The sequence below is a fragment of the Duffyella sp. Ts4 genome, from assembly GCF_051851875.1.
GTDB lineage: Bacteria > Pseudomonadota > Gammaproteobacteria > Enterobacterales > Enterobacteriaceae > Duffyella > Duffyella gerundensis.
In genome coordinates this window covers 1-56625 of the sequence record NZ_JBLYPN010000008.1, presented here as the reverse complement: position 1 = coordinate 56625, position 56625 = coordinate 1, and the positions used below count along the sequence as shown (strand labels likewise).

Annotated in this window: 58 protein-coding genes, 7 pseudogenes and 2 other annotated features; of the genes and pseudogenes, 32 read left to right on the top strand and 33 right to left on the bottom strand. The window is 49.2% G+C overall.

Annotated elements, in window-relative coordinates; translation table 11 throughout:
* The first annotated feature begins 40 nt into the window (after positions 1-40).
* Positions 41-949, top strand: a complete 909-nt coding sequence (locus ACJY2L_RS13375; RefSeq protein ID WP_439214641.1) for an alpha/beta hydrolase — start codon at positions 41-43, stop codon at positions 947-949.
* A 274-nt stretch (positions 950-1223) separates the two neighbouring features.
* On the opposite strand, the pseudogene ACJY2L_RS13370 reads toward ACJY2L_RS13375, so the two are convergent.
* Positions 1224-1529, bottom strand: a pseudogene (locus ACJY2L_RS13370) (integrase core domain-containing protein); the annotation flags it as partial.
* Positions 1530-1532: 3 nt separating this feature from the next.
* Positions 1533-2033: pseudogene (locus ACJY2L_RS13365) on the bottom strand (recombinase family protein); the annotation flags it as partial.
* A gap of 370 nt (positions 2034-2403) precedes the next feature.
* On the opposite strand from ACJY2L_RS13365, the gene ACJY2L_RS13360 reads away from it, so the two are divergent.
* The 3 genes from ACJY2L_RS13360 (at position 2404) to ACJY2L_RS13350 (ending at position 5290) form a co-directional block, all read left to right on the top strand.
* Positions 2404-3183: a helix-turn-helix domain-containing protein gene (locus ACJY2L_RS13360; RefSeq protein ID WP_439214289.1), complete on the top strand. Its 780-nt coding sequence runs from the start codon at positions 2404-2406 to the stop codon at positions 3181-3183.
* A 77-nt stretch (positions 3184-3260) separates the two neighbouring features.
* The gene (locus ACJY2L_RS13355; RefSeq protein ID WP_439214288.1) at positions 3261-3908 is read left to right on the top strand and encodes a LysE family translocator; all 648 of its coding nucleotides are present in this window, start codon (positions 3261-3263) and stop codon (positions 3906-3908) included.
* A gap of 171 nt (positions 3909-4079) precedes the next feature.
* A protein-coding gene (locus ACJY2L_RS13350; protein WP_439214260.1) for an IS3 family transposase occupies positions 4080-5290 on the top strand; the annotation gives its coding sequence in 2 pieces (ribosomal slippage) (positions 4080-4365 and positions 4365-5290; 1212 coding nt in all).
* Positions 4358-4474 (top strand) — a sequence feature (AL1L pseudoknot). Its footprint overlaps the gene before it by 117 nt.
* Before the next feature lie 42 nt (positions 5291-5332).
* Here the strand turns inward: ACJY2L_RS13350 and ACJY2L_RS13345 are convergent.
* The 13 genes and pseudogenes from ACJY2L_RS13345 to ACJY2L_RS13285 form a co-directional block, all read right to left on the bottom strand.
* Positions 5333-5491, bottom strand: a pseudogene (locus ACJY2L_RS13345) (alpha/beta hydrolase-fold protein); the annotation flags it as partial.
* A 65-nt stretch (positions 5492-5556) separates the two neighbouring features.
* Positions 5557-5955 (bottom strand): VOC family protein, encoded by a 399-nt coding sequence (locus tag ACJY2L_RS13340; protein ID WP_439214287.1) that lies wholly within the window; start codon positions 5953-5955, stop codon positions 5557-5559.
* Positions 5956-5998: 43 nt separating this feature from the next.
* Positions 5999-7108 carry an S-(hydroxymethyl)glutathione dehydrogenase/class III alcohol dehydrogenase gene (locus ACJY2L_RS13335; RefSeq protein WP_312208599.1) on the bottom strand — a complete coding sequence of 370 codons (1110 nt, stop codon included), beginning with the start codon at positions 7106-7108 and terminating at the stop codon, positions 5999-6001.
* A gap of 30 nt (positions 7109-7138) precedes the next feature.
* Positions 7139-7414: a formaldehyde-responsive transcriptional repressor FrmR gene (gene frmR / locus ACJY2L_RS13330; protein ID WP_439214286.1), complete on the bottom strand. Its 276-nt coding sequence runs from the start codon at positions 7412-7414 to the stop codon at positions 7139-7141.
* Between the two features lie 262 nt (positions 7415-7676).
* Positions 7677-8519, bottom strand: a complete 843-nt coding sequence (locus ACJY2L_RS13325) for a colicin-like pore-forming protein (protein ID WP_439214285.1) — start codon at positions 8517-8519, stop codon at positions 7677-7679.
* A 252-nt stretch (positions 8520-8771) separates the two neighbouring features.
* A complete protein-coding gene (locus ACJY2L_RS13320) occupies positions 8772-9116 on the bottom strand; it encodes a hypothetical protein (protein WP_439214284.1) in 345 nt (114 codons plus the stop codon).
* 235 nt (positions 9117-9351) lie between these two features.
* Positions 9352-9582 (bottom strand): hypothetical protein, encoded by a 231-nt coding sequence (locus ACJY2L_RS13315; protein ID WP_439214283.1) that lies wholly within the window; start codon positions 9580-9582, stop codon positions 9352-9354.
* Positions 9583-9708: 126 nt separating this feature from the next.
* On the bottom strand, positions 9709-10239 hold the full coding sequence (locus ACJY2L_RS13310) for a serine acetyltransferase (protein WP_439214282.1): 531 nt from the start codon (positions 10237-10239) through the stop codon (positions 9709-9711).
* Positions 10240-10364: 125 nt separating this feature from the next.
* On the bottom strand, positions 10365-11300 hold the full coding sequence (locus ACJY2L_RS13305) for a hypothetical protein (RefSeq protein WP_439214281.1): 936 nt from the start codon (positions 11298-11300) through the stop codon (positions 10365-10367).
* Between the two features lie 121 nt (positions 11301-11421).
* Positions 11422-11784, bottom strand: coding sequence for a hypothetical protein (locus ACJY2L_RS13300; protein ID WP_439214280.1), 363 nt, complete (start codon positions 11782-11784; stop codon positions 11422-11424).
* Positions 11784-11966: a hypothetical protein gene (locus ACJY2L_RS13295; RefSeq protein ID WP_439351297.1), complete on the bottom strand. Its 183-nt coding sequence runs from the start codon at positions 11964-11966 to the stop codon at positions 11784-11786. Before ACJY2L_RS13295 ends, ACJY2L_RS13300 begins: the two co-directional genes overlap by 1 nt.
* Positions 11967-12085: 119 nt before the next feature.
* The gene (locus ACJY2L_RS13290; RefSeq protein ID WP_439214278.1) at positions 12086-12310 is read right to left on the bottom strand and encodes a hypothetical protein; all 225 of its coding nucleotides are present in this window, start codon (positions 12308-12310) and stop codon (positions 12086-12088) included.
* Positions 12311-12312: 2 nt separating this feature from the next.
* Entirely contained in the window at positions 12313-12993 is a 681-nt protein-coding gene (locus ACJY2L_RS13285; protein WP_439214277.1) for a hypothetical protein, read from the bottom strand.
* A 357-nt stretch (positions 12994-13350) separates the two neighbouring features.
* On the opposite strand from ACJY2L_RS13285, the gene ACJY2L_RS13280 reads away from it, so the two are divergent.
* Positions 13351-13692: a type II toxin-antitoxin system PrlF family antitoxin gene (locus ACJY2L_RS13280; protein ID WP_439214276.1), complete on the top strand. Its 342-nt coding sequence runs from the start codon at positions 13351-13353 to the stop codon at positions 13690-13692.
* A gap of 20 nt (positions 13693-13712) precedes the next feature.
* Positions 13713-14201, top strand: a complete 489-nt coding sequence (locus ACJY2L_RS13275; protein ID WP_439214275.1) for a type II toxin-antitoxin system YhaV family toxin — start codon at positions 13713-13715, stop codon at positions 14199-14201.
* 137 nt (positions 14202-14338) lie between these two features.
* On the opposite strand, the gene ACJY2L_RS13270 is transcribed toward ACJY2L_RS13275, so the two are convergent.
* Complete coding sequence (locus ACJY2L_RS13270) at positions 14339-14716, bottom strand: hypothetical protein (RefSeq protein WP_439214274.1); 378 nt, start codon at positions 14714-14716, stop codon at positions 14339-14341.
* Positions 14717-15514: 798 nt separating this feature from the next.
* On the opposite strand from ACJY2L_RS13270, the gene ACJY2L_RS13265 reads away from it, so the two are divergent.
* Complete coding sequence (locus ACJY2L_RS13265; protein WP_439214273.1) at positions 15515-16717, top strand: multidrug effflux MFS transporter; 1203 nt, start codon at positions 15515-15517, stop codon at positions 16715-16717.
* A gap of 7 nt (positions 16718-16724) precedes the next feature.
* On the opposite strand, the gene ACJY2L_RS13260 is transcribed toward ACJY2L_RS13265, so the two are convergent.
* Complete coding sequence (locus ACJY2L_RS13260) at positions 16725-17405, bottom strand: nitroreductase (RefSeq protein ID WP_439214272.1); 681 nt, start codon at positions 17403-17405, stop codon at positions 16725-16727.
* Positions 17406-17653: 248 nt separating this feature from the next.
* Positions 17654-18703, bottom strand: coding sequence for an alpha/beta hydrolase (locus ACJY2L_RS13255; RefSeq protein ID WP_439214271.1), 1050 nt, complete (start codon positions 18701-18703; stop codon positions 17654-17656).
* Between the two features lie 250 nt (positions 18704-18953).
* On the opposite strand from ACJY2L_RS13255, the gene ACJY2L_RS13250 reads away from it, so the two are divergent.
* The 9 genes from ACJY2L_RS13250 (at position 18954) to ACJY2L_RS13210 (ending at position 27449) form a co-directional block, all read left to right on the top strand.
* Positions 18954-20120 carry an aldo/keto reductase gene (locus tag ACJY2L_RS13250; protein WP_439214270.1) on the top strand — a complete coding sequence of 389 codons (1167 nt, stop codon included), beginning with the start codon at positions 18954-18956 and terminating at the stop codon, positions 20118-20120.
* Between the two features lie 14 nt (positions 20121-20134).
* A complete protein-coding gene (locus ACJY2L_RS13245; RefSeq protein WP_439214269.1) occupies positions 20135-20815 on the top strand; it encodes a heavy metal response regulator transcription factor in 681 nt (226 codons plus the stop codon).
* 14 nt (positions 20816-20829) lie between these two features.
* The gene (locus ACJY2L_RS13240) at positions 20830-22287 is read left to right on the top strand and encodes a heavy metal sensor histidine kinase (protein WP_439214268.1); all 1458 of its coding nucleotides are present in this window, start codon (positions 20830-20832) and stop codon (positions 22285-22287) included.
* Positions 22288-22351: 64 nt separating this feature from the next.
* Positions 22352-22831, top strand: a complete 480-nt coding sequence (locus ACJY2L_RS13235; protein WP_439214267.1) for a (R)-mandelonitrile lyase — start codon at positions 22352-22354, stop codon at positions 22829-22831.
* Positions 22809-23570 (top strand): carboxymuconolactone decarboxylase family protein, encoded by a 762-nt coding sequence (locus ACJY2L_RS13230; RefSeq protein WP_439214266.1) that lies wholly within the window; start codon positions 22809-22811, stop codon positions 23568-23570. Before ACJY2L_RS13235 ends, ACJY2L_RS13230 begins: the two co-directional genes overlap by 23 nt.
* Before the next feature lie 9 nt (positions 23571-23579).
* Positions 23580-24164 carry a flavodoxin gene (locus ACJY2L_RS13225; RefSeq protein ID WP_439214265.1) on the top strand — a complete coding sequence of 195 codons (585 nt, stop codon included), beginning with the start codon at positions 23580-23582 and terminating at the stop codon, positions 24162-24164.
* A gap of 107 nt (positions 24165-24271) precedes the next feature.
* Positions 24272-25336, top strand: coding sequence for an alpha/beta hydrolase (locus ACJY2L_RS13220; RefSeq protein ID WP_439214264.1), 1065 nt, complete (start codon positions 24272-24274; stop codon positions 25334-25336).
* A 245-nt stretch (positions 25337-25581) separates the two neighbouring features.
* On the top strand, positions 25582-26433 hold the full coding sequence (locus tag ACJY2L_RS13215; protein ID WP_439214263.1) for an aldo/keto reductase: 852 nt from the start codon (positions 25582-25584) through the stop codon (positions 26431-26433).
* 26 nt (positions 26434-26459) lie between these two features.
* On the top strand, positions 26460-27449 hold the full coding sequence (locus ACJY2L_RS13210; RefSeq protein ID WP_439214262.1) for an aldo/keto reductase: 990 nt from the start codon (positions 26460-26462) through the stop codon (positions 27447-27449).
* 34 nt (positions 27450-27483) lie between these two features.
* Here the strand turns inward: ACJY2L_RS13210 and ACJY2L_RS13205 are convergent, their stop codons facing one another.
* A complete protein-coding gene (locus ACJY2L_RS13205; RefSeq protein WP_439214261.1) occupies positions 27484-28377 on the bottom strand; it encodes a LysR family transcriptional regulator in 894 nt (297 codons plus the stop codon).
* Positions 28378-28525: 148 nt separating this feature from the next.
* On the opposite strand from ACJY2L_RS13205, the pseudogene ACJY2L_RS13200 reads away from it, so the two are divergent.
* A pseudogene (locus tag ACJY2L_RS13200) lies at positions 28526-29309 on the top strand (SDR family oxidoreductase).
* 34 nt (positions 29310-29343) lie between these two features.
* Here ACJY2L_RS13200 and ACJY2L_RS13195 read toward each other — a convergent pair.
* A pseudogene (locus ACJY2L_RS13195) lies at positions 29344-29460 on the bottom strand (helix-turn-helix domain-containing protein); the annotation flags it as partial.
* Positions 29461-29510: 50 nt separating this feature from the next.
* On the opposite strand from ACJY2L_RS13195, the pseudogene ACJY2L_RS13190 reads away from it, so the two are divergent.
* Together ACJY2L_RS13190 and ACJY2L_RS13185 are read left to right on the top strand one after the other, a co-directional pair.
* Positions 29511-30419: pseudogene (locus tag ACJY2L_RS13190) on the top strand (DUF4158 domain-containing protein); the annotation flags it as partial.
* 50 nt (positions 30420-30469) lie between these two features.
* A protein-coding gene (locus ACJY2L_RS13185; RefSeq protein ID WP_439214260.1) for an IS3 family transposase occupies positions 30470-31680 on the top strand; the annotation gives its coding sequence in 2 pieces (ribosomal slippage) (positions 30470-30755 and positions 30755-31680; 1212 coding nt in all).
* Positions 30748-30864, top strand: a sequence feature (AL1L pseudoknot). It overlaps the preceding gene by 117 nt.
* 96 nt (positions 31681-31776) lie before the next feature.
* On the opposite strand, the gene ACJY2L_RS13180 is transcribed toward ACJY2L_RS13185, so the two are convergent.
* Together ACJY2L_RS13180 and ACJY2L_RS13175 are read right to left on the bottom strand one after the other, a co-directional pair.
* Positions 31777-32001 carry a hypothetical protein gene (locus ACJY2L_RS13180; protein WP_439214259.1) on the bottom strand — a complete coding sequence of 75 codons (225 nt, stop codon included), beginning with the start codon at positions 31999-32001 and terminating at the stop codon, positions 31777-31779.
* A 225-nt stretch (positions 32002-32226) separates the two neighbouring features.
* Positions 32227-32577: a methyl-accepting chemotaxis protein gene (locus ACJY2L_RS13175; RefSeq protein ID WP_439214258.1), complete on the bottom strand. Its 351-nt coding sequence runs from the start codon at positions 32575-32577 to the stop codon at positions 32227-32229.
* Positions 32578-32904: 327 nt separating this feature from the next.
* On the opposite strand from ACJY2L_RS13175, the gene ACJY2L_RS13170 reads away from it, so the two are divergent.
* A complete protein-coding gene (locus ACJY2L_RS13170) occupies positions 32905-33216 on the top strand; it encodes an ArsR/SmtB family transcription factor (protein WP_439214257.1) in 312 nt (103 codons plus the stop codon).
* On the top strand, positions 33213-34343 hold the full coding sequence (locus ACJY2L_RS13165) for an MFS transporter (protein WP_439214256.1): 1131 nt from the start codon (positions 33213-33215) through the stop codon (positions 34341-34343). Before ACJY2L_RS13170 ends, ACJY2L_RS13165 begins: the two co-directional genes overlap by 4 nt.
* 53 nt (positions 34344-34396) lie before the next feature.
* Here the strand turns inward: ACJY2L_RS13165 and ftrA are convergent, their stop codons facing one another.
* Positions 34397-35392, bottom strand: coding sequence for a transcriptional regulator FtrA (gene ftrA / locus ACJY2L_RS13160; protein WP_439214255.1), 996 nt, complete (start codon positions 35390-35392; stop codon positions 34397-34399).
* 95 nt (positions 35393-35487) lie between these two features.
* Between ftrA and ACJY2L_RS13155 the strand changes: the two genes are divergently transcribed.
* From ACJY2L_RS13155 to ACJY2L_RS13140, 4 genes are all read left to right on the top strand, one after another.
* Entirely contained in the window at positions 35488-35922 is a 435-nt protein-coding gene (locus ACJY2L_RS13155) for a rhodanese-like domain-containing protein (RefSeq protein WP_439214254.1), read from the top strand.
* 26 nt (positions 35923-35948) lie between these two features.
* Complete coding sequence (locus tag ACJY2L_RS13150) at positions 35949-36413, top strand: GNAT family N-acetyltransferase (protein WP_439214253.1); 465 nt, start codon at positions 35949-35951, stop codon at positions 36411-36413.
* A 292-nt stretch (positions 36414-36705) separates the two neighbouring features.
* Positions 36706-37116, top strand: coding sequence for an ASCH domain-containing protein (locus tag ACJY2L_RS13145; protein WP_439214252.1), 411 nt, complete (start codon positions 36706-36708; stop codon positions 37114-37116).
* 90 nt (positions 37117-37206) lie between these two features.
* Complete coding sequence (locus ACJY2L_RS13140) at positions 37207-37554, top strand: cupin domain-containing protein (RefSeq protein ID WP_439214295.1); 348 nt, start codon at positions 37207-37209, stop codon at positions 37552-37554.
* A gap of 133 nt (positions 37555-37687) precedes the next feature.
* Here ACJY2L_RS13140 and ACJY2L_RS13135 read toward each other — a convergent pair whose 3' ends face one another.
* Positions 37688-38419 carry an aspartate/glutamate racemase family protein gene (locus ACJY2L_RS13135; RefSeq protein WP_439214251.1) on the bottom strand — a complete coding sequence of 244 codons (732 nt, stop codon included), beginning with the start codon at positions 38417-38419 and terminating at the stop codon, positions 37688-37690.
* Positions 38420-38727: 308 nt separating this feature from the next.
* Here ACJY2L_RS13135 and ACJY2L_RS13130 point away from each other — a divergent pair, with 308 nt between their 5' ends.
* Entirely contained in the window at positions 38728-39630 is a 903-nt protein-coding gene (locus ACJY2L_RS13130) for a pyridoxal-phosphate dependent enzyme (protein ID WP_439214250.1), read from the top strand.
* 294 nt (positions 39631-39924) lie between these two features.
* Here the strand turns inward: ACJY2L_RS13130 and ACJY2L_RS13125 are convergent, their stop codons facing one another.
* From ACJY2L_RS13125 to ACJY2L_RS13115, 3 genes are read right to left on the bottom strand one after another with little or no spacing between them, the layout of a single operon-like run.
* Positions 39925-40470, bottom strand: coding sequence for a CpmK protein (locus ACJY2L_RS13125; RefSeq protein ID WP_439214249.1), 546 nt, complete (start codon positions 40468-40470; stop codon positions 39925-39927).
* The gene (locus ACJY2L_RS13120) at positions 40467-41015 is read right to left on the bottom strand and encodes a carbapenem self-resistance protein CarG family protein (RefSeq protein ID WP_439214248.1); all 549 of its coding nucleotides are present in this window, start codon (positions 41013-41015) and stop codon (positions 40467-40469) included. The genes ACJY2L_RS13125 and ACJY2L_RS13120 overlap by 4 nt, the downstream gene beginning before the upstream one ends.
* A complete protein-coding gene (locus tag ACJY2L_RS13115; RefSeq protein ID WP_439214247.1) occupies positions 41012-41845 on the bottom strand; it encodes an SUMF1/EgtB/PvdO family nonheme iron enzyme in 834 nt (277 codons plus the stop codon). Before ACJY2L_RS13115 ends, ACJY2L_RS13120 begins: the two co-directional genes overlap by 4 nt.
* A gap of 436 nt (positions 41846-42281) precedes the next feature.
* On the opposite strand from ACJY2L_RS13115, the gene ACJY2L_RS13110 reads away from it, so the two are divergent.
* From ACJY2L_RS13110 to ACJY2L_RS13100, 3 genes are all read left to right on the top strand, one after another.
* A complete protein-coding gene (locus ACJY2L_RS13110) occupies positions 42282-43349 on the top strand; it encodes a type IV toxin-antitoxin system AbiEi family antitoxin (RefSeq protein WP_439214246.1) in 1068 nt (355 codons plus the stop codon).
* Positions 43350-43351: 2 nt separating this feature from the next.
* Positions 43352-44194: a hypothetical protein gene (locus tag ACJY2L_RS13105; protein WP_439214245.1), complete on the top strand. Its 843-nt coding sequence runs from the start codon at positions 43352-43354 to the stop codon at positions 44192-44194.
* Positions 44195-45960: 1766 nt separating this feature from the next.
* Positions 45961-46692, top strand: coding sequence for a RipA family octameric membrane protein (locus tag ACJY2L_RS13100; RefSeq protein WP_439214244.1), 732 nt, complete (start codon positions 45961-45963; stop codon positions 46690-46692).
* A gap of 225 nt (positions 46693-46917) precedes the next feature.
* On the opposite strand, the gene ACJY2L_RS13095 is transcribed toward ACJY2L_RS13100, so the two are convergent.
* From ACJY2L_RS13095 to ACJY2L_RS13085, 3 genes are all read right to left on the bottom strand, one after another.
* The gene (locus tag ACJY2L_RS13095) at positions 46918-47082 is read right to left on the bottom strand and encodes a hypothetical protein (RefSeq protein ID WP_439214243.1); all 165 of its coding nucleotides are present in this window, start codon (positions 47080-47082) and stop codon (positions 46918-46920) included.
* 414 nt (positions 47083-47496) lie between these two features.
* Positions 47497-48243, bottom strand: coding sequence for a hypothetical protein (locus ACJY2L_RS13090; RefSeq protein WP_439214242.1), 747 nt, complete (start codon positions 48241-48243; stop codon positions 47497-47499).
* Complete coding sequence (locus ACJY2L_RS13085; protein ID WP_439214241.1) at positions 48233-48565, bottom strand: hypothetical protein; 333 nt, start codon at positions 48563-48565, stop codon at positions 48233-48235. The genes ACJY2L_RS13090 and ACJY2L_RS13085 overlap by 11 nt, the downstream gene beginning before the upstream one ends.
* 726 nt (positions 48566-49291) lie before the next feature.
* Here ACJY2L_RS13085 and ACJY2L_RS13080 point away from each other — a divergent pair.
* Entirely contained in the window at positions 49292-50230 is a 939-nt protein-coding gene (locus ACJY2L_RS13080; RefSeq protein ID WP_439214240.1) for an omptin family outer membrane protease, read from the top strand.
* 670 nt (positions 50231-50900) lie between these two features.
* Here the strand turns inward: ACJY2L_RS13080 and ACJY2L_RS13075 are convergent.
* The 3 genes and pseudogenes from ACJY2L_RS13075 to ACJY2L_RS13065 all read right to left on the bottom strand — a co-directional run.
* Complete coding sequence (locus tag ACJY2L_RS13075; protein ID WP_439214239.1) at positions 50901-51344, bottom strand: conjugation system SOS inhibitor PsiB family protein; 444 nt, start codon at positions 51342-51344, stop codon at positions 50901-50903.
* Between the two features lie 242 nt (positions 51345-51586).
* Entirely contained in the window at positions 51587-52078 is a 492-nt protein-coding gene (locus tag ACJY2L_RS13070) for a single-stranded DNA-binding protein (RefSeq protein ID WP_439214238.1), read from the bottom strand.
* 775 nt (positions 52079-52853) lie between these two features.
* A pseudogene (locus tag ACJY2L_RS13065) lies at positions 52854-52994 on the bottom strand (transposase); the annotation flags it as partial.
* Positions 52995-53466: 472 nt separating this feature from the next.
* Between ACJY2L_RS13065 and parA the strand changes: the two are divergent.
* Positions 53467-54087, top strand: coding sequence for a ParA family partition ATPase (gene parA / locus ACJY2L_RS13060; protein ID WP_439214237.1), 621 nt, complete (start codon positions 53467-53469; stop codon positions 54085-54087).
* Positions 54088-54181: 94 nt separating this feature from the next.
* A complete protein-coding gene (locus ACJY2L_RS13055; protein ID WP_187487052.1) occupies positions 54182-54409 on the top strand; it encodes a plasmid partition protein ParG in 228 nt (75 codons plus the stop codon).
* The last annotated feature ends 2216 nt before the right edge of the window (positions 54410-56625 follow it).

Here is a 56625-nt window from a genome sequence, read left to right as displayed (position 1 = left end):
TAATGTGATACACAACCACCAGATGCCAAGGCAGCCATAAATGAAATTAGCTTACTCCTTACTATATTTTCTTTTTTTTTCCACTCAGAATTCTCTCGCTTATGAGAAAATCTTGCTGTGGGACCAGGTTTCTTCAGAGCCGAATAAAATAGTTGATTTTAGCAAGGATCCAAAATTAAAAAGCAGAGCCGTTCTCAATGTCACCACGCCAGACTTACAATTTGTACCACCCGAAGGCAAAACAAATCACAGTGCGGTATTAATTGTCCCTGGTGGCGGATTCACTTATATCATGATGGATTATGAGGGCCTGAATGTTGCCAAAGAGTTAAGTAAGAGAGGTTATTCTTCATTTGTACTCACTTATCGCATGCCTGCTAATGGGAGTGACAAAAAAAGAAATCAAGCTTTCGCCGATGTCCAACGTTCTATCCGTTTGATCAGAAGCCAAGCTAAAAAGTACAATATTGCTGAAAATAGTATCGGCGTGATGGGCTTTTCAGCCGGTGCATACTTAGCTGCAAATGTAGCAAACAAACCAGACTTTGACTATTACCCTGAAAAAGATTCAGCAGATAAGTTGAGTGCCAGGCCTAATTTTAGCGCTTTCATTTATCCTGTACTTTCTATGTTACCCGGTATAACCCATAATGGGACCAAAAACACCTTATGGGGAACAAACAATGATTGTCTTGCAATAGCTAACTCGCAGGAATATTTAGTGTCGAAAAATAGCCCACCCGTTTTCCTTGCTCAGGCACTTGACGATCAGATTGCTTCACCGAAAAATACACTTAGAATGTTTGATGCAGTAAGAAACTTTAAAGGTAATGTTGAGATGCATCTATTTCATGAAGGTGGGCATGGTTTTTCAACCGCTGTAAATAAGAAACTGCCGGTAAGGAATTGGATAAACCTTTTTTCTGAATGGCAAAAGGCAATTAAGTAGCCAGATACAAAATAATTAACGCCTCTATCGGAGCTAAGATCGAGTGACTCGCTGGAGGTGGGTTCCGCCTAGGTGCTGGCCTTCCTTCGCAACAAAAAAACAGGCGTAAATGGCAAAGCAGGGAAGCTAACTCATGATCAGTTTACACTCTACCCCACACAGCAAAAAGGCGACTGTCGAAGATATTTTCGCGGCGGAAAATATGTTTGGGTTACTGGATGTCGTCGCTCTGAAGCCCAAGTTAAGTTCCACGGATCTTGTAAGTATCTCTGCTTTAGTTCCACGCACTTTTTGAGAGTTCCGGTTGTTCAGCCATCAGCCGGTACTCTTCCGGCGTCAGGTTGTTCAGGGATTCATGAGGCCGCTTGCTGTTATATTCCGTCAGCCAGCGTTCCGTTATTTCCCGTGCTTCATCAAGTGTTCTGAACAGATAAAAATCCAGTATTTCGGTCCGGTACGTTCGGTTAAATCGTTCGATAAACGCGTTTTGCGTCGGTTTGCCTGGCTTGATAAATTCCAGCATCACGCCATGCTCCTCAGCGCATTGTGCCAGAGCCAGTGATATCAGCTCCGGTCCGTTACGGCCGGATGCCTCCGCTTCCTCCCGTTTTTTCTGCCAGGCGGACTTCATACGGCGCGACTTGATCTCGCTTTCCTCATTGGCCCGCTGGGCGATGAGAATGGTCTTTATCAATGAGTAAGGATCATCAAGAGAGTCTTTTGTGTAATGCGTGTGATCGGTCAGGGTAACCACATCTATGCCGGCGCTGAGAATACTGCGAAGCCGCTCCGTGGCCTCGCCAATCTTTTCGCGTGAAAGGCGGTCAAGACTTTCCACAAGCAGTACCGTCCCATACGGAATGTAACCGCCCTGTACGGCCTCCATAAACTCAGAAAAAGCACCGTGAACGGCATGGGAGCCGTTAAAGGCGCTGAGACCGAGGTCTTTGTAAGTAAGATTGTCCAGCAAATAATCCGGATGCGATTCCAGCCACTCTGCCACAAGTTTATTCTGCCGGCGAAGTGAGTCTCCGTACTGCTGCGAGGAAGTGGAAAAGCGAAGGTATGCGATGGCTTTTTTCATTGCTGATGCTCCGAAAGAACATGAGCGATGATGCTGGCATAAAACAGACGGTTATTAAGAGAAGCCACGCCAGCTTTACTGCAAGCTTTCAGCTATCAGAAGATGCATATGCCATGACTGCAAAGCGGACATCTGCATAAGGCAATGTCCGCTATGAGCGAAAAGCGGACATATTAATGGATATGTGCAGGCCTGCCTGAGGTAATATCGGAATTAATCGTTTATGTCTGGCTCAACACCTTGCAGGCATCACCACAATGATTTGTACCAGGATGGAACCCGTATGCTTACCCTGCCCCCATGTGCTTCCAGCTGCAGGTGCGATAATAGCAGCACCTGCAACCCTGCAGAATTCTGGCGCGATTCGTCCATGAGTTTTGTAGAAAGCCGTCGCGCCTGTCACAGCCGCGCATGTTATAAGCTACACAGTCATCCGACTTTTTCCCTGGGCGCTGTAGACGCGGGCAGCAGTGTGTTCACAGGGGCGGCGGGTGATACCTGGTCTCTGCGACCGGGGATGATGGTATTCATTCCAGCCGGCGCTGTTCATTCCTGTAATCCCTTACCCGATCAGCACTGGAGCTATCAGATGCTGCATATCGATGCCGCGTGGTTAAGGGCGTTGGTTGCTGAAATGCATGATTTTTCAGGCAGTCTTATTAGTGACAATATTATTCGGGTGACAACTGATGAGGACCTGTATCGTCGCTTCTGTGAACTGAATTCCACCCTGTTTTCAACAGTCAGTGCAGAAGACAAAAGTGTGGCGTTAATTGAGTTTATCGGCGACTGCGAATATGAATCCTGTGTGGCGAAAGCTTTTCCTGTCATGTCGTCTGAAGTGAGGCGGACGTTGAAAAACGTTATTGATATGATGCAGCAGACCGAAAGGCAGCCGCGGACCTTAGCGGAGCTGGCTCATCTGTCAGGCATGAGTCGTTATCAGATCATCAGAGCAGTTCGCGCTGCGACCGGGATGACACCGCATGCATACCAGCTTAATGCGCGCATCAATCAGGCGCGGCAGTGGCTGCAGTCAGGCCGTGATATGGCCGATATTGCTTACCGGCTGGGTTTCGCTGATCAGAGTCATTTCCAGCGCGTATTCAAGGCGCATACCGGCGTAACGCCAGGCTGCTATCGAAGCTGAAAATCTGCAATTTTGTTCAATACAATCCTGCCCGAGGAATGCACCCTGTTAAAAACGTTTAAGAGGGTAATACCTGGATGCAGCAATTTCTTTTTGTGGCTGCAGCGCATTTTCTGGCGTTGCTGTCACCCGGTCCAGATTTTTTTCTCGTTGCGCGCACCTCCATCAGAGCCGGCTGGCGTCACGCTGCAAATGTCTGTCTGGGAATAGCGATAGCGAACGGGGTGTTTATTCTTGCCGCCTTCAGCGGTATGACGCTGTTTAGTCCTGACAGCATCAGCTTCATCGTTATTCAGCTTACGGGCTGTGCTTATCTGCTCTATATCGGTGTGCTTTTTATTCGCTTTGCGGGAGCAAACTCTGTTTCTGAATACAATGTAAAAAACCCTGGATCAGTCACAGAGTCTGCTGGCGTATGGAGGCACTGCCGTGAGTTCAGCATGGGATTCTTATCCGGTATTCTTAATCCAAAAAATGCGCTGTTTTATGTCAGTCTGGCCACGCTTATTGGCAGTACAACCGTGATTAGCCTGAAGGTCGTCTATGGCGTATGGATGTTCAGCATTGTGCTGCTGTGGGATTTACTGGTAGCTATCTTCATTGGCAACCGCGTCATACTGAAATACTTTTCGCAGATATTGCCCTGGCTGGAGCGTGTCTCAGGCGTCATTCTGATCGGCCTGGCATTAAGTGTCATCATGGTCAATCTGATGGCACTGGCCTGACAGCCAGTGGCTGGCTTCAATTTTGCGCGAAACTGGAATGGTCGCTTCTGGCACAAAGCGGACATGTACGGTGGGACAAGGTCCGTTATGAGCGAAGAGCGGACGTTGAGTAAGATTAATGAACCGCCCCGGTAATCCTGGAGACTACACTCTTTGAGAGAGGTAACCAGGATGACAAAACATAACCGATTTCCCCCTGAAGTTCGTCAACGCGCTATTCGTATGGTTCTGGAAAACCAGAATACCTACAACTCACAATGGGCCGCTATCTGCTCCATTGCCCCTAAGATCGGCTGCACTCCCGAGACATTGCGTATCTGGATCCGTCAGCAGGAGCCCGTTGATGATGAGCAGAATGCGCTGACTGCCAGCGAACGCCAGCGTCTGAAAGAACTGGAGCGGGAAGTCCGCGAGCTGCGCCGCAGCAATGATATTCTGCGTCAGGCTTCAGCGTATTTTGCCCAGGCGGAGCTCGACCGCCACTGGAAAAAATAATGCCGCTTCTGGAAAATCTGAGCGGTGAACACGGGGTCGGGCCAGTCTGTCATGAGCTGGATATTGCTCCGTCAACGTACTACTGGCATCAGCAACGCCGGGAGTGTCCTGAACGACGCAGTAGTCGGGATAAACGCGATGCCGTGCTGATACCTGAGATACAGCGCGTATACGAAGAAAACTACAGCGTTTACGGTGTGCGTAAGGTCTGGCGACAGCTAAAACGTGAAGGTGTCGGCGTTGCCCGCTGCACCATTGAGCGCCTGATGAAAGCCCTGCAGCTACGTGGGGTGACACGCGGCAAAAGTGTCAGAACCACCCGCAGCAACAAAGCCGAAACACCGCAGGATCGGGTGAACCGGCAGTTCGTGGCTGAACGGCCCGATAGTCTTTGGGTGGCCGATTTTACCTACGTCAGCACCTGGCAGGGGTTCGCATATGTGGCCTTCATCATTGATGTGTTCGCCGGTGTTATCGTGGGCTGGCGGGTCTCATCCACGATGGAAACGTCGTTCGTGCTGGATGCACTGGAGCAGGCGCTGTGGGCCAGACGCCCGAGCGGTACCATCCATCACAGCGACAAAGGTTCGCAATATGTGTCACTGGCGTACACGCGACGGCTGCAGGACGCGGAGCTGCTGGCTTCAACAGGCAGCACGGGCGACTCATATGACAATGCGATGGCAGAAAGTATCAACGGGTTGTACAAAGCGGAGGTGATCCACAGGCAAAGCTGGAAAACCCGACAGGATGTTGAGCTGGCTACGCTGAAATGGGTGGACTGGTACAATAATCACCGATTGATGGAACGGACCGGATATATCCCGCCAGTGGAGGCAGAAAAAGCCTATTACGCTTCGCTGAATGACCGGGATGTGGCAGCCTGATCACTCAGGCAAAATACTCTCCAGGAAAACCGGAGCGGTTCAGGTCAGGCCCGAGAGCCAGTACAACACTGGCAGTTTTTCTGTTGCTGCTTTGGGAGGAAGATAAACACCGAAATTCATTTCACAATTAAGGGCTTGTGAATAATGTCTGTATACGTTTTGCCAGCCGCCAGCGCTGGCATGTTGCTCGATGAGTTCCATCAGCCTCTGTCTCATGGTTATTTCCCCTGACAGGGAGTCAGGGGACGTATCTTTATAGCCGGACGTCAGATGAACGTATAAGCCGTGATTTTGTTACCCGCAGGGTCTCGCAGGTAGGCTGCATAGGCTCCAGGGAGATGGTTGCGCGGGCCAGGCTGGCCTTCATCTTTCCCTCCGGCGGCAAGGCCGGCTGCGTGGAAAGCATCAACCTCTTCCGGACTTGCAGCTGCAAATCCAACAGTCACGCCGTTGGCCGATGGCGCTTCGCCATTGCCCGGACGTGCAATAATAAAGGCTGGCTTTTCGCGACCATAGAGTACCCAGCCGTTGCCAAACGGGCCGAGGTTGTTGATGCCAAGCGTTCCGAGTACAGCATCGTAAAAAGCAGCAGATGTTTCGACATCGGATGCACCGATGAACACGTGAGAAAAGATGTCATTACCAGAAATTACAGGTGTTGCCATGATTCATTTCCTTCAGTTTATATTTGTTAAGGTCAGGGCGGGATCAGTAATGAACCACCGTCCGGATAGATTTACCTTCATGCATAAGGTCAAAGGCATCATTGATTTCATCCAGCGTCATGGTGTGGGTAACAAATGGCTCCAGTTCAATTTCACCCTTCATGGCATCTTCTACCATGGCCGGAAGCTGCGTACGGCCTTTCACTCCGCCGAAAGCAGAACCTTTCCATACGCGCCCGGTAACGAGCTGGAATGGACGGGTGGAAATCTCCTTCCCGGCGCCGGCCACGCCGATGACAATGGACTGGCCCCAGCCACGGTGAGCACTTTCCAGCGCCGCACGCATAACGTTGACGTTACCGATACATTCAAAGGTGTGGTCAATGCCCCACTTGTTGATTTCAAGCAGCACATCTTTAATCGGTTTGTCATGGTCGTTCGGGTTGATACAGTCGGTTGCACCGAACTGACGGGCAAGTTCGAATTTGGCCGGGTTGGTGTCGATAGCGATAATGCGTCCTGCTTTTGCCTGGCGAGCCCCCTGAACGGCAGCCAGACCGATTGCGCCAAGACCAAAAATAGCGACAGAATCTCCAGGCTGTACTTTCGCTGTGTTGTGAACAGCGCCAATCCCTGTGGTTACGCCACAGCCCAGCAGGCAGACGTGTTCATGGTTTGCCTCCGGGTTAATTTTTGCCAGAGAAACCTCGGCCACTACCGTGTACTCACTGAACGTGGAGCATCCCATGTAGTGGTAAAGAGGCTGGCCGTTGTAAGAAAAGCGGGTGGTTCCGTCAGGCATCAGTCCTTTGCCCTGAGTCTCGCGAACAGATACACAGAGGTTGGTTTTACCGGACTGACAGAATTCACACTCCCCGCATTCGGCGGTGTAAAGCGGAATAACATGGTCTCCCGGCTTCACGCTGGTCACGCCTTCACCGACCTCCACGACGATACCGGCCCCTTCGTGGCCGAGAACCACCGGGAAAACGCCCTCAGGATCGTTCCCGGAGAGGGTAAAGGCATCAGTATGGCAGACACCGGTGTGGGTGTTTTTAATCAGCACCTCGCCTTTTTTAGGTGGTGCGACATCAATTTCAACAATCTCCAGGGGCTTCCCTGGTGCAAATGCAACGGCAGCACGTGATTTCATATGTAATTTCTCCTCAATGTGATGTCTTAGCTATTTAAGATAGGCACGAACCAGTTCAAGCGTATCGTCAACGGATTTACTGATTTCATGGCTGTAGCTGTCATTCTGGTCAAAGGTTTCCCGTATGTGACTCTCCAGCACCTCTGCCATAAGACCGTTAGCTGCTCCGCGAACGGCAGCTATCTGCTGAAGAACGGAACGGCATTCAGCGCCATTTTCAAGCGCTCTTTCCAGAGCATCAATCTGACCCCGAATGCGGCGAACCCGGGTAAGGACCTTTTTTTTCTCTTCAGGAGTACTGGGCATTGTTTACCTCATCTTTTTTGATCTTGGATACTATAGTGGGGTATGTGCTTTTCGTCAACATATACCCCACCATAGTATAAAGGGTGGGGCAGAGAAAAAACACTGAGCGTTTTTTATTTATGATATAAATCATATTGTTAGTTAATTACTGGCTGTGATGCGGTCGGAAGGAAAGTTGCTACTAAAATGATATCTACGGATACGGAATTTGGTGCGTAGACAGTTCTGTTAAATTTCGCCAGATATTGGCTCTCTTTGATGGTCAAAAAATGAGCCTAACGTACAATAATTTTCGATATCCAAACTGACCCCCATAGGATGAGTACTGCACTGAATTTAGCGCATTGGCAATCGCGTTACGGTCAGCCACACCAAACTTGGTAGCAAGAGAATTTTTGTAATTCTCAAAAGCAGCCAGTGCCTGATCAACATTACGCAGGGTTTTACCCGTCGCCTGATTAGCAAACTCTTGTGCCAGTGCGGAAGCTTGTTGGCTATATTTAGCAGTAACTTCAGTCAAAAATTCAGCAGTGAACTTAACCGCATCTTCCACGGTTGTATTTTGCTGGGCGCGGCCTTGGAGCGTGTAGTCAATAACAGCTAATTCGATCTTAGCCTGTATTGTTGCTTGCTTTGCTTTTGTGATCCGGGTTCCAGCCTGCTTACTATTTGCATAAACAGCATTGTCAGCAATGATTTGTTTCAACGCAGCAACGCGAGCATCAGAAACATCACCTTGATAAGTAGAGGTTCCGTTTGGAGTGCCACTACCATTACCACCAGCAGGAGGATTGGCAAAACCAAGATCTACGCCATAAGCGTCTCCTAAACCAAAGGTTGTAATGCCGATGACGTGACCATCCTCTCTCAAAAAGAACGCAGCAAAATCTTTCGGATTTAAGCCAAGGCTGCGAGCCAAATTCTCTCCAACAGATTGTGATACTGCCGTAGAGCCAGTTGTACTGCCTGTGCTTCCGCTACCGCTGCCACTTTCATGGTTACCTGAGTTACCATGACCGCCGCCGCCTGGCGCCGGACCACTACCGCTTTCTGAACTCCAGCCAGTACCATCGCCCTGACCGCCACCATAATTAAATCCAGGCATAACGCTCTCCTTCTCATTTGTTGATGAATTAACTACTGCTGAGTTACCAGCCATACCAGCTGACATATGCTTAAAAAAGCAAAAAGACTGTATTAATAAACATGTGTTTATATACAGTAAACGGATGATATGCCCTGAGATTTAAGGCGTCAACCCTGTGTGATAAAAAAGTTATGCTAATGTTAATTGCTTTGACGGGAGACAAATATTAGTTAATCAGCTGTCGATTTTTGCTGACTATAGTGAACGTCTTCACCTGCTTTCAGTGCGGTTAACTTCGTCTCGTAGGGCATCGTGTTCCCGCTCTGCGTCCAACAGTCGCTGTGCGAACATCATCAGGCCGTTATGGTGTGAGTATGCCGCCAGTTGGGCTTCTGTCTTCTCCAGTTGCGCCAGTAGTGCGCCCCACTGCTGCGCATGAAGACATGTCACCGCCTCGATAAACATTTCTGCTGCAGCGTCAGGATTACCCTCAAACGTGACGATGTCCTTATTCACTGTAAGCTGCGTTCGCGTACCGTCCGAACCGTTGAATGTGACCACCAGCGGCGCCGGGATAATAGGCAGGGAAAATGTCGCGCCGACGAAAGTGATCAATTCGCCGGCGTTCGCAGTTGTCGTGGATGCGGCCGCATCAGCAGTAGGGGTGTTTGATTTGGGTAGTCATGCTGGTGGCCTCTTAGTAAACGTGACGGCCAGGGTAAGGGGTTTGTGATTTAGGACGAAAGCGCATTATTCTGACGCAAACTCGACTGTTAATGTTCCACAATCCAGCATACCGAACTGCTTTTTATCAGGCGCTTTTGCTTCGTAGAACGGAACCAGCCAGATCTTATTCAGAGGCTTCACTCCAGTTTTTCCAAGCATTGGGCTGTTTGAGTCGTGCGCTTAGTACGGCTTCTTTTGCCTGGTCATTTGTGTATTTTTCACACTCTTCCAGATTTGAAACGCTGTAATACTGAGCTCCAGTTCTGAGATAAACCAGCGTACCGACACCACCCAGGGCTAATAAAACGCCACCAGCTAATACCAAAGCGATCCCTTTTGCTGCTCTTCCTGCCATAACGCCCTCGCTTACAGATATCCATTAGGCAATATTAAACAGACCACCAGCCAGATAGCTGGTGGTCATTCAACATCAGGATGATGCGCCGACGCGCTTTTCTTTATCCGTCAGGCCGCTGGTCATTTACGCCCTCTCCACGAGCTCTGTAGTCTTGCGGGTATATACGGTGCAGTTGTCAGGAATATCTTTGTTGATAAAGCTCATTGCACCGACGGTAACGTTGTTTCCAATAGACAGAGCGTCAGCAATGACACAGCTGTTTGAGCCAAGGAAAAAGTTATCACCAATGACAATAGATCCGTCCTTACCCTTCCCACTGTTTCCTATTACGGAGTTTTGCGTGAGCTTCATATTACGTCCGGCCACAACGCGCTTAGTGACCACGACTCCAACATGATGTGCGATGCTCAAGCCCTCACCAATCTTTGCACCCAGCATGATATCGCACGCAAAGCGGGCTTTAATTCTTGAGTGAATGCGGTACGCCATGCGGCGGTGTCCGTTTTCATAAAGAAAACTGGCTAAACGCCACCAGAAAACGAACTTTAGTCCCGGCTTGTTACGGAGCCTTGTTGCAAGCCGAATCCAGGAGAACTTTTTCTCAGTACCGATAACTTCTACATGCCAAAAGCGCTTTAATTGCGCGTACTTCATCCCTGTTTCCTCCCTGATTAATTCTGCACTATACGACTGCGCTTTCACGTAAAAACGTATCGCCGCATTTACTGCAGTACCACTGCCTTTCGTAGTTCGCCATCGCCCTGCGACGGTTATGCCGGTTAAGGTGTGCCACCAGCGCGCTTCTCTTCATCCGTCAGGTAGCGCACCTTGCGGGTGTAATCTTGACCGCGAAACAGTAGCGGCTCATCGGGATTATTCAGATACTTTTGCCATTCGCTTAGCGGGAAACCACCGTGAGCACCAATCACTTCTTTTGGGATAACAGACGGTGTGCCACCAATCTTTTTGGATACCGGCCAGTTAGTCCAGTCACCCAGGTTAACCGTCTGGTAGTCGAGGAAATCCAGGGCGGCAGAAAGCGGAGGCTGATCAGTAGGTGGCTGATCATCCGGGAGCGTTTCCCAGGTGTCGTTAAACAGGTTTACCCACAACGGGCAGAGCCTCTGCCATGTGAAGTAGGTAGCCGCCAGGAACGCGCTATTAACGTGCTGTTCCAGACCAGGCCGCACGCTGTTAGCGTAATAGGCTGGCACGTTCTGATAACCGCGCTTTTCAAACTTCGCGCCCATACGTCCGTTGCGGAAGCATGAGTAGAGGCTGAATTTCTCCAGCTGGTAGCTTGGCATTTTCAGAAGGTTTAAATCTGAGTCAATCATCAGAACGCCGGTTGAGTCCGGGCTGGCTGATAATGGAGCCTGCATTTTCAAAAGGCGGCTTTTGTAAATCTGCGCATAGCGATGCGATGGATTCGGGATCTGAATATCCAGTGTCACTACCCGCGCCTTTTCCGGCAGATCAGTGAATGCGGTCGCAGGCTGATCGGTCACGATAACTATTTCGCGTAAATCCGGCGCATAGCGTGCTGCGAACCTGGCGCTAAGCATGGCTTCTTCAACGAAATCAGCGCCTACAGTCGGGATGACAACGCTCGATATATCATTGCGGCTGTTTTTACCGGCAACCTGCGCGTAAGGGATGTTGTGGCGCGACGTGATGCGCCGGTAGTCCTTTGAGAACCGTTTTAGAAAATTCATTATTATTCCGTTTTAAAAGCGATAAGCAGTATTAAGGCCATTTAACTTAATGGCTCATTAAGTAACAAGTATTGCCAATCTGTTTGTTTATTGTTTAACCGTTATATGATTTATCTGGTGCTTAACGCCATTTAGGCAGGCCCAGCTGATCAAACTCAACGTAAAGCGGGGTGCCAGTGCTGTGCCGATGCCCCACCAGCGACTCCCGGCGATCTGGTATCTCGTCAAACTCCACGGCGGTTTTATACAGGTGAACCGCCTCAGCCGGATCTTCAAAACACCAGCGATACTGATAAGAGTCTGTAGGGCTGATACCCATACAGACACTTAGTGTGTACAGCAGCTGCATAAGACCAGCCCAGCTGCCGTCCGGTAACTGGCGGGCATGGATGATGCCGCATTTAGTGGTGAGATAGTCGTGTACTTCACTCTCCGGCCAGTTCTCAAATGAGTGCCAGCCATATTGTCTTAGCCGGTCGTCCATCAGCGCCCGGATGCCTGCTTATTGCTGGTGGCCAGCGCGGGGGTTTGCGATGGCTGGCGAATGATGTAGGTCGGAAACTCAATACTCGCCGCCTTATCGTGAAACAGCGGCATTTTGCGTGCCTCTGCGCCACCAGCAGCGGCGATCTCAACAATTCCTGCCGGGTTGCCCGTAAATATCACTGAATCGCTCTGCAAGCGCCTGAGCGACGCTGTAGCAAGCGGGATCTAAATCTGTACTTCCATCAGGCTGCTGCTGCATTTTGAAGCCGTGCGCCATAAACAGCGCCCTGATTTCCTGTTTAATCACTGGTGTTCTTATCCTGTAGCTTTGCGTCAATTGCCGACTGGCAAACCGCATCAAGGTGATGCTGAATCCACTCTGACAGCTTCATCCCTTCCCGCCGTGCCTGCGCGACATAGCGGTTTTTAACTTCAGGAACAACGCGCATCTGAATCTGAGCCGTCGCGGGGGCGGCTCGTTTAACTGAGTTTAAAGCCCGTGGATCGCGTGCTTTATCGGTCATAATTAGCCTCGATTAACTGCCCCTTCTGCCGGGGCATATTTGTCGTAAACATCGGTGAAAAACTCGATGCAAAATCCCAGGGCGCAATCCATTTCCTGAATGGCTTCCAGCGCATCGAGCGGGCTTCCATCGCACTCATACAGTGAGAACTCATATGGCAGCGTAAAACGCGCTGTCGTAATGTTTACCATGAATGGCAGGTTATATTGCTCTGCCTTTTCCCCCATCTGCATCTGCCATTCAAAGGCTATCTGATATTCGCCTTCGGTATCTGTCATGGTGGCTGTGCCGGTAACGGTATCAGCTGTGTGCGCTGTCACCGCAATCTGTTGAGGTTCCCACCAGTCCAGTTCAAACATGTTGTTAAGCGTCATCTTGTGCGCTGGTGCGATGCCTGGACGCCAGCCTGATTTAAGGATGAAGTTGAAGTGGTCAAGGTAGCCCAAGTTAACCTCTTCAAAGGTGCATTCATCGCCAATGTAGCCAAAGCAGAGGTGGTTACGCAGCCAGACAATGGTCGCCAGGTCGGTGCAGCTGGTGGCAATCAGCTCGTAATTGGTTTTGATATCCGCATAGGCTTCAGCTGAGACAAAACCGGGCCTATTGCTCTGCTCGATCAGGCCAGTGAGGGTGTAAGACATGTGCTGGATAGCGGCGGTAGCGGTCATTGAAGAGATAGACATGAAATTATTCCTTAGTGCCTGGAGCCGCCAGGGCGGTGACGCTAAAACAGCGCCATGAAGTGCAATATACAGTTACTTGCTTTGCTTGTCAATACAAGCAAAGCGTATGCATTAAGTAATGCAGCCGCATTGTGCAATGCACTTGCATTACCAATGCACATGCATTACACTTGCTTTGATCAATAGAGAAATCCCATCTCTGGCGACTTATCTCTAAAGGAAAACCCCCAGCGGCTTAGCTAACCGATGCTTCTCAATATGAGAACTCTGGGTAAATGAAATCGAAAATACTCCAGCGAATTGACTATTCGCACCCCCTCATTACATAGGGGGAATGAGAGTAAAGAGGGTTGACTCATGGCTACTCAAACTTATAAAGCGGACGTGTCTCTGCGCGCTGAGTCTCGACTCACTGAACGCAGCCAGACAACAATCCCAGCAGCAATACGCGATGCTTTGCATCTCAAGCCAGGCGAGTACATTAAGTACACCCTGCTTGCAGGCGGTAAAGTCATCATGTCCCGACAGGAAGATGAACACGACGATCCAGTAGTATCGAAGTTTCTGAGTTTTCTTGAAAAAGACATGGAGAAGAACCCCCAGAACATTCATGTAGTACCGGTGTCTGTTTGGAAAAGTATCAAAGCATTAACAGCTGGAGTTGAAGTCGATTTAGACGCGCCGCTTACTGATGATTAACTAATATAAGGCGGTGTTAAATGGAAGGTTTAGAACTAAACGGTTGGAAAATCTGCTTTCACTCATGCTTTTTGAATCAGATTGAAGAACTCGTTCAGAAGGTTGCAGAACTCAGGGCTGCAAAACCGGATGAATATAAGGGCAAGAAGGAAACAAAGCTCTTACGAGCTATTGAGCGTGTAATAGAGGAATGTATAGCTGCTAACCCTCTTGATCCTCAATACCGGCAGGGTGACACTTTAGGCGATGAGTTTAAACACTGGTTTCGCGTGAAGTTTTTACAGCAGTTCCGTTTGTTCTATCGCTGTAGTGCAGAGCACAAGACCATTGTAATTGGTTGGGTAAATGATTTTGACACGCTACGCGCTTATGGATCTAAGACAGATGCTTACAAGGTATTTGCAAAGATGCTGAAAGCTGGCGATCCACCGGACGATTGGGAAATGCTTCTTAGTGAAGCTAAAGCAGCCACTGCCGATACTGAAATTCCAGGTTTCCTGGCTAAATAAACAACCTACAGAGTCTGCTATGGTTCATTTGTGGCCCCAAATGAACCGTGTCGGACTCTGTGCCGATCTTAGCGACCAAACAATTATGTTATCAGCTTGCGGCATAAGCCAGCATTGATAAGAATGTGATATACGGCTTACCCAGAAAACCGGATAGAAGAGAGCAAAGCATACATAAACCCAATGCTCCACAACATAGCAATGATAAAACCTATCCAAACAACGCATTTTACTAAAGGCTTAATTCCAGGTGGTGTGCTCCATGGCTTTGAAAATGCAGAAAGAAGCCAGATAAATAGCATTACTATACAGCAAAGGCCAGCTAATCCAGCCAAAGTTAAGATCGATATCCCTAAGACATTTTCTACATTCAATCTATTATTGTTAGCAGCGAAAGCCAACACACCACCAGCGACTGATGCCACTGATAATCCGACGAGGGATGCTATATCAGCGATAACAGCCAGCCTCTCTTTCGCATCCCCATTTTTCAACGCTTCAATTATTGATCTCATGTCTATTAGCTTCCTGCCCTTCACAAAAATATAGTTAAACGGTTATCTGATAATTATGCGTTAACGAGCAGCCCACGCATAACAGTTAGACTAACAATCTTGCCAAACGCGAAAGCCAAATTAACAATCTACCTCAGTAAGTTGAAGCTCATGTTCAAAATCAGCGGGCTTAATCACCCCCTCTGCAAAAGCAAGGCGCATAGCGATGTTGCTGCGGCCGCGAGAAAGTAAAAATGCTACTGCGCCGGCACAATGTGCCTCTCTGCCGGAAGGGTTGTAACCCTCCCCGTCTTCATCCTCTTCTCCGCCATTCAGGTGCGTAGTTTTGTGGCAGTAGAAGGAGGAATAATCGTCACGCAGCAGGTGCGCCTTGATGTCCTCAAGGCGTCCGGGATTCAGCTCGATGCCACCAGCTTTGAGGAACGGGCAGTTAGCGCAGGGTGCTTTGAGCCGGAAGAATTTGCGCAGGTTGGGGTCCGCTTGGAAAACGGAAATTATCCTACGCTAAGACTAACCGACGGCTTTATGACGAAATCTTGCTTATATTAGAAAGGGGGATGCTGTTTTATGATCTGATGATTCATGCCCCTGTCTGCAAACACAAATCGATCCTGAAACGGAAACGTTACCTCCCTTTAAGGCACTAAGATAAGCGCCTGTTCAAAACATTCTTTCACTACCATTGCAATTCACAATATTAATGAATGTCATTCATAGTCCCTATCCTTCCACCTGTGATTATCCGCATGAAAAAACCCGTTAACATGCCCCTTATCTCTTCATGTCCAACGGATCCCCATGCTTAATCAACAGGCACAAACACAGTCAGCTACAGCTAAAAAAACCGGTCTCTCGTTTCTGCTCATTCTCAGCGCCCTGATGGCTGTTACCTCTTTATCAACCGACATTTATCTTCCGGCTATGCCCATCATGGCGAAAGATTTACAGGGTGATGCAGAGCTGACAATCACAGGGTTCCTTATCGGCTTTTGCATTGCACAACTGATTTGGGGACCGATTAGCGATCGTTATGGGCGTCGTCTGCCGCTGTTTATCGGGTTAGGTCTGTTCATCATCGGCTCGGTGGGCTGTGCGTTATCAACAGATATCGTGCAAATAGTCTTCTGGCGTGTTTTTCAGGCATTAGGTGCCTGTACCGGACCGATGTTGGCACGAGCAATGATCCGTGACCTGTTTAGCCGCACTCGTGCAGCACAAATGCTTTCGACACTGATGATAATCATGGCCATTGCGCCCATTGCCGGGCCCCTGATCGGCGGGCAGATGATTAAAGTCACCTCGTGGCATGCCATTTTCTGGCTGCTGGCGATTATCGGAACATTAATGCTGATGTCTTTATTCTGGTTACCCGAAACATTACCTGCTGAAAAACGCTCGCAAGCCTCTGTAACCAGAGCTTTTCACAACTACTATGCCTTGCTCACCAACGCCAGATACATGCGGTTTACTTTGTGCCTGACGTTCTACTACGTTGCAGCCTACGCATTTATCACCGGCTCTCCGTTCGTGTACATCACGTACTTCGGTGTTGACCCGCAGCATTACGGTTGGCTGTTTGCAGTAAACATTGTTGGACTGATGGCAGTGAGCATGATCAACAGACGTCTGGTTCACCGCTATCCACTGGAAGCGTTGCTCAGGAATGCCGTATTCGTCGCCACTATTGCGGCAATAGTGCTGGCGGCCACCACCGGCCTGGGCGTAGGTGGAATTACCGTGATTGTCGGCGCTGTGTTCGTATTCTTCTCCATGAATGGCATCATCGCTGCAACATCCACGGCTTGTGCACTTGATGCAGTACCTAATGTTGCAGGCTCCGCGTCGGCGCTAATGGGAGCGTTACAATACGGCAGCGGTATCATCTCTTCACTTCTTCTTGCTCTGTTCAGTGATGGCACACCATGGACGATGGGCTGGATAATTGCGTTGTTTACAGCAGCCAGCGCCCTGATGGCACTGACCGTTCAGATAAAAAAATAAAACTTCGTTATTGATGCCAGACGACACTTTCGGCTAGAGATACCCGCCCTTCCCTGTAACTCAGGGAGGGATGCGTTTTATCTGGGATCCCAAAAGAAATACCGTAAAGCAGCCTGAAACTCTCTGGAACATTTAATATTCGACGCACCGTTTGGGCAAAATAACTCAGCACTGCCTGTGGAACGCCTGCGTAACCGCGAGCTGCCAGGGAAAGCAGGAATGTCTGCGCATACATACCGGCGTCCGAGGCTACGCGAACGTTGTCCCCTACAGCAGGAATGAACAGCAGGGCAACATGAGGCGCGCCGAAAAATCTCACATTACGCTCGACCACTTCTGAGCGACTTAAGTTATCCCCCCGCGCAACGCCCAGCGCCTGATAGTACGAGCGCCCCTGCTCCGAAGCCCGTTGCCTGAATAGCTCGGGATAAGCTTCTTTATCAAACGTAAAATCAAGACTGTAGTTCCCAGCCCTCAAATCTTCCGTCAGTGCGTGGCTTAATTCACAAAGTTTATCTCCTGCAACGATATGCAGGGACCAGGGTTGAGTATTGCAGTTGGATGGTGCGCATTGCGCTTCGAGCAAAATGTCTTTGAGGATATCGCTGGGGATGGGAGATGGAAGAAAGGCTCTTGCCGAGTACCTGTTTTTTACTACCTCACTAAATGTTGGCTCTTGCGTACTCATTTGTTTCTCCACCTGAAAGTAATTTGAAGTGAATGATTAATTCTCTCCCGATCCATTCTGTCACATCAGGCTCATCGTTTTCATTCCCTGCTCCAGATTAGGTCTATGAATTCCATTCATAGCGTCTATTTAAGCAACGTAATTATCTTTAACCGCAACTTCGTTAATCTGAGTCTATTGCGTGAATACGTGGCTACAGCTGATGGACATACCCCAGCCTGCATAGCTGGGGCATCATCGGAGTATAACTAAATATTCTTATCGAAGAAGACGTCTAACTTTTGCATTGCCTGGTCAACGTATTTAGGCACCCAATACGTCTCGATATGGGTAGCGCCATCGATCAGGAAGAGTTCTTTGTCTTTCGTTCCGGTGGCTTTTGCGAACGCATCTTCAGTCATATAGAGCGTATCCGCGTTTGTACCGGCAATCATCAGCAGCGGTTTATTGATGAGATTGATATGGTCCGTTACGTCAAAGCTCATCAAGTCTAACAGGCTGCCTGTAGTGTATTTAAACGTAGAGTTCGGATGGGCGTGGGTTTTCCAGTAATACTCGTAGCCCTGGCGATACAAGGCAAAAGGTAATTTAGCAATCTGTTCATCAGTCAGGTTGGCATCGCCGGAGTAAAGCACTTCTCCTCCGGCGGCTTCCTGAGCACGTGCGTCAGAAGCCTGCTGAAGACGCTTCTGGATAGTATCCAGCTGTGAATCCTGCATGCCGTTGCGGCGCACAAGGCCTGAATTAAACATGCTGATGGTGGCTATCGATTTGAACCGTTTGTCCGTCTCGGCAGCAACGAGTGAATAACCGCCGCCACCGCAAATGCCCAGTAGACCAAGGCGGGCGGTATCTACGCCAGGATACTGGCTGATGTAGTCAGCCATGCCGTGGACATCCTCAATACGGTTAGCCGGTTTATCCACGCTGCGAGGCATCCCACCGCTGGCGCCCTGATAAGCCGCGTCGGCGGTAATCGTGATGTAGCCCTGTTCGGCAAGACGCTGGGCATACAACCCGGCGACCTGTTCTTTTACGCCACCATTAGGATGCGCGACCACCACGGCAGGGTATTTTTTGGCGGGATCATAGTTAGCAGGGGTATAGACATTCGCAGCAATCTGGATGCCATGCAGATCGTATTTCACCGGATGAATGTTGACCTTGCCTTTGACGTTCTCGGTGATGGCACCGTCATAGACGAGTGTGAATGGATTTTTTTTGTAATCAGCCGCATTGACTGAGGTCACTCCAGCCATTGCCGTGAGTAGCATTGCACTGATAAGCATGAATTTCATGGTCTCTCCCGATGAATGTCGACCTGGTTATACAGGCTCGCGGAATCAAATTTGCAGGCTCAGATTAGGCGAAGAGGGCTGTCAGCATCGTGACAGGGAAATAACATTTTTGTCAGGAAACAGGCTGGGATGGGGAAGCATTTCTGACAGCGCTGTCAGGTAACCGTCAGCTTTATGTTGGCAATCCGAAGGCAGAATGGTCTCGCTTAAATGAGATTCATGTTCAATTTTCTGAGAAACGGAGCGATCAATGAAAAGCCAGAATGCCCCAACAATGCCAGAGCGGCGCAAGCTATTAGTCGCTGGCGCCGGTATTGCCGCCGCCTCGCTGATTCCCCACGTATCGGCGGCGAACCAATCCTCTCAGGTCGATTCATCCAGACAATCCAGCCAACGCTCTTCAGTTCCTGGCAAGCGTAAACTCGGGAAGCTGGAAGTTTCTGCCGTCGGTCTGGGCGTGCAGAACATGAGTCGCAAATACGACACCTCCGTTCCCTGGCGTCCCGAGATGATCAATGTTATCCACCGGGCATTTGATGAAGGGGTGACGTTTTTCGACGCAGCTGAAGCCTACGGCCCGTTTGAAGTCGAAAAAATTCTCGGGGAAGGCGTCGCCCCCTTCAGGGACAAAATCGTTATCGCCACCAAGTTTGGCTGGAACATTGATCAACAGACGGGAAAGCGTCTGCCGGGCCTTAACAGCAGGCCGGAGCATATCAGGCAGGTCGTCGAAAACATGCTCAAACGCCTGCGTACGGATCGTATCGATTTACTGTATCAGCACCGGGTTGATCCGCAGATCCCAATCGAAGATGTCGCCGGTGTGGTTAAAGATTTAATGGAGCAAGGAAAAGTCCTGCACTGGGGTCTGTCTGAAATGGGCATCAACACGTTGAGACGCGCCCATGCCGCATTACCCGTTACCGCCGTGCAAAGTGAATACTCCATGCTCTGGCGCGGCCCTGAAAAACAGGTGCTTCCGGTGTGTGAAGAGCTGGGCATTGGGTTCGTGCCATGGAGTCCACTCGGCGTGCAGTTTTTAACGGGCTGGATTGATGAGAGTACCCGGTTCTCTGCCGGTGATTTCCGCGCGACAGAAACACGCTTCTCGCCTGATAACCTTCCACACAACTTACAGCTGGTTGAGCTACTGAAGTCCTGGGCAATACGAAAAAATGCCGCGCCGGGGCAGATTGCACTGGCATGGCTCCTGGCCCGTAAAGCCTGGATTGTTCCCATCCCCGGCACCACCAATAAAGACCATATGCTGCAAAACACAGCGGCTACCACCGTGTCGCTAACTTCCGCTGAGATGACCGAGCTCACCCGTTCACTGGATGTGATCCCTATCCAGGGTCAACGTCTGCCGGATGCTGTGCAGGTTTATTCTGATGTTGAAGCACCGTTGAAAAGTTAAGAGGAAGTCCCGTTATGCGCCTGTTGTTAGTCGAAGATGAAGAAAAAACGTCAACCTATCTCTCCCGTGCGCTGGGTGAGTCCGGATTTACGGTAGATGTCTCTGCGGATGGCGCTGAAGGTCTTCATTACGCGCTGGAGTTCGACTACGACGCGATAATACTGGATGTGATGCTGCCGGGGATGGACGGCTACCGGGTACTTGAGGGTGTGCGGGCAGCCAAACAAACGCCGGTGCTGATGCTCTCGGCACGGGGATCGGTAGACGAGCGTGTTAAAGGGCTGCGTCTTGGCGCGGATGATTATCTGCCCAAGCCCTTTTCGCTTATTGAGCTGGTTGCACGTATTCAGGCCCTGGTGCGTCGCCGCGCTACGGATGGCGCAGACATCACCCAACTGCAAATTCACGATCTGCATCTCGACTTACTGGCTCGCCGCGTATTTCGCGCCGGAACACGCCTGGAGCTGACCGCAAAAGAGTTTTCCCTGTTGAGCCTTCTGGCCCGGCATCAGGGTGAGATTCTGTCAAAGATGATGATTGCGGAGCAGATATGGGACATGAATTTTGACAGCGATGCCAACGTGGTTGAAGTGGCCATCAAACGACTTAGAGCCAAAGTGGATGCCCCGTTCGATATCAAACTGCTGCATACAGTTCGTGGCATGGGGTATGTCCTCGAAGTCCGGTCAAAATAATGAAGGGGATAAGCATGTTTAATCGTTCCATCTCCGTTCACCTCGCACTGATGTTTGCCTTATCCGCGTTGCTGATTGTGTCCGTTATCGGCATCCTGCTCAGAAGCTCCCTGCATGATTCTTTACAGAAGCAGATGCACAACGAGCTGCTCTTCCGGGAATCATTAATGAGTCCGTGGATCACCGCACGCACCTCGGCTGACGGCTGGTCTACACTGGCCAATAAATTCACCGTGTTAACCAATTCTGAAGGTGAACGCGTTCGCTACTGGATAGTGAGCGATAATCCGCGCTTCAGCATGGGGGGGATACCTCCGGTAGGTGTTCAGTGGTCTTCATTACAGGAAGGCTTTAATAAAGTGCCCGGTGCATCAGAAGGGGCATGCTCGCTGTTCCTGTTAGTGAAAACTATCCCAGCGAACGGTGAAAGGCCTCAGCTGCGCTATGTGGTTGCCATCGACTCCACGCCGTACATGGGCACACTCGATGCCTTCACGCGTACATTGCTGATCATTACCGCACTGGGCGTCGTGATTGTCGCCTTACTGGGATACGTCGTTTCAAGGATCGGTCTTCGACCCGTTGTGGCGCTCAGTAAACAAGCCCGGCAACTCGCTCCCGGGGACCATGGTCAGCGTCTGAATACCCTCGATTTGCCCGAAGAGCTGCAGCAACTGGCATCATCATTTAACGGCGTGTTAGAGCGTCAGGAAATCGCCTGGCGTCAGCTCGAAAGCTTTAACGCCGATGTTGCGCATGAACTCCGGACCCCGCTGACTAACCTGATTGGTCAGACGCAATTGGGTCTCTCACGCCGCCGTTCGCATGATGAACTGGAGGAGTTACTGGGTTCCAATCTGGAAGAACTTGAACGCATGACGTCGATAGTTAACGACATGTTGTTCCTGTCTCATGCACACGCGGGTGAGCATGCTTCCCAGCTCACGCAAGTGTCCCTGCGGGAAGAAACCCTGAAAACAGCGGAGTATGTGGAACCCTCTTTTGCAGAAAAACAGCTTTCTCTGGATGTGGGGGGCGACGTCACCGCACACATCGATCGACGATTGTTCCACCGCTCACTGGCCAATTTACTGGAAAATAGCGCAAGACACTCACCATCCAATAGCACGGTTACGGTGCGCTTAAGCGAAAAAGGTCATCAGGCCTGTGTTGAAGTTTCAAACCCGGGCGATCCGATAGCGCCAGAGCACTTACACCGGCTTTTCGAGCGGTTCTATCGCGTTGACACCTCCCGAGCCGGGAGCGATACCCATCATGGGTTGGGCCTGTCGATCGTGCGTGCCGTCGCCATTATGCACAGGGGGGACGTCTTTGCCCGTAGTGAAGGTGGCATCAATACATTTGGCCTCACCTTTGCGATACAAGTCGATAAAGCGTCGGGCAACGCTCACTCCGGCGCTGAGCCGGGACCGGGGTTAACTGACAGAATTGTCAGGGGGGCGTCAGCCTGACGTCACTACCCCCTCGATAAAATCATCGCAGGCAATCTCCTCTTCATTGATAAGGACACTTTGCATGATCGGGCATTTACGTTACCTCGGGCTGTTACTGCCCCTCTTCACATTTTCATCCTGGGCAGCGGAGCAAAATCCTGCTGTCCATATCGCCCCCGCAGGAAGTCAGAACGCGGTGTACGGGCCAGTGGAGAATTTTACCGGACGTGTCCGTGTTGATCCTCTCTTCAAACCGGATAACGACATCAGTGTTTCCGGGGCTTATGTCACGTTTGAACCCGGCGCTCGTTCCGCCTGGCATACGCATCCGGCAGGTCAGCGGCTGATTGTGACTTCAGGTGTTGGGCTTACCCAACAAGAAGGCCAGCCGGTGCAGGTTATCCGTGCCGGTGACGTTGTCTCTTGCCCGGCGGGCGTCAAACACTGGCACGGGGCGGCACCCGGCAGCGCGATGACGCATCTGGCGATAACCGGGATCGTGGATGGCAAAAGCGTTAACTGGATGGAGAAAGTGACAGATGAACAATACCACGCCCATTAAAGCATTAGCGGCAGCGGTACTGCTGACCTTTGGTTTTGGTCTCGCGGCACATGCTGCGCCCGTCAATAAAGGAGCCTCAGAAATGAATCACGAACAAACGGTTTCAGATACGCTGTCCGCTCGCCAGCAGGCTATCCCGTTGATTGCGGCATCGATGGCCAGCAGTCAGATGGATAAGCTGAATGCAGCCCTGAATCAGGGTCTTGACGCAGGACTCACGATAAACGAAACCAAAGAGATTCTCGTCCAGCTTTATGCCTATACGGGCTTCCCCCGTACCCTGAATGCGCTTAGCGAACTGATGAAGGTCGTCGAAGCACGTAAACAACGTGGTATCAAAGACGTTGAGGGTAAAGAACCGGTTGCCCCGATCCCTGTCGGGGATGAGCTTCGCCGTGCCGGTACCGCAAACCAGACGAAGATCTCAGGCGCTCCCGTCCAGGGCCCGCTGTTTGATTTTGCCCCGGTGATTAACCAGTTCCTGCAAACGCACCTGTTTGGCGACATTTTCGCCCGCGATAACCTCGACTGGCAAAGCCGCGAGCTGGCAACGGTTGGCGCATTAGCGGCCACACCAGGCGTTGAAGCCCAGTTGCTATCGCATACGCGAGCAAGCATGCGGGTCGGCCTGACTGCAGCGCAGCTGCGCCAGCTGGCACTGGTTCTGCGTGAACATGGCGAAAGTGATACAGCTACTCGAGCTGAAAAGGCGCTGCAGCAGGCGCTCGCAAACCATTAGGAGTGGGTTATGGAGCATGATCCCAACCGCAGAATGTTAATCACCGCACTTGCCGGGCTCACGCTGGCGAACGTCTCCCTGGCATCGGCAGCCACCGGAACCGCAAACGCGCAGGGTAAAAGCCGTGTTCTGGTGGCGTACTTTTCCCGTAGCGGAAATACACGGGTGATTGCGGGGGTCATTCACCGTAGCCTGAATACCGATCTATTTGAAATCGAACCGGCTACACCTTATCCGGGAGACTATTTTCAGACCGTTGAACAGGCGAAAAATGAGCGTGAGCGGGGAGTAAAACCCGCATTAAAAAATAGCGTCGCAGATATCTCCCGCTATGAGACCGTGTATTTAGGCTTTCCCATATGGGGGACCAGCGTGCCGCCCGTAGTGCAAACATTTCTCAGCAGCCATAACCTTGCGGGAAAATTACTCATCCCCTTTATTACTCACGGTGGTTACGGCAAAGGAGACAGTGGCGATATTCTCGCAAACCTGGCCCCAACTGCCCGCCGGGAAAAACCGCTGGTCATTGAATGCGACCAGGAGCGAAGAACCACTGAAACGGTAACCAGTTGGTTAGAGACGATACGCAGTTAATCGTCCGCATTCATGAGTCTGCCAAATAAGGGCAATCAGGGGTGCTAAATAATGAATGCTGACAACTCAGATATGATTGAGCGGCAAACATAACAGAGGATGTAATCTTGAAGACAATCTTAAAAACGCTGGCCATCTGCGTGATGGCGGGTGGCCTGGTGGCTCAGTCGGTATACGCCGAGCCACTGGTTATTCAGGAACAGGGAAGCTTTTCTGCTGGCGGTACTATTATAACCGCACCAGGGAAATTTGACGCGAAAAAGCCGCTGGATTCTACAGGTCAAACTTATCATGGTGATCATGCCTCTGTGTTCTACCAGATCCCAGAGAATCCCCATAAATACCCTATTGTCATGCTGCATGGCGCAGGTCAGTTCTCCCGTACCTGGGAAAGCACTCCGGATGGTCGCGAAGGGTTCCAGAACATATTCCTGCATCGCGGATTCTCAACCTATCTTGTCGATCAGCCACGCCGGGGCAGCGCCGGGCGCACGACGGTACAAGGTACTGTTACGCCTAAACCGGATGAACAGATGTGGTTCAACCAGTTCCGCGTTGGCGTGTGGCCAGAGTATTTCAAGGGCGTTCAGTTCTCTCACGACAAAGAAGCTTTGAACCAGTATTTCCGTCAGATGACCCCAAATACCGGGCCGTTTGATATCAATGTCATCTCTGATGCGATGTCCGCAGTAGTGGATAAATCCGGGCCGGCTATCCTCTTCACCCACTCTCAGGGTGGCGGACCAGGCTGGTACACGGCGATGAAAAACGATAAGGTCAAAGCCATTGTTGCTTTCGAACCGGGCAGCAGCTTTGTCTTCCCGGAAAAAGAACTCCCAGCCCCTATGCCAAGCGCGTTCGACACGCTGAAGGGTGAGCCGGTGCCGATGGAGCAGTTTATGGCTCTGACCAAAATCCCGATTCTAATTATTTACGGCGATAACATACCGGATAAACCTGTCGCCATGCCCGCGCAGGACAGCTGGCGCGTAAGACTGGCAATGGCTCGTGAGTGGCGCGACGTGGTGAACAAGCATGGCGGAGATGTCACTGTGACGCATCTGCCTGAAGTGGGGATCAAAGGGAATACCCACTTCCCGTTCTCTGACCTCAATAATGTGCAGATTGCCGATTTGGTGAGTAAATTCCTGAAGGAAAAAAACCTGCAATAGGAAGAGCCAGTATTGAGCCTTCATTATTGAAGGCTCAATACAAACATCATCTTTATAAAAAATAAAGTGGCCTAATCCTGCCGAAAAAAAGTGTTGAATATGGCGGTTTGCTTTGCTCACAAAGCAGAGCGTCAGCCCTCCAAGGATTAATGAATACATCTAATAAACCCTAGTAAATTACCCCCCTAATAGAATAAATAACTTTGCGTTATGCTTTTCCTACACAACAGCTGAAGGATAACGTCATGCAAACTGTAAAACTGAACAACGGTATAGAAATGCCCCTTCTGGGCTTTGGTGTCTTCCAGATGATGGATGCCGCCGAATGCGAAAGAGCCGTGATTGATGCTATCGATACAGGATACCGCCTGATCGATACCGCGGCGTCCTACCAGAATGAAACCCAGGTCGGGAACGCACTGAAACAGACTGGTATCGCACGTAACGAACTCTTTGTAACGACCAAACTTTGGCTCCAGGATACCAATTACGAAGGTGCTAAAGCACAGTTCGAACGCTCCCTAAATCGGCTGCAACTTGATTACGTTGACCTGTATCTGATTCACCAGCCTTACGGCGATGTCCATGGGGCCTGGCGTGCCATGGAAGAACTGCAACAGGCAGGCAAAATTCGCGCCATTGGCGTCAGCAACTTCCATCCTGACCGACTGGCCGACCTTACCGCCTTCAACAAAGTGGCCCCTGCGGTGAACCAGATTGAAGTTAACCCCTTCAACCAGCAGCTGCATGCCGTTCCATGGAATCAAAGCCGTGGCATTCAGCCGGAAGCCTGGGCACCGTTTGCTGAGGGTAAAAATGGCCTGTTCCAGCATCCCGTGTTAACGGCAATTGGGCAGAAGTACGGCAAAAGCGTGGGCCAGGTTGTGCTGCGTTGGATCTTCCAGCGAGGCATCGTTTCACTGGCGAAATCGGTGCGTAAAGAACGCATGGCAGAGAACATCAACATTCTTGATTTTGAACTCAGCTCTGAAGATATGCTGCAGATTTCCGCCCTCGACACCGCAACCAGCGCCTTCTTCTCTCACCGCGACCCGGCGATGGTGGAATGGCTGACTGGCCGCAAACTTGATGTTTAAGTCGCGATAAAAGAGGTATTCATTCAATGCAAAAACGTTATTTGGGTAAATCCCGACTCGAAGTATCCGCGCTTGGGCTCGGTTGCATGGGCCTCAGCCACGGCTATGGCCCGGCGATCGATACCCGACAGGCTATCGAGCTCATTCGCGCAGCGGTTGAACGTGGCGTCACCTTCTTCGATACCGCTGAAGTGTATGGACCCTTTCTTAATGAAGAGGTTGTCGGTGAAGCCTTAAAACCATTTCGTGACCGTGTGGTCATTGCCACCAAGTTTGGTTTTACCTTTGGCGATGACAATAAGCAGCAGATTTTAAACAGCCGTCCGGAGCATATCCGTGAAGCTGTGGAAGGATCATTACGCCGCCTTAAGACTGATGTCATTGATCTGCTGTATCAACATCGTGTCGACCCGGATGTCCCCATTGAAGATGTTGCGGGTGCAGTGAAAGACCTGATCGCGGAAGGCAAAGTTAAACATTTCGGTCTGTCCGAAGCGGGTGCGCAAACCATTCGTCGTGCCCATGCCGTACAACCGGTCACTGCGCTGCAAAGCGAATATTCCATGTGGTGGCGCGAGCCTGAGCAGGAGATCCTGCCGTTACTGGAAGAGTTGGGCATTGGTTTTGTGCCCTTCAGCCCATTAGGCAAAGGCTTCCTGACAGGAGCGATTAAACCAGGAACAACGTTTGGCAAGAATGATTACCGCAGCACCGTGCCGCGTTTCGCCGAACAGGCGATTGAAGCCAATGAAAAACTGGTCTCATTACTGGGTGAGCTGGCGGCAGAGAAAGGTGTGACGTCTGCGCAAATTGCGCTGGCATGGTTGCTGGCACAAAAGCCGTGGATTGTTCCTATCCCTGGTACCACCAAACTACACCGGCTGGAAGAAAACCTGGGGGCTGCCGACATCATTCTTTCGCAGGATGACTCACGGCAGATAACCCAGGCGCTTGAAACGATTAAAGTCGTAGGCGAACGTTACTCTCCTGAGCATCAGGCTCGCACTGGCCGTTAATGCCCCGACGGGTCCGCAGCGATTGGCGGACCCGTTATTCTGAGTAGCGAAGGGCATCGATCATCAGCGCAAAAGCGGGCGGATGCTGCTTACGGCTGGGGTAGTAAAGATAATATCCGGGGAAAGACGGACACCAGTCCTGCAGAACCTGAATAAGCTCTCCTGACTTTATATAATCCTGCACCCTGTCTTCAGGTATACAGGCGATGCCAAAACCGGATAAAGCCGCATCAATCCTTTCCGCCTGCAGATTAAACGTTACCTGTCCTTCCACTCTGACCCGTAACGGTCTCCTATTCTTCTCAAACTCCCAGTGGTAAAGACCACCGGCCGTCGGCAGGCGCATATTGATACACCGATGGTTTTGTAGCTCGTGCGGTGTTTCTGGGACGGGGTTAGCAGCAAAATAGGACGGTGCTCCCACCACTGCCATGCGCATTTCCGGTCCAATCCTCACCGCGATCATATCCTTATCTACGCTTTCGCCCAGGCGGATCCCGGCATCAAAACGCCCCTCAACAATATCGACAAAACCGTTATCAACCACCAGTTCGAGATTAATTTCCGGGTATTCCCTGAGAAAGGGCTTTAGCTTAGGCCATACCAGACTTCGCGCTGCATGCTCCCCGGCAGATAAACGGATATTGCCGGAGGCAGTGCCGTTCAGTTGAACAAGCGATTCCAGCTCCTGCTCAAGATCGGCAATACGGGGTTCAAGGCAGGCGATAATTCTCTCACCGGCTTCTGTGGGGGCAACGCTTCGGGTCGTGCGAGTCAGAAGGCGGATATTCAGCCTTTCCTCCAGGGCCTTCATCGCGTGGCTGAGTGCAGACTGAGAAACCCCCAGTTTACCCGCTGCTTTGGTAAAACTTCGCTCCCTCGCTACCACAAGAAAGATTTGTAGTTCGTTGAAGTTTTCTTTGAGCATCGGCGATTTCCTTATGGAGACATTCCCTTCAACGCGCACTCATGAAGGGTGTTCATAGACACAATCATTTTAGCCCCATTACTGACAATAATGATAATTGATATTCTGACTGTAGAGAAAATAAGTCTGAATTATCAGAAGGTTTATCATGAAAATACTCATTGCAGGCGCGACCGGAAGTATTGGTCTTCATGTCGTGAATACCACTATCGAAATAGGTCATCAGCCCGTGGCGCTGGTCAGAAATAAACGGAAAGTAAAATTACTTCCGCGAGGAACGGATGTTTTTTACGGCGATGTTTCAATGCCTGAAACACTTACCGATTTGCCGAAATATTGATGCCATCATCTTCACTCTCGGTTCCGATGGCCAGGGGCGTATTGGGGCCAGAGCGATAGATTACGGCGGTGTACGTAACATTTTACGACTATTCAGGGATACGCCTGTACGCATCGGCTTAATGACCACGATTGGCGTGACTGAACGGCTCAGCACCTGGAATCAACGCACTGAGGTTCATGACTGGAAAAGACGTGCCGAACGTCTGGTCAGGGCGAGTGGCCATCCCTATACCATCGTCAGGCCCGGCTGGTTTGACTACAACAATGATGATGAGCACAGAATCGTTATGCTCCAGGGGGATCGACGCCATGCAGGAACGCCGGAAGATGGTGTGATATCCAGAAAACAAATCGCCCAGGTTCTGGTCAGCGCGTTGAGTAACGATGCAGCCACAAATAAAACGTTTGAGCTGGTCGCTGAGCGAGGGGAGGCACAACTGGATTTTACCCCTCTCTTTAGGGACTTACAGGCAGATAACCCTCAAAAAAATGATGGCGTTTTAGATTTGAACAACATGCCTTTCAGTGAAGAACCTGAGTGCATTATTAACGAGCTAAATCTGTTTTCAATACACGTAAAATCAATCTAACGCCTTTGACAATTTGGTCAAACAGAGACCAGTCTTATGGCAGTTTAGATCCGGTCTTTACCCTAAGTATGGTTTGACGGGTAGTTCTAAACTCTCGGGCAATGGCGCTGATGCTTAAGTCTAAATTAATACGCTCAATAACGACCTGTTTCGGTCAGGGCAAGAGATAACGTAAATAAACTATATGCAGAGGAAGCATTTATGCCACGGAGACAAATACTCAGTAGTGAAGAAAAAGAACGCTTGTTGGTTGTGCCGGAAGATGACGTTCTTCTGACGCGCATGTGCTTTTTGAGCGAACATGACCTCGCGCTTATTAATAAACATCGCAGACCAGCTAACCGCCTGGGCTTTGCTGTTTTACTTTGCTATTTGCGAGGGCCAGGATTTCCACCCGACAATAATGAGTCCTCTCACTACGGGGTTGTTTCCCGGCTTGCGGCTCATTTGAAACTTCAGCCTGATCTGTGGGCAGAGTATGCATCAAGAGAGGTCACCCGCTGGGAACATCTGGCTGAACTCTACCGCTACCTTGAGTTATCCCCCTTCAGCCGAGCGCTGCAAAAAAACTGTATTCGCCACCTTTATCTCCACGCCATGCGTACAGACAGAGGTTTTTTACTTGCGGAAGAAATGCTCTCCTGGCTCCACAATAATAAGATTATTTTCCCCTCTGTTGAGGTGATCGAACGAACCCTTGCTGAAGCAACAACGCTTGCTGACAGAGCGGTTTTTTCTGCGCTGACCGAGCAGCTTGAACCGGGACAAAAAGCGGCACTGGACCGCCTGCTGGTATCTGAGGGAGAACAACCTTCAAGACTGGCCTGGTTGCTTCAGCCTCCGGGAAAAATAAACGGCAAAAATGTCCTGCAACATATCGACAGGTTAAATGCGATAGAGTCGCTGGCACTGCCTGACGGTATTGCGCTTGGCGTGCATCAGAACCGGCTCCTGAAACTCGCACGTGAAGGCAGGAAAATGAGTAGCCGGGACCTGGCAAAATTCGCGGATGTTCGCCGTTATGCCTCGCTGGTTTGTATCATATCGGAAGCCAGAGCCACCCTGACTGATGAAGTTATTGATCTGCACGAGCGTATTCTGGGCAGTCTGAACCGCCCCGGTAATCCTGGAGACTACACTCTTTGAGAGAGGTAACCAGGATGACAAAACATAACCGATTTCCCCCTGAAGTTCGTCAACGCGCTATTCGTATGGTTCTGGAAAACCAGAATACCTACAACTCACAATGGGCCGCTATCTGCTCCATTGCCCCTAAGATCGGCTGCACTCCCGAGACATTGCGTATCTGGATCCGTCAGCAGGAGCCCGTTGATGATGAGCAGAATGCGCTGACTGCCAGCGAACGCCAGCGTCTGAAAGAACTGGAGCGGGAAGTCCGCGAGCTGCGCCGCAGCAATGATATTCTGCGTCAGGCTTCAGCGTATTTTGCCCAGGCGGAGCTCGACCGCCACTGGAAAAAATAATGCCGCTTCTGGAAAATCTGAGCGGTGAACACGGGGTCGGGCCAGTCTGTCATGAGCTGGATATTGCTCCGTCAACGTACTACTGGCATCAGCAACGCCGGGAGTGTCCTGAACGACGCAGTAGTCGGGATAAACGCGATGCCGTGCTGATACCTGAGATACAGCGCGTATACGAAGAAAACTACAGCGTTTACGGTGTGCGTAAGGTCTGGCGACAGCTAAAACGTGAAGGTGTCGGCGTTGCCCGCTGCACCATTGAGCGCCTGATGAAAGCCCTGCAGCTACGTGGGGTGACACGCGGCAAAAGTGTCAGAACCACCCGCAGCAACAAAGCCGAAACACCGCAGGATCGGGTGAACCGGCAGTTCGTGGCTGAACGGCCCGATAGTCTTTGGGTGGCCGATTTTACCTACGTCAGCACCTGGCAGGGGTTCGCATATGTGGCCTTCATCATTGATGTGTTCGCCGGTGTTATCGTGGGCTGGCGGGTCTCATCCACGATGGAAACGTCGTTCGTGCTGGATGCACTGGAGCAGGCGCTGTGGGCCAGACGCCCGAGCGGTACCATCCATCACAGCGACAAAGGTTCGCAATATGTGTCACTGGCGTACACGCGACGGCTGCAGGACGCGGAGCTGCTGGCTTCAACAGGCAGCACGGGCGACTCATATGACAATGCGATGGCAGAAAGTATCAACGGGTTGTACAAAGCGGAGGTGATCCACAGGCAAAGCTGGAAAACCCGACAGGATGTTGAGCTGGCTACGCTGAAATGGGTGGACTGGTACAATAATCACCGATTGATGGAACGGACCGGATATATCCCGCCAGTGGAGGCAGAAAAAGCCTATTACGCTTCGCTGAATGACCGGGATGTGGCAGCCTGATCACTCAGGCAAAATACTCTCCAGGAGAACCGGAGCGGTTCAATCACAACGGCCAAATCCGTTTTTATAACCAATTACGCTCTCTTTATTAAAAACTCATGGGTTACGAGTCGGCAGCAGTAGGCGCAAAAGCTCAAGGCATTCATCTTCATTTGCCTCATCTTCTGAAGCAACAATAAAGGCAAGCAGCCCGATGCAAAGTGTATGGCGCGTGAGCCTTTTCTGGTCATTGAGGATTGCCTTGATAACAATGCCCAAGACTTCCTGCTGGCAGGGCGTCAGCGCGCCATTGAAATAGCGAGCGATAACATCCGTGCTCAAGGTGCTGTACCTTTGTTCCGCCATGGTGACATCCAATTTGAACTGCATGGTTACATATACAAACAGTATGAAGTTATACAGGCCATATACGTTTGTATAGGTTTATTTGCCTTAAGGAAAAATAATTATCTGTAATTAGCTTTGCCCTTTAATGAGCGCGATAACGCTAATTAAGATGAGCATAATCAGTTGTGTGGGCATGACCGCATCTGGGATGCGTTAACGTTAGCCAGTCTGATCTGACTCCTCCGTGGAACTTTTAATGCGTATCTGCAGGCGGGAGATCTGACCGGTAATATCAGCTGTTCTTTCAGCGAGTGAACGAATCGCGCTGCTAATCACGGAAAAACCTCTTCCATGAGCGCCGGCCCGGGCTGCCTCAGTGCTGGCATTGAGTGAAATTAGTTTGATCTGGGCAGCAACACCGTACTGGCGAACAATGTCTGCGATTTCCTCTACTGTCAGGGCGCCGTATGTATCATATTCCGGATTAACCCAGTATGTGTGGGCATAACCGGGTGACGTTGTGGTCGAAGCCGAAACAGTTTTTTCAACACTCAGAAAAAATGAGCGCACATTCTTCTCATACGCCACCGCTGCAGGACGATTTTATTGGTGAGTCAGTCCTGTCCTTATAATCCATATCGGGCAGTTAACGTTTTCTGAAACCGTATGCACTTTTATGCTCAACTCAAAACCAAGAATTTCCGCTTCTGGCACATAAGGGGCTTCTTGTAGGCCGCTGTCCGCTATGAGCGAAAAGCGGACGTTCAATTTGTAATAGAGGTCGCGTGAACTGCTTGAATATGCATTGCCGCCATTATGGAATGTAATAAACAAGGTTGACTGTTCGGTACTTACCGAACCATTATTGTTCTGCATTTACCGAACAGTAGAGGTTTTATGACTCGCGCCTATCAACATCCGACTCCAGAAGAAGTTAATCTGTCACAAGTGCTTTTTGCTTTAAGTGACCCCACACGACTGCAAATGGTCCGTATTCTCGCCGGCCGGGAATATGTTAACAGCCTCGATCTGGCACCAGACATGCCTAAATCCACTGTAACGCATCACACTGGTACGTTGCGCAAGGCGGGTATCACCCACACACGTCCTGAGGGCCGCAACTGCTGGATCAGCCTACGGCGTGATTTATTGGCCTCCAGATTCCCCGGGCTTCTGGAGGCCATCCTAAACCAAGAATTAACCTCATGATTTGCCTGTTATGGCCGCTGATACTTGGAGGTTTTTCGTTTGGCCTGGATGCCTATGTTCTGGCTGGGCTCCTGCGGGGCATGGCCCGGGATTTACAAACTACACAGGCTATGGCCGGACTTGGCGTTGCGTTGTTTACCGTGGCTTATGCAGTCAGTGCGCCTGCTTTATCTTCTGTTTCGACACGTTATTCGACCCGGACCGCCCTGCTGGCAGGTCTTGGCCTTTTTACCGTAGGCAACGTAGTGACAACGTTCGCCCCCACACTGAAAGTGTTATTCCTCTCTCGTGTGATTGCCGGGGTTGGGGCCGGTTTATATTCACCGCTGGCGACAGCGAGCGCTGCCGCCATGGTTAAGGCATCCCAACGTGGCCGGGCGCTTTCCCTGATACTGGCAGGGTTAAGTGTCGGGACGGCCTTAGGCGTGCCTTTCGGGTTATTGCTCGACGCACACTTTGGCTGGCGATGGACCCTCGGGTTAATTGTTCTGTTGGGCGTTCTGGCGGCATCAGGGGTAGCAGGGGCCGGCGCGTTCCCAACCCTGACGCCGGTCAAATGGAAAGAACGACTCAGTGTATTAACTGAACCCTTTATCCTCTCCACCCTGGCCGTGACGCTGTGCACCGGCATCGCATCACTGGGGCTCTATACCTATATGGCTGAAGTATTATCAGCCCGGGCGATGGGGAGTTTTACCGGCAGCTTTATATGGCTCTGGGGGCTGGGGGGGATGGCCGGGGCATTATTCATTGGCAAAGCGATTGACCAGCACCTGACCTCTGCCAGGGCGACGTTAATACTGCTCATGCTGTCGGGAACAGGCTTTGCGTTAATGGGGTATGCTCCCGTGGCGCTGGCAGGGATGGGGTGTTTTGTTTGGGGGATGTGCGGGTGGGCCAGTATGGCACCACAACAGCATGTGCTGGTGTCTTATGCGCCAAAACAAGCCGCAGCCTCTGTCGCCTGGAATTCATCAGCGAACTATCTGGGCAGCGGCATCGGCGCAGCGCTGGGCTCTGCGGCCCTGAATTCAGGCATACCAGCCAACGGGTTGCCCGCTGGCGCGATGAGAGCCATACTGCCGGCATTAATGCTTCACACGCTCAAACGCCGTCACCTCAGATGAATGGCTTCTGACCGGGAAGCCTTCTACGCCCCCGGCTTTCCGGCGCATTGTGGCTATCCGCCCAATGCGTCGGTGTCCGCGCTTTCTGTCGCCATGCTGCCAAACAGCTTACGGTAGGAGGAGAGAGGGACGCCCACTGATTTACGGAATGCGGCCCGGAAACTATCCATAGACCCGAACCCACAATATTCCATGACGTGTTCGTTAGGCAGGTGATTATTTTCAAGTAACTCGCGCGCAAGGTTCATCCGGGCCTGAAGCAACCAGGCTTTGGGGGTTGTCCCCATCGCCTCTTTGAAACGCCGCAGAAAAGTCCGTTCTGACATTAACGCCCTGTCTGCCATTTGCTTGACTGACAGCGCCCTGTCTAGGTTCTGAAGCGTCCACTCAAGCACCGGGGCAATCTCATCACGCGGTTTCTGTGCAACAGGAGACGGGATAAACTGGATTTGCCCGCCAGAACGTTGCGGGGCCATCACTAAACGCCTCGCCACCACGTTAGCAATATGCGCACCATAATCCCGGCAAATCAGATGCAGGCAGGCATCAATGCCCGCGGCGCTTCCCGCAGAGGTAATAATTTGCCCGCTGTCGACATAAAGGACATTCGGGTCCACAGTTATGTCGGGATAGTGCGCTGCCAGCTCACTGGTATAACGCCAATGGGTTGTCGCACGCTTGCCGTTCAGTAAGCCGGCAGCCGCCAGGACAAAAACGCCTGAGCAGATAGAGAGAAGGCGCGCCCCGCGCTGACAGGCCTCACACAATGCGTCCAGAAGGGCCTGCGGTGGCTTTTCATCGCGGTTACGCCAGCCGGGAATAATGATGGTCTGCGCTTCGCTGAGCGAGTCCAGCCCAAAATCTGAAACAACCTGGATGCCTTCTGACACCTTTATCGGGGAAGGGTCGACCGACACTATCCGGTGTTGATACCAGGGAAAATCAAATTCAGGGCGATGAAGGCCAAAAATCTCTACCGCGATCCCAAATTCAAACGCACAAAGTCCGTCATAAGCCAGGATGGCGACCAAACCGGGGTGTTTTAACATTGGCGGAAAACTACCAGTTATTGTCAGTGCCGCCACTTTATCAGCGTGAGGCTGCTTCTTACAATCATCAGACACGTAGAAAGGAGACAGTGCACATGCCAAGTTTAATCAGTGAAGTTCCCGCCGCCTCACCTGCCGAATCCCTGCAACATTTCAGCCGCCGTTTAGCGTTTGAAACCGATTGCTCCGATGTCCATCAGAGCCAGAAAACAGGCAATGTCGACTATGTGTTGGTCGATGTCAGAAATGGTGAAGCCTTTGCAAAAGCGCATGTCCCCGGCGCGATCAGTATTCCCACGCGTACCCTCACTGAGGAGCGCATGGCTGGGTATCCACGCGAGACGCTGTTTGTTGTTTACTGTGCCGGCCCCCACTGTAACGGCGTACACCGTGCCGCCATCCGCCTGGCTGGGCTGGGTTTTGCGGTAAAAGAGATGATTGGCGGCCTTACCGGCTGGGTTGACGAAGGGATTCCCCTGCAGGGAGAACATATTCCCGCTCCTGCCGATGGGTTCTCCTGCGAATGTTGACTCCCCCTCTCACTATCCGGGCAGCGATGCGCGGTGATATCCCGGATGTGCTCAGGCATATGCGTTCGCTGGCAGAGTTCGAGCATTATATCAGCGACTTTACTGTCGATGAAAAGTCACTGTTAACGCGCGCGTTTGGGCCACATCCTGAATGCCATATTTTTGTCGCCGAGTGCCGTGAAGTTATTATTGGTTATGCGGTTGGTCTGGTTATCCCCTTTACCTACGATCTAAAGAAAACGCTGGTTCTGAAAGAGTTTTTTGTGGATTCAGGGCACAGGGGAAAAGGCGCCGGCTCGGCGCTTTTTCGCTATGTGGCGGCCTGGGCTATTGCTGAGGGTGGGGGGCGGCTGAAATGGGATGTCATGGCCGGAAATCAGCCTGCAGAAGCCTTTTACAAAAAGCATGGCGGCTGCCCTGACAGTAAGTGGAAACCTTATATGATGGGTGAAGATGCGTTAAAAGCGGCTGCAGAACGGCATGATGACTGAATAAAAACGCAAGTTAAAACATAAAGTGAGGGTAACCGGACAGCGATTTACTTCATCCATGTGATAAAGTAAATCGCCAGATGTTAACAGACATAGGCTCTATGGCTTGATCATTCTACCTTGTCAGAGCAGCCCCGCACCATTGACCTCTGCTCTTCGCACAAAGCGGGCAGGAGGCTGCGCATAGTCAGCTATAGTGAAGAGCGGAGGGAAAGCATTAATGTTAATGTCCGGAAAGTTCATGTTAAAACTCTGTATGACATTTGTCATTGACGATTAAAAAGGGCTGTTAATGGCTACAGTTGAGGTATTAAAAGTAAAGTATCCAGGCGCAGATGCCTGGCAAATGGGTGACAGTCCGGAACTGGCTAGTAAGCTTGCTAACCTGATTAAAAAAGGGATCAAAACAGCCTCCTGCGGATCTCTTATCTCTTACCAGCAGGAAGAGCCTGCCCCGAAGATTGGGAGCTATAACATTATCCTTGATGGCCAGAACGTCCCGGTCTGCGTAACCAGACTGGTTTCAATGCGACTGGTACGTTTTTGTGATGTTACTGAGGAGTTTTCCCGCAAAGAAGGTGAAGGCGATTTAAGCCTTGAATACTGGCAGAAAGAGCATCAGAGGTTTTTCACCTGCACAGGACATTTTTCTGACGATATGGAGCTGATCGCAGAAGAATTTGAGGTAATTGAGGTGCTGTAAGAGAAAATAAACGTGCTGGCGTTTGAAACCCTGCCATTTATAACAACGTCCGCTCTTTATAGATGGGCGCATGTAAACAGGAGACGGATGATGATTTCAAAGGAAAATGCAGAGCATTATTTCTGGGGCGACGATTGCGATGGTTGGTATCTGGTAAACCGTCAGGACATGCTGGTTATTCATGAGAAAATGCCTGCCGGCACTTATGAAAAGCGACACTTTCATTCCGTTTCCAGACAGTTTTTCTTTGTTCTCAATGGTGTTCTTTCAATGGAGTTGGAAGGTAAATTGCATAATATCAAAGCCCTGCAGGGGCTGGAAATTCCGCCGGGAACAAAGCATCAAGCCAGAAACGACACAGGGTCTTCCGTAGAATTTATTGTAATTTCACATCCGACGACTCGAGGAGATCGTTCTGACCTCCCTTTATCCTGCTGACGACTTATGAACAACTGCTACGGTTTGTCTTAACGTAAGGCCAGCGTACTATGTATTAACCTACCTGAGTGCTTACAACACATGCTTCTGGCACAAAGCAGCTCTATTCAGGGCCATTGAAGCTGACCTCAGGTTAGCCTGTAATATGGGTTTCGCCTGTAGTATTCCCGGACAGTCTCCTGTAGTTTTTAATGGTCGCGCTGGAAAGGCTGGCTGCCGTATCCACGATGACAAAGCTGAAAGTATTTTCAGTTATCAGGGGACTCAGATCTGTACAGGCAATAAGAAGAGCCTCCACCTTAAGACTTTCCACTACAGACATTAAATTATTCCACTCTGCCAATGCATCAGGGTCATGAAAACCCTTCGTTTTAACCCGCCCAATCAACGATGTGGTCATTTCATGAAGTAGAGATGAATCAATAATTTCTTTGCCAGAAGCTTCTATCCGCGCCTGATAGAAACCCGCATCCAGCGTAGGTTCTGTAGCCAGTACGGCTACCCTGGTGACTTCTGCAGGCAGTGAATTAAGTGCGCTGTCTGCAATATGCAGAAGTGGAATACCAGCACTCGCCGCTTTCATTTCAGCAAAATAGCAGTGTGCAAGGTTACAGGGAACAGCGATCAGACTCACTTTTGCCCTGACGAGTTCTGAGATACCCTGTTGCAGGGTTGCGATCATCGCATCATCATCAATTTTTTTGCCCGGCCAGAAAGGCGTTGGCAACGAGATGATATGCATTTTAGGGAAATCCATATCATATTTCGCTCCGTACCCGACGTGGCAGTCTGTCACCAGCATATCAATGAAGGGGGCTGTGGAGCGGGGTCCCATACCTGCAAGCACACCTATAGAAACAGTCATCGCCAGTGCCTCCTTTCGACATTCTCTTTCCGATTGACCAATTATCGCTGAATGGCTTAAAGAATTACAGATTTATGATTTTTATGGTTATTTACCTGAGTTGATTATAATTATCGTTTTGCTTCCCGTCAGTGAGAGTATCACGGGTAAGAACACATCCGTGGAATATGCATGTCCAACTGTAACCAGCACAACCATTCAGATGTGTATCCACCGCGTTCTGCTGATAAACCTTATGATGTCATCCTGGACAGGCTTCGGGCAGAACAGCAACTATGCTGTGAGATAAATTCATAGGATTTAGATTAATGGAAATAGGTATCCATACCCCTCTCATACGTTCTCTCCCTTTAAGCCAGCACAGCGGATGTCATGTCTGGCTGAAGATGGAGTCTTCCCAGCCCACCGGCTCTTTTAAGCTTCGCAGCGCGGGACATGCCTGTTGCTATTATGCCAGTAAGGGCGCTACAGCATTTGTCAGTTCATCCGGTGGAAATGCCGGAATTGCGGTGGCACACAGCGGTCGCAGGCTGGGGCTGCCGGTAACTGTGGTTGTGCCGGAAACCACGTCAGCCAGAGCAAAACAGCTTATTGAGCAGGAAGGTGCCTGCCTCATTGTGCACGGGAAAGTATGGAGTGAGGCTAACGATTACGCCCTGTCACTGGCGACAGAGGACATCATCTATGTCCATCCCTTTGATAACCCGCTTTTGTGGGAAGGCATCAGCACAATCGTGGATGAAGTCATCAGTGAGGGTGTAAAACCTGATGCCCTTATTCTGTCCGTCGGCGGCGGAAGCATGCTGTCCGGCATAGCGCTGGGACTGGAAAAACATCAGCTTGGCCACATTCCGGTTTATGCCGTTGAAACCTACGGTACGGCCTCGCTTAATGCCTCGCTTAATGCCAATAAGCTGATGCGTCTTGATAAGGTCAGCGGCATAGCCACAACGCTGGCCGCAAGCCAGGTGTGCGAAAATGCTTTTAACGTGGCCAGCCGACTGGACGTAAGAAGTATGCTGGTTTCTGATGCGGAAGCACTGCATGCCTGCCGGCGATTTCTCGATGATCATCGCGTACTCACTGAGCCGGCATGCGGAGTATCATTGTCACTCCTGTATGACAACAAAATCAGGTTCACTCCTGCCGACAATGTACTGGTCATTGTTTGCGGCGGGGCATCGATCACGCTGGAAGAGATAGCGGGCTGACAAAAGAATGGAATGATTACTCTGGAGTCTACTCCTGAGAAATGCTGGTGAGCTGCCCGGTTGACCGACGTATAGTGATGTGAGGTAAGTCTGCTTTTGGCGCCAGACGACCAGGAGCGTGCGGTTTACTCTTAGCTAACAGCAGACACTGGCTTTGTGAACATATCCGATGCTGAAGCTGTTAAGGACAGACGGCTCCGGCGTGAGAGCTTATTGCTGGAGTGTCAGTCTTTACGCTGTTAAACAAAGTGGATTGCGAAACTTTAAGCCCAAAAAATTTTTCAGGCCCGTCTGCTAATACAGTAAATCAAGCTGTTCAGGTTCACTGATAAGACGAAGATTTCCCTGGTTGTCCGTATTAAAGAGGGCCTGGTATCGCACTGAATCAATACCCATGACCAGATTATCGAGATCAGTATTGGCAACGCGTACTGAGTGATTTTTCGCCCAGCCTGGCAGGGCATGAATATAATAGGTAAATGTCACATCAGCCATGCCTTTTTTATCTGTCGAGACAGCCTTTATGCTTCTGACGCGCATGGTTCCATAGCAGAAATCATGATATTTCGTGAATGAAGCCCGGCCGTACGGGGTTAGCTGCCAGATTTTACTGCCTGCTTTCACATAAGCCGTGATAAGGCCGGCATCGACAAGCGCCTCCATTTTTGCATTAATCCAACGGTCAGTACCTGTTCTTATTGAAACCGGCCACTGTCTTTCACCAAGGCAAAGAGACTGCTGATTAAGTGACTGTTGTATAAGCTCACGGTACTGACTTTTGTATCCCGCATAACAGCAGAACGACAGGAAAAAAAGCAAAAGCCCTGTGATACATTTCAACGAAATTTCTCCATATCCAGAATCTGAAAAGCTTCATTCACGTCATCAAAAGTTTGTTCAGTAAGATAAATCCCTGCTGGATCCCAGCAAAAAACAGACGTCCCGGGATCGTCGTTATTTTGCTCCAGCCGAAATCGTGAAAACTTTACTCGCGATTTATCGGTAAGATCTCCGCCGCCACCGCTGCCGCCATATTTGGCCGCCCTGATAAGGTAAACCCGCCCTTTATAGCGGTGAAGCTCTGTGCCGCTTATCTTAAGGGTAGATGCTGATAGCCTTAGATCGGTCCAGGTAAAGCCATCGTCATCCGGGACCGGTACGATAAGCCAGTGTTTTTCCTGGCTGATAAAGATGTTGAGAGTTTCACTGGGATGAGAGGTATTATTGTCGTAAGTCGCGGAAAAGACGGTGTCTGGTATGCCATCACCATTCAAATCAATGCTGTTCAGCCCCTTTTTCAGGTAAATATGGGTGTCTGCCTGTAATGAAGCCGGAAGGCTTATCAGAATGGCTGTCAGTATTACAAAAGGCATCTTCAGGTTCAAAATTTCCGCACCAGTCTGAAGCCAGTGTCCGGCAGGGCGTAGCCGGCACTGTGCGTGTCGCAGCTGGTCAGACTGCCCGTATGCAACAAGAAGCTGCCGCCGCAAAAATAGTACATTTTCACACCGGAAAGGGTGTCGAAAGCATTAACCCATTCCGAAACGTTACCGCTCATGTCATACAGACCGAGCGCATTGGGTCGCAGGCTTTTCACTCGGACAGTGCCGAAATGCGGATCGTTAAAGTCAGGGAACCAGGCGACAGCATTTGCGTTGTTGCTGCCAGCGAATCTGAAACCATACGAGCCATTTTCCAGTCCGGCCCTTCCTCCACGGGCGGCAACCTGCCATTCCTCGGCCGTGGGTAAGCGGTAACCATTAGCCCGGGCATCCTGTGTAAATTCGTAACGGGAACTGTCGTGTGCCGGGACGCCCTTATTATTGAGATAGACCGGTCTCAGCCCCGCCTTTTCACTCAGGGCATTTGCAAAAATGATCGCATCTGACCATTCAACACTGGTAACCGGATGTGCACCATTATCTGTATCCGCCGGCCGGCAGTCCTCGTAAGCAGCTCCATTACATCCGACACCGAATATATAACCACGCTCTACAGCCCATTCGTGAATATCTGAATAAAGCCGGTAGGTGATTTCAGTACGCATGATCCAGAAGGTATTCAGCGTGATGTTGGCGTGTGCTGCATAGTCATGTTGGCCAAAAACGTTACCGGCATAATATCTCCCCCCGGCAACCACGATTTCATCAGGGGATTGTGTTGCAGCGGCAAAGGCGGAAAAGACAGATAGCAGGCAGAAGAGTTTATTTTTCACAGAGCCATCCTGGCTGATTAAAATGTTCATTCATATGGCTGGTTTCCAACGTAGCCAGACTATAGCAACGTTATATGCCCAAAGGTAAGAATATTAGGCAGGTAAGATCTGGAGCTTCTTTTCAGTCCCCTTGTGCTGACTGGCAAAGGCAGTACGCCGTAATTTTAACAACGTCTTCGACCACAACTTGAAAATGCCATGACACCCTGCCACTCACATTTTTCATCGAGCTGATGGCCATTTGCCCTAAAGTTCCGTTCTGTAATGGGCGTGAAATGACCTGCTTCCAGCACTTTCGTTATCCATAGAGGAATGCTTATCTGAGCAGCTAAACAATGCCTTACAGATAAGGATTAGTCTTTAGATTTTTCTTAGCTGTACAGATAAACTATAATTATAAGCTAAGGAAAATAGATTTTTTATGAGGGCGCCAGTAGTGATCCAATCAGAAAACAAGCTCCTGGAGGATGTGACGTCGACCCTTGAAAGCATTCTTGAAGCCAGGATTAAAAAACGGAGTGGCCTGCCGGGTGACGAAGGTATTGATTGTGTGCTGGAGGTCAAAGGTACTCAGGGTGTCTGGATCATGCCTGTAGAGGTAAAAAAACAGGTTTACCCAAGGGATATCAGGCAAGCAATCTGGAAAATTGAGGAATTTTGTCGGAAAAACGACAATAAGCATGATGTTGTCCCGATTTTTGTCGCAGAGTTGCTTAGCGAGGGCGCAAGAGAAATGCTCAAGGAGCATGATGTTGGATATTATGAGATGGGTGGCACTCTCTATATCAAGCATAAACAGTCAATTATCGATATACAAAAACCACGCACAAAAGTAGCGAAACGCGGGAGTGTGGATCTGTTCACTGATGCGAGGGAAATGGTCGTTCATGCATTACTTCAGTCACAGGGAAAATGGTTCTCAGGTGAAGAACTCAGTGAACGTTCTGGAACTTCAGCATACACGGTTTCTGGCGTTTTAAGAGAGTTGGAAATGAGAGAGTGGCTGGACAAAACCAGTGAGGGCGGCCGTTCACAGCGCCGTAAACTGGTTAATCCTGGCGCTTTGCTTAATGCATGGTCGGAGGCCACAAAACAACGGAAAAACCCTGCACTTTACGGTTATCTATTTGCATCGGATGCATTGGATTGCGTCAGAAAAATTGAGCGCAAGGTTAATCACGTAGAAGGTGACTTCAGCTGGGCGCTCACTGGTGCCCTGGCAGCAAATCAGGCTACGCAATTACTCACGGGCGTAAGTGTGGCAGAGATTATTGTCCCACCCGGAAGTGCGGAGCTATTTGCCCAACTGACGGGTATTAAACGCGCGGAAAAGGGTTACAACGTTGTTGTGCATGAATGCGCGCCCGCTGCCCTGCAATTTATAAATTTTGAAAACAAAATCCCCGTTGCCAGTAACTTCATTCAGTACCTGTCTCTGCTGGACGGTAAAGGAAGAAACGCTGAACTTGCTGAACAGTTTCGCCGGGAAATTCTGGAGATATAACAATGGTGATCCACACTAAACCGAAAGACAGATCCGGATACTCAGCCATTAACACGGAAATGTGCGAGCGGGTATTAGTCACTTTATTGACCACCTTCGGCACAATGAAAGGCACGCTTCGCTTGATAGGAGGACTCGTCCCGCGCTATTTAACTCCGGCGCAGGAACCTCGGGTGCCTGAACATTATGGTACATCTGATGTGGATATCGTACTCAACTTACAAGTGATCGCTGAAGGGGAAAATTATGCTTCTCTACACGATCAGCTGATTGAAAGAGGCTTCAGAAAAAACTCTGATACAAACGCATGGCGCTGGGAGTTCCCTATTCCGGATGGTTCTCCCGTATTGGTAGAGTTTCTGCAAGGAAACAATGCTGGCGGAAAACCCGGCAGAGAAGTTCCGATTGACGGTGAGGCGGTTTCTGCTCTCGTGATCCCCTATGCTGAAATGTCATATGAATGGTACGCCGAGAAAGAGATCTCTGCGATGCTCTTTGGGGATAAGGGGCAGGGAGACGCAGGAATTGTTTTTGAAATCATACGGTTTGCGGATGAAGTTGCGTTCATATTGCTGAAAGCGATTTCGTTTCATAACCGCAACGAACCCAAAGACGCAGCCGATTTGATCCATGTGATGCGTTACGCCGGAGAACCTGAAGACATTGCAGAGAAATTTCTTGATCGCATAAAAAGTGGAAAACACCGGACAGCCATTGAGACGGGACTGAATGCACTGCAGAAATGCTTTGCTGAGGGTAATAACAACGTTGAAGGCTACCTGCTGACGGGCCCAGTGCGTTACGGGCAGTTCATGCATGGTACCGATGCAAATTTGGAAAATTAGAGACTGCAGGAGCAGCGCTTCGCCACCGCACTAGTAACGGAGGTTCTACGTCTCATAGATGAAGGCCAAGATAAAGATCGGTAAGGCAGATCGTGGGATCTGTTCCGCTGTTTCCCGGTATAGACCAGATTGAATTATTCTGGTTAATAGTGGCTTCAGGACGACGCTCTGAGCGGGCAGATATTCAGCCCGCATTTCCCGCAGGCTTATGCCCTTAGACCACAGCCGGCAAGACCCAAAAGCTGCTTATGGCGGAGCGGCGGAGCTTACCTGAAGTGGGAGTATAGCGTAAGCTTTCTATTGAAGATGGCCCTCAAGCAGGGAAATAGGCCGGTTTATTGCCATAAAAAGCCGCAGGATCACAAAAAGAAAAACCTGTGATCATGCCATTACTGAATTAATGGTATAAAACACCTTGGTAACAGCTCTTCAAATTACAAATAACCCTCCTCCAGACTTATTGCATAAAAGCCGCTGCAGAAGCTGTAATCAGTGCCATTGCGACAGTCTTAGATACCCGCTCGATGAAGTATTTCAACTGCTGCAACGCGGCCCCTATACTACTCATACTCAGCTACACACAGGCTATCCCCAATTTCTATGGATAACTGTTCAGCGGTTTATGCAATGAGACAGAAAGTCATTCATTCTGAAGGAGATTCGAGGCTATTTAATAGGCAAGAGATACTTTTCATGTGACAACGTCACTTATAGTGGTCGGATCTGACTATAGTTTAGAGTTGGTATTGTCAATTTAGAGATCCATGCCACCGTTTATGAACAAAGAAGATGCTCTGTCAGTAAATTATTAACAATTGGTCAAAATTCATTCGAAAATAACCATATCGCGCTACGCGAATTCTGAACGTTCAGCAGGGGTCTAGGTCGCCAGATTTCACGTAGCGCAACCATAAGAAATGCGTCGTTTTGGGTCAAACACGTGAGCTTCTGAACCAAATTTCACTGTTAAGCCCACTTTAAGGCAGCAAGAGCGTCGATGTTGACTATAACTTCATATAACACTAATTATATAATGTTATAAAAGTATAATGTTGAATGGAGAGACCCATGAGAATAGGACTGACTTCGATCAACAACCTGTTTGACTGCTTCAATTTTGAACTATTCAGGATAACGCTTACAGCTCATGGACACTTCTCTTTAAGTCATTTTAAATGTCTATGAGGCGTCAGTTAAACCCGTGGCGATTCATCAGTCTAAGGCTGCTATAACGTTGCAGCCCGCAGGGACCGGGCGCAGCCGTTTAGCGCGCGACCCTTGCGTGAAGACGCCCGGGTGCCAGATTTCTGCACGGCGAAGGGATTCAGGGGAACAAAACACAGCACGGAAGGATGAACAGGGCACAGCCCCGGACGGCGGCTTTTTGCCGGTCCGGTCCTCAGCGGCCACGTCTTTTTGTGGCCAGTGAACGCGCGGGCGCACGCCCGCTGCAGGGGCTGACCTTGCCGTTGCCATCAGACCCTAGCCGGCAGGCCCGAAACCCGCAGGGGTTCGGCGGAGCTTACCGGCTCTGCCGGTTAGCGCAGTGGGGCTCGACGACCCGGCAACGCCGCGGAGCCGAAGGGGGCCATCATGGTGTTAATTTAAAAGATAGTCGGCAAGCAAATTAAGCAAAAAAACTTATGTACTAATGATTTGTCTGCTAAATTAAAAATGCTAAACAATATACCAACTCTATTTATGTAAAAGAATACATATCAGGCCAGTAGTCATATGGAAAATAACCGAACCTAACAGAGGCTATAATGACAACTCCAGCTCTAAATCGAACTCAAAACACGGATCTAATCACAAAAGTAAGATTACCCGCTGAGTCAAAAGAATTTTTAAAGAATAACAACATATATTTTAAAAAACTTCTTCATAAAGATTTTTCAAACAATACAGTTAATTTCACAAGACACGATTTAAGCCGCATTGAAAAAGCCTACGAAACTGCCCATCGTATTCGAGATTTTGAAATTAACCTTTACTGGCAAAGACTAAATTACCTTTGGGTTATAACAGCCCTGTTGTTAGCCGGCTGGGGTGTTCTCGCCTCAAAAGCATTAGATTTTGGAAATAAAACACCTATGTTCGTGTTTGCATCCTTATGCGTAATGTCGTTAGCGGGATGTGTTTTTAGCCTTTTATCTATTTTCATAACTGAGGCAGGTAAACACTGGCAGAGAGTCTGGGAAGAGCATATTTACAGGCTTGAACCCTTTATTTCAGGAAGCTTATACAGCATCAAGTTTCAAAGGCAGGACCTTGTTAAGATTCCTTCAATAAGCAAATCAGTTGAAAAAATAATGATATCAATATTTTCCGTATGGGCTTTATCGCTTGGTTTTTCAGCTTGTCTAACTTTCGGAACTATTCAGAACCCTGCATATGGCTTTGGTGCTGTCTCGTTAGGCCTAGTCGTAGCAGCTTTTTTTATTGTTCGAGGTATGGTCATTGACCGCCCTAAAGAAGTGATTATACTTTCGCCGTAATACCTTATATTCAACTCCTCATGAAATATATTATTAGTTATTCAGTACTGGCGGCAAGTTAATGTTATCGCCAGTACTCCCAAATAAAACGTATCATTTATAACATTTAAATAATTTTATTTAACATGATGAATTCTATAATCAATTTACGTTTCCCTGTACCGGTAATGCCGGCCATTTTTATATCGTTCACTTCCCCGGCAGCGCCGGGGAGAGCCGTAATCTTTAACGCGGTACTTCAACTACTTTCATATCGCTGATATAAACTGCCGACAAAGTGTAGCCCGTGGATATCACGCGGAGTAACTGATAAGCCTTGTGATCTTCGCCGGCCGCTATGCCCTTCACCTGTTTAAAATCAGCGTGCTTTTTACTCCACTGCTCTGCCATCAGACCCTAACCGTCAGGCCCGAAACCCGAAGGGATTCGGCGGAGCTTATCGGCTCTGCCGGTTAGCGCAGTGGGGCTCGACGACCCGGCAACGCCGGGGAGCCGAAGGGGGCTATCATGGTTTTATGTTTCTGTCCGCTTTGTGCCAGAAGCGAATATTGCTAATACCAGGGCGCGTAAACTGATTGTGAGCAGATTAATTGCTTATATGGTGCTTGCGTACTGTTTTAAAAAAAATTATAAATAACTAGAGGTTTGATTTACGAAAGTTCTCTTTCATATTCTACCAAAATATTGCATGATTTCTTTGATTAATTGAATGGTTAACTTTTAAGAAAAAATCTAATGTATTCTTCCCTAATCACCGTTACACTTTTTTGAAAGATCCCTCTCATTTTTTGATTTTACAATTCTTCAGATATAATTCTCAGCCCAAACAGTTGAATATCCATTTTGCAAACAATATTTATACATGCCAGCATAATCCTGTATCTGTAATCTCGTCAGTTCATCATGAATCTCCTTTAAAATAATAACACCATTATTCACATCTAATGCTTTTTCCGGATCATTAGCCACACCATTAACATGTGCAAACTCCACCAATCTTACGTTATTAAACTCTTGGTTAGTAAATTCACAGCGCGTAATATTTTCTTGCTTTATCCTTAAGTTTTTGAGCGTTGTTCTCATCTTTTCAATAGTATGAATGAATGTGACACGTACATCTCTAATTTGTGCGTGCGAAGTTATAGTATAATAGGCGGCTTGAATGTACTGAAGATAAAGCGTGCTGACCCCGATCGTTGTTTGCAGCCTCGCATCTACTAAGCCAATGAAGTCAGAACCCGTAATATAAATTGAATCTCCAATTTCTCTACTATCAACTCCTGTTACATACCCAGGTATACCATCCTGCCATATCACATTAGCAGTTCCGCGATTAGTCCGCAAAAGTGTATGCAGATAAGAAATATTGATGAAAATTGCGCCATTTGGATTTATAACTATTGCTTTATTGAATGCAGAAATTATTCCATTAAGTGTACTTGCATATAAACGATTTATGATGAAGTTACTCAGGCTTTTTACATCTTGTTTTATGTCTATATTTAAATCAAAAAGAGTGTATACCTTAAGTGACGGTAAATTATTCATCATTATTTACCCCAATCACTAGACGAAATGCTTTTTCAATGTCTTCGCAAACCTCATTGAGATCAAGACCAGTATTATTTGGTATATTTTTATCAGGATGAAAAATTTTTAAATAGGTTTTTCTTAGACTCCTCGCTCTATCACCATCAGCCTTGTGTATAGGTTTAATTTTTAGTTGAGTATCATATTTTGTACTGTAAAATTTTAAATAAAATGCCAATTCGTGCATTCTGCTAGCAAAATATTTCGTATAATCCCCTTCTTTAAGTATCTCTTCTCTTTCTGGCCATACAATATTTCCATCTTTTTCTATAGTAATTTTCATGTGGTCACCAATTCATATTTTCACAATTTAAATAAGCTGTTAGCTCCAATCCTGTTTAGGTTTTAATCTATGCTGAAAGCAAATGAAACGGTCATAACCTATTATTTAAAATAATATTCCTGTAAGAGCAATCGGTTTAGAATACCGTTTTAGCTTAACCTCTTCCACAAGATTCGATTAGTAGTTAGGCGTTCTAAATGAATTTGTCTTAATGGACGATTCTAACGGATATTACATTGCTGTATGAGCCCGAAAAATCCGCTGTTAACTCACCGCGGACATTGCCCATAGCCGTTGGCTTTGTGACAAAAGCGGAAGTTGTAGCAGCGCGTTTTGCCCATGCCCCGGCGCAATTGTCCAGAAAATAACACTCACAGTCGAAGTTTTGTTCTCATATTTTCGTTTACGCAAGATGAATATCGGGCATTTGCATTGATTGCCCGAATGAAAAGAAATTCCAGGCGGGTCAACAGATGACGCAGTGAATGACATGCTGAGAAATGACAAAATAATTAATGTTTTAAAAAAAATAGCCGATGAAGAAATTTTCCTTACAGGGTTAAAAATGCGAGCAAAAAGGTCAGTTAAGAGACAACCGGCTTCATATGAGTCGTATCGCATGGTCTCGGTTTGTCCCTCACAGGGTGTGTTTAGAAGCGCAGCAGCCGTGCTACGAAAAGAACGGAGCTGCTGTACAAGGATTACCTTTATAGATATGGAACTGAAATGAAAAAAAGCACTATTGCAGTGATGATGATGGCTGCTCTGTCAGGCGGAACCTGTGCTGAATCAGGTCAGTTTTCACCGGACTTTTCCCCGGAAAGCTTTACAGTCTCGACGTCAGCCGGGATGCTGAGCGGGAAATCCCATGAGTTGGTTTATGACACAGACACAGGCCGCAAAGTCAGTCAGCTGGACTGGAAAATAAAGAATGTCGCTATTTTGAAAGGCGAGCTATCCTGGGATGCTTACTCATTTCTGACGCTGAGTGCACGAGGCTGGACTTCTCTGGCATCTGGTTCAGGTCACATGGATGACTATGACTGGCTCGATGACAACCAGTCCGACTGGACAGACCACTCATCCCATCCGCGCACGGACGTCAATTATGCCAATGAATACGATCTCAATGTAAAGGGCTGGGCATTACAGGGCGATAACTATAAGGCCGGAGTAATTGCTGGTTATCAGGAAACCCGTTTCAGCTGGACGGCTTTTGGTGGCTCTTACAACTACGATAATGGTACTTCTACCGGTGATTTCCCAAGAGGCGAACGTGGTATTGGCTATAGCCAGCGTTTTTCCATGCCTTACATTGGCCTTGCGGGCCAGTACCGTATTAACGACTTTGAATTTAACGCCTTATTTAAATTCAGTGACTGGGTACGGGCACACGATAACGATGAGCACTACATGCGTGATCTCACCTTCCGTGAGAAAGCGACTAATTCGCGCTACTACGGAACATCGGTTGATGCCGGATATTATGTGACACCCAACGCCAAGGTATTTGCCGAATTCACCTACAGCAAATATGAAGAGGGCAAAGGCAGCACTCAGATTATTGACAGATTCTCTGGTGATTCAGCATCCATCGGTGGCGATGCGGCTGGTATTTCAAATAAAAATTATACCATTACAGCCGGCCTGCAATATCGATTCTGATTCGGTCCCAGCTGAAGGCGTGATCTCTTTCAGTTTTGCTTGCAACCGCTCTTTCGCCCCGTCACTCCAGGTCTGGAGTTCATTCCGACCCGCTTCGGCGGGTTCTTTTGTATTGGCGAAAAAAAGGACGATCCTGCCAGGCATCGCCCAGAATACTGTCATTTGATTTTTCCCTGGTGAAGGACCTGAAATTTATCGGTAGCCCGTGTTAAATCATTAATTTGTTTTGCCGTTTTATTTTCAGCTTTCCCGGGCTGCCGTGCCCTCCGCGATTTCGCTTAGTCAGCGCTGGCTCGCTGTCGCCAGGCCCATGTCATGTCCAGCAAGTCGCTGACCCTCACGCCGCGGCGGCGCCAGCAGGAATACCACCTGCGGTAAGAATGTACGGTCTGGCTGGCCAGCGCCGTTTCCGCATCGCAGATAAGCCTTTCAAGCACCCCGGCCTGATGCTGCATCATTAGTGTTGAAGGTGGCCTGACTGCCTCCCGGACCTGCGTTCTGCCTTGCTCTGATATCGCAGGTGCCGGGCGCGACGTGACGGTTACGGGTATCAACCGCAGCTGGGTAGCGGCGACGCGCCCGTGCCACGGCGTCGGGCTGTACTGGCAGACAGTCCTGCATGCCTGCCGACAGGCGCGGGGCTGAGCAGCTGCCTTTGTCATTAATGCGTTCATGCCCGCCCTCCTTTTCTGCCCAGCACTGCCACAATTTCAGCAGCAGGAATGCCCGCCGTAACCATCTCCTCAATGTTCTTCAGCAGACATCCGATGGTTTCCGGCTCAAAACCTTCCGTGTTAAGGACGTACAGGCCGGTGTGATCCGGGTTAATCCAGCCCAGCCCGTGCCAGAAAGGTGACTCGCTGCCTGGACTCAGGATATCGATCGTGACCTGCCGGTTCTTACGGTGCGTAAAGCGCAGGTGTACAGGGAACACTCCGCCCCACTCTCCCCGACACTCGCAGTCCGTCAACCAAACTTTGCTGATTGGCAGTGTGTTGAGTACGGCACCGCACAGCCGCCGGCGAAACTCCTCGCCGCGAGCGCTGTACGCCTCAAAGTCATCGGGCGTAAACGTCCGCAGACGTTGCAGTGTCACGCTTTCATCGCGTGTCATTTCGCTGCCGCAGCAGCTGCGGAAGCCCCCTGACCGGCGGCCGTAGTATGCTGAAGTCTTGCCGTTGTGTTTTTTTTCTTTAAACTGAGTCGCTGACATATCGGATTCTCCAATTTGATTTGTCACGCCCTGCGCGGAGTTACAGCTCCGCCAGGGCAATCTGCCTGACCGTTTAGGTCGTTTTACTGCTTCCGGTTACTTCCTCATTTGCCTGAGACCCCGCCTGCGCGGAGTCACGTCATTCAGAACGGAATATCGTCGTCAAAGTCCGCTGGCGGTGTGTTCTGCGACTGCGGCGTATGCGCCTGTTGCATACCCAGCCCTCTATTGCCTGATGCTGCCGGCTGCTGAGACTGACTGCCCTGCTGCGCGCCAGCGCTATTACCGCGTCCGCCCAGCATCTGCATGGTGCCGCCGGTATTCACCACTATCTCCGTGGTGTATTTGTCCTGACCGTCCGTTCCCTGCCATTTGCGCGTACGCAGCTGGCCCTCGATGTATACCTGCGAGCCCTTACGCAGATATTCCCCCGCCACTTCAGCCAGCTTTCCGAACAGCACCACGCGGTGCCACTCCGTTAACTCCCGGTTTTCACCGGTCTGCTTGTCGCGCCATGTTTCTGACGTGGCCAGCGTGATGTTTGCGACCGCCCCGCCGTTTGGCATATAGCGCACTTCGGGGTCCTGCCCCAGATTCCCGACCAGAATGACCTTGTTGACGCACCGTGAAGCCATGAATGTTCTCCTCCTGTTACTGTTTTTTAACCACGTCACCCGTTGAGTTTCGGGAGCCGCGGTGTTGACGTTTTGTGTAAATCGGCTGGTTTTTTCCTCCGGTATTCACTTCACCCGTTTGAGATCCTTCGCCGCAAGGGCGTAAACCAGCGCGGGTGACGGCAGGCGTCCGGGGCGACGGGGACATTTATTTCCGGTCTAACGCAGTGGCCGAAAATAAATTTTCACGGCGTTCATTTCACCTTGGACGACCACGGCACCTGTGCTTGTCTCAGCCCAGGCGAAAGAACTTGAACCGGTGAAGTGCGGAGGCAACTCACAGCACGATGTAGCGGCAACGGCGGCTGAGCGGCAGCGAAACGGCGTTGCGCCTCAGAGCGGCGGCAGATTCAGGCCGGCGCGGTTTGCGCCAGCCCACGGGCTGGCTGCAGGTCCGGTAGTGGTCCCGTTGTTATTTGATGTCTTTAAGGAGTTGTTTGCGGCCGCGTAGCCGCCGAATGCTTCAGTGCAGGCCCGAACGCCGTGAACGACAGGCAGTGCCAGGCTGATATGAGGAAAGTGGTTTTTTCAAAACGAATCCCTGTTTAAGTCGTTCCTGAAACGAACAGTAATGATACACGCCAGACCAGGCATAAAAAGTCTTCGCCTGCGTTTTCAGACCAGCGCCAGTACGCAATGCTTTGTCTTTTCAGCCGCCGGAAGGCCCGGAACGCATCATGCGGTCCGGCGAAGCTTGCCGGCTTTGCCGGATAGCTGAGTGGGGCAGGTCATCTGGACCGTACTTCTTTATCCCTGCGTAAAGGCTGTGGGTGGTGATATCGAGACGTGTTGCAACGCTGGAAACAGAATGGCCACGATCAATAACCTGTTTGACTGCTTCAATTTTAAACTCTTCTGGATAACGCTTACCGCTAATGGGCACCTCTCTTTAAGCCATCTTAAATGACTCTGAGGTGTCTGTTAAACCTGTGGCGATTCAGGATGACGAATAAATTTAGCGATGATGGTTAAGTTGCCGGGGTTTGTGTTTAAAACATATATGTTTGTTGTAACTATATAATCAGTTAGTGAGATAGATACTAGCATCATAGCTCAGCATTATGACTAGCTTACTTGGAAGCAATCAATGCAAACACTCTAATCAACTATGATGAGGTTGTGATCCTGAAGCTGATCAAAAATGTTAATTCCTATTCATGATTTTCAGAAATCAATAGAAACCCTCCTGCAAATACTCAAATGTGTATTTGAGCAAAAATAAAAATAAATCAAATATTTAACTGATTAATACCATATACACATTTACTCAATTACTTTTTTACTCATTTACTCTTAAGTGTTTTGCTGTGTATACTCAAATGCACTTTTGCACAAAAGAGGTTTGGTTCATGAAAGTTATTTCTTTCCTTAATCCTAAAGGCGGCTCAGGCAAAACTACCGCGGTAATCAATGTAGCCACCTGTTTATCGCGTAAGGGGCTAAACATAGCCGTGGTCGATACAGATCCACAGATGAGCCTGACAAACTGGAATGAATCAGGTAAAGCTCAGTTTGACGTATACACAGCGGCGTCAGAGAAAGATGTATATGAAGTTCGAAAAGGGCTCAAAGACTACGACTATGTGGTTATTGATGGTGCGGGTTCATTGTCAGTCATCACCTCTGCCGCGGTAATGGTCAGTGATTTAGTAATCATATCCGTGACGCCTAGTCCGTTAGATTTTTCTGCATCAGGAAGTGTTGTCACCGTTCTCGAAGCTCAAGCTTTCAATCGCCCTGTCGACGCACGTTTCTTGATCAACCGTAAGGTTAATCAGGCAACTATGCTTCGCGTTTTGAAAGATAGCATCGCTAATACCGGCATTAAAGTATTCAAAACAGGCATAACGCAACGTCAGGTCTACGTAAAAACTATCCTTGATGGCGAAACCGTATTTGAGACTTCTGACAGTGGCGCAAAGGGTGAAATTGAAGTGCTCACCAATGAAATTCTGGCCACATTTGAGTAAAAACTTTTTTGCTCAAATGTGTTTATACTCAAAAACACTATTACTCAATTGAGTATATGATATGATTGATTTTTATAATTAAGAGGAGTTCATTATGTCCCTGCAGAAAAAGCATGAAGCTAAAAAAATGATGGCATTTGGCGAGCATCGAGATGTGCAGAAGGTTTTAGAATCAAAACCGACCGGAAAAACAAAGCGTGTAAATGTGAATCTTGATGAAGAGCTGCACACACGATTCAAATCTGTTTGCGCCCGCAAAGGCACATCAATTTCTAAGGTTCTGGAAGACCATATCCATGAGTGGCTAAGAGAAAATGAGTAATTACTCAATTACACTTTGGAGTAAAGGCACAAAAGAGTAGATAAAAGCGTCATGAGAGATAAAGAGTAAAAAAGACAATGAGTTACTAGAAATAATTACAAAAAAAATAGAGTATCACCTCGCGTTTTCACATGCTTAAGCCTGAATACGCTATCCAGGTAATCGGTCTGTAACTAACTTAAAAATCCAGCCTATTTAACAGATCGATTGGAGGTACGTCTTTAAAAGTGTTTCTCACCGAATATTTCCACCCAACCTATCCCGCCGGTGCTATTGGCGTCCCTAGAAGCTTCTTTCGAAACAGCCGCTAACTTTTTTCATTAATGTGTTGGGGTGATTCATCAGGTGGCAGCCACCTTTGAGCCTTTCTATATTTGCCGCCCCGAACAACAAACAGTCGTCTGTGTGAGCAAAATCAGCAGGAAATCATCTAATGTTTTGATAGTCGTACTGCGCTGTTCCTGTTCTGGGCCGCCGGGTTTTCATCGGCGTCTTTCTCTGTTTAGAACAATATTGAGTATTGCAATACTGCCACGTCCAATCACTACTATTAGCTAACTTACTCCTTTACTCAAATGAGTAAATATTCTTTTGAGTAAATACATACGATTTTGCAAATGAAGCAAATTGATGTCAGCTATTCAAAAGTTGCGGCGATCCTCAAAATGCCGCTCCCAAAGAGAAGAAGAGCATCGGATCAAGAGGCAGGAAATTTGTAGGCAATCAGTAATCAACTTTTATCAAAATTGACTGTTGGATTTTCACAAACTGAAGGTAGCAGGGGCGTTGCTTATTGATACTCCGCAGGAAAAATTAATGACTTCAAAGCGCAACCATAAGATTACTCAAATACACATTCACACCTAAACTCATAAACACAAATGTGTTAACCAGATGAATTACGCCATTCACCTCTGCAACCAACCATGGTGAATAGCCCATAGCTTCTGGAAGCATTATCCAACATCAAGCAGAAAGAGGAGTTAAAGCTGAGGGCTAGAGATACAAGCGGAAAGGCTCAGCAACAAACGAAGTTTGCTAATGGCGAGCGTTTCAATAGGTCGGCTAACGTATTGAGCAAGCAAAGCTTTAAGTGATTTACGATAGCACCAGAAATAACGCTCATATAAGAAATTTGACCGCTCTCCTTAGCCGAAGATACGCGAGCTAACCTTTGCAATACCATGGGCGCACATAGCGGCACAAGACTGCCCACTTCACTGCCGGGCATATAGCTCGATGGATTTACCGAAGCTATGTCCCGACAAATGCTCAACCAGCTCAAAGATTCTCTCATGATTAGCTTCAGAAGGCCTGCTGCCAGTCATGGAAACAAACTTAAGCCAACCATCGCTAGCCGTGATTGCTTCAACAATCTTCCTGGTTTCTCCAGATAATAATTCAGCCTTTTGTGCCCAGCATGAGTAAGAACGTTCTTTCCGCGATAACGTCGGTCAAAGTCATAATCCTAAAACGATTATCATCAGTACCTACCACACCCGTTTTTCTGTATGTCATTCGATCACGACATGGAAATTTCGTTCAATAAGAACAGCCTACTGTTGGGCATCCTGTATGCCGCACCGAGCGAGCCCACATCATTCTTAATCATTACTACTGAGCCGTTAAATGTCTGAGTGGGCTTCGCGAAAGCATCGCCGTAAAGTGCTACAAACGAGCTGTAAAGCATTCTGGCATGATTAACTATCTTCCCGGCCCAAACCAACCCATAGCGCTCTTACAATGCTTACGTGAGCAGTGAGAGCCTTTAGCTATAGATGCTTACTATGGGAAAACGGTGGTCGCACTGGATCTTATAGCCGGAGTTGAAAATTGCGAACTGAGTATGTGCTCCTTTGGCATTCTAAAAAACCTAACTCAAAGGTCTTTAGGGAGTCAGGGGCAATCATAGATGCAGAGGCGTATGCAAATGTGTTTATAAACTGGAAAATAGCATAAATGTGTTTATAAACTGGAAAACAGTGAAGCCGAGATGTTTGTAAACTGGAAACTGGATCAAAACAACTCTCATGAGTGATGCAGGGGAGGGCGTGTGGTTTGTGTTTATAAACGGGATAGCAGGAAAACTCAGCGGGCTTGGCGTGCAGCCATACGCTCTGCTGAAGAGGAGAAATCCAGTTTATAAACATGCAGGCTGGTTACAGGGCACAGGGCACAGGGCACAGGGCACAGGGCACAGGGCACAGGGCACAGGG

Bases quoted from the DNA above. Each gene is read 5' to 3' on its own strand.
- ACJY2L_RS13375 (WP_439214641.1), top strand. From the start codon at position 41: ATGAAATTAGCTTACTCCTTACTATATTTTCTTTTTTTTTCCACTCAG.
- ACJY2L_RS13360 (WP_439214289.1), top strand. From the start codon at position 2,404: ATGAGTTTTGTAGAAAGCCGTCGCGCCTGTCACAGCCGCGCATGTTAT.
- ACJY2L_RS13355 (WP_439214288.1), top strand. From the start codon at position 3,261: ATGCAGCAATTTCTTTTTGTGGCTGCAGCGCATTTTCTGGCGTTGCTG.
- ACJY2L_RS13340 (WP_439214287.1), bottom strand. From the start codon at position 5,955: ATGGCAACACCTGTAATTTCTGGTAATGACATCTTTTCTCACGTGTTC.
- ACJY2L_RS13335 (WP_312208599.1), bottom strand. From the start codon at position 7,108: ATGAAATCACGTGCTGCCGTTGCATTTGCACCAGGGAAGCCCCTGGAG.
- frmR (WP_439214286.1), bottom strand. From the start codon at position 7,414: ATGCCCAGTACTCCTGAAGAGAAAAAAAAGGTCCTTACCCGGGTTCGC.
- ACJY2L_RS13325 (WP_439214285.1), bottom strand. From the start codon at position 8,519: ATGCCTGGATTTAATTATGGTGGCGGTCAGGGCGATGGTACTGGCTGG.
- ACJY2L_RS13315 (WP_439214283.1), bottom strand. From the start codon at position 9,582: ATGGCAGGAAGAGCAGCAAAAGGGATCGCTTTGGTATTAGCTGGTGGC.
- ACJY2L_RS13310 (WP_439214282.1), bottom strand. From the start codon at position 10,239: ATGAAGTACGCGCAATTAAAGCGCTTTTGGCATGTAGAAGTTATCGGT.
- ACJY2L_RS13305 (WP_439214281.1), bottom strand. From the start codon at position 11,300: ATGAATTTTCTAAAACGGTTCTCAAAGGACTACCGGCGCATCACGTCG.
- ACJY2L_RS13300 (WP_439214280.1), bottom strand. From the start codon at position 11,784: ATGGACGACCGGCTAAGACAATATGGCTGGCACTCATTTGAGAACTGG.
- ACJY2L_RS13290 (WP_439214278.1), bottom strand. From the start codon at position 12,310: ATGACCGATAAAGCACGCGATCCACGGGCTTTAAACTCAGTTAAACGA.
- ACJY2L_RS13285 (WP_439214277.1), bottom strand. From the start codon at position 12,993: ATGTCTATCTCTTCAATGACCGCTACCGCCGCTATCCAGCACATGTCT.
- ACJY2L_RS13280 (WP_439214276.1), top strand. From the start codon at position 13,351: ATGGCTACTCAAACTTATAAAGCGGACGTGTCTCTGCGCGCTGAGTCT.
- ACJY2L_RS13275 (WP_439214275.1), top strand. From the start codon at position 13,713: ATGGAAGGTTTAGAACTAAACGGTTGGAAAATCTGCTTTCACTCATGC.
- ACJY2L_RS13270 (WP_439214274.1), bottom strand. From the start codon at position 14,716: ATGAGATCAATAATTGAAGCGTTGAAAAATGGGGATGCGAAAGAGAGG.
- ACJY2L_RS13265 (WP_439214273.1), top strand. From the start codon at position 15,515: ATGCTTAATCAACAGGCACAAACACAGTCAGCTACAGCTAAAAAAACC.
- ACJY2L_RS13260 (WP_439214272.1), bottom strand. From the start codon at position 17,405: ATGAGTACGCAAGAGCCAACATTTAGTGAGGTAGTAAAAAACAGGTAC.
- ACJY2L_RS13255 (WP_439214271.1), bottom strand. From the start codon at position 18,703: ATGAAATTCATGCTTATCAGTGCAATGCTACTCACGGCAATGGCTGGA.
- ACJY2L_RS13250 (WP_439214270.1), top strand. From the start codon at position 18,954: ATGAAAAGCCAGAATGCCCCAACAATGCCAGAGCGGCGCAAGCTATTA.
- ACJY2L_RS13245 (WP_439214269.1), top strand. From the start codon at position 20,135: ATGCGCCTGTTGTTAGTCGAAGATGAAGAAAAAACGTCAACCTATCTC.
- ACJY2L_RS13240 (WP_439214268.1), top strand. From the start codon at position 20,830: ATGTTTAATCGTTCCATCTCCGTTCACCTCGCACTGATGTTTGCCTTA.
- ACJY2L_RS13235 (WP_439214267.1), top strand. From the start codon at position 22,352: ATGATCGGGCATTTACGTTACCTCGGGCTGTTACTGCCCCTCTTCACA.
- ACJY2L_RS13230 (WP_439214266.1), top strand. From the start codon at position 22,809: ATGAACAATACCACGCCCATTAAAGCATTAGCGGCAGCGGTACTGCTG.
- ACJY2L_RS13225 (WP_439214265.1), top strand. From the start codon at position 23,580: ATGGAGCATGATCCCAACCGCAGAATGTTAATCACCGCACTTGCCGGG.
- ACJY2L_RS13215 (WP_439214263.1), top strand. From the start codon at position 25,582: ATGCAAACTGTAAAACTGAACAACGGTATAGAAATGCCCCTTCTGGGC.
- ACJY2L_RS13210 (WP_439214262.1), top strand. From the start codon at position 26,460: ATGCAAAAACGTTATTTGGGTAAATCCCGACTCGAAGTATCCGCGCTT.
- ACJY2L_RS13205 (WP_439214261.1), bottom strand. From the start codon at position 28,377: ATGCTCAAAGAAAACTTCAACGAACTACAAATCTTTCTTGTGGTAGCG.
- ACJY2L_RS13170 (WP_439214257.1), top strand. From the start codon at position 32,905: ATGACTCGCGCCTATCAACATCCGACTCCAGAAGAAGTTAATCTGTCA.
- ACJY2L_RS13165 (WP_439214256.1), top strand. From the start codon at position 33,213: ATGATTTGCCTGTTATGGCCGCTGATACTTGGAGGTTTTTCGTTTGGC.
- ftrA (WP_439214255.1), bottom strand. From the start codon at position 35,392: ATGTTAAAACACCCCGGTTTGGTCGCCATCCTGGCTTATGACGGACTT.
- ACJY2L_RS13155 (WP_439214254.1), top strand. From the start codon at position 35,488: ATGCCAAGTTTAATCAGTGAAGTTCCCGCCGCCTCACCTGCCGAATCC.
- ACJY2L_RS13150 (WP_439214253.1), top strand. From the start codon at position 35,949: ATGCGCGGTGATATCCCGGATGTGCTCAGGCATATGCGTTCGCTGGCA.
- ACJY2L_RS13145 (WP_439214252.1), top strand. From the start codon at position 36,706: ATGGCTACAGTTGAGGTATTAAAAGTAAAGTATCCAGGCGCAGATGCC.
- ACJY2L_RS13140 (WP_439214295.1), top strand. From the start codon at position 37,207: ATGATTTCAAAGGAAAATGCAGAGCATTATTTCTGGGGCGACGATTGC.
- ACJY2L_RS13135 (WP_439214251.1), bottom strand. From the start codon at position 38,419: ATGACTGTTTCTATAGGTGTGCTTGCAGGTATGGGACCCCGCTCCACA.
- ACJY2L_RS13130 (WP_439214250.1), top strand. From the start codon at position 38,728: ATGGAAATAGGTATCCATACCCCTCTCATACGTTCTCTCCCTTTAAGC.
- ACJY2L_RS13105 (WP_439214245.1), top strand. From the start codon at position 43,352: ATGGTGATCCACACTAAACCGAAAGACAGATCCGGATACTCAGCCATT.
- ACJY2L_RS13100 (WP_439214244.1), top strand. From the start codon at position 45,961: ATGACAACTCCAGCTCTAAATCGAACTCAAAACACGGATCTAATCACA.
- ACJY2L_RS13095 (WP_439214243.1), bottom strand. From the start codon at position 47,082: ATGGCAGAGCAGTGGAGTAAAAAGCACGCTGATTTTAAACAGGTGAAG.
- ACJY2L_RS13090 (WP_439214242.1), bottom strand. From the start codon at position 48,243: ATGATGAATAATTTACCGTCACTTAAGGTATACACTCTTTTTGATTTA.
- ACJY2L_RS13085 (WP_439214241.1), bottom strand. From the start codon at position 48,565: ATGAAAATTACTATAGAAAAAGATGGAAATATTGTATGGCCAGAAAGA.
- ACJY2L_RS13080 (WP_439214240.1), top strand. From the start codon at position 49,292: ATGAAAAAAAGCACTATTGCAGTGATGATGATGGCTGCTCTGTCAGGC.
- ACJY2L_RS13075 (WP_439214239.1), bottom strand. From the start codon at position 51,344: ATGACACGCGATGAAAGCGTGACACTGCAACGTCTGCGGACGTTTACG.
- ACJY2L_RS13070 (WP_439214238.1), bottom strand. From the start codon at position 52,078: ATGGCTTCACGGTGCGTCAACAAGGTCATTCTGGTCGGGAATCTGGGG.
- parA (WP_439214237.1), top strand. From the start codon at position 53,467: ATGAAAGTTATTTCTTTCCTTAATCCTAAAGGCGGCTCAGGCAAAACT.
- ACJY2L_RS13055 (WP_187487052.1), top strand. From the start codon at position 54,182: ATGTCCCTGCAGAAAAAGCATGAAGCTAAAAAAATGATGGCATTTGGC.